This window comes from Aquimarina spongiae (assembly GCF_900141785.1).
GTDB classification, from domain to species: Bacteria; Bacteroidota; Bacteroidia; order Flavobacteriales; family Flavobacteriaceae; genus Aquimarina; species Aquimarina spongiae.
Map to the genome: position 1 here is coordinate 115,343 of NZ_FQYP01000006.1, position 56,322 is coordinate 171,664.

At 35.8% G+C, this 56,322-nt stretch carries 66 protein-coding genes (2 of these 66 only partly in view); 52 read left to right on the forward strand and 14 right to left on the reverse strand.

What is annotated here, in order from left to right; genetic code table 11:
• The 33 genes from rplD to BUE24_RS14340 form a co-directional block, all read left to right on the forward strand.
• Positions 1–584: the 3' portion of a 50S ribosomal protein L4 gene (gene rplD, locus BUE24_RS14180; RefSeq protein ID WP_073316847.1), read on the forward strand. The gene continues 46 nt to the left of window position 1, outside the view; only the last 584 of its 630 coding nucleotides appear in the window; its start codon lies beyond the left edge, outside the window; its stop codon occupies positions 582–584.
• A gap of 5 nt (positions 585–589) precedes the next feature.
• Positions 590–880, forward strand: a complete 291-nt coding sequence (gene rplW, locus BUE24_RS14185; RefSeq protein ID WP_073316849.1) for a 50S ribosomal protein L23 — start codon at positions 590–592, stop codon at positions 878–880.
• A gap of 9 nt (positions 881–889) precedes the next feature.
• Positions 890–1,714, forward strand: a complete 825-nt coding sequence (rplB, locus tag BUE24_RS14190; protein WP_073316851.1) for a 50S ribosomal protein L2 — start codon at positions 890–892, stop codon at positions 1,712–1,714.
• A gap of 6 nt (positions 1,715–1,720) precedes the next feature.
• Entirely contained in the window at positions 1,721–1,999 is a 279-nt protein-coding gene (gene rpsS / locus BUE24_RS14195) for a 30S ribosomal protein S19 (RefSeq protein ID WP_024770876.1), read from the forward strand.
• Between the two features lie 8 nt (positions 2,000–2,007).
• Entirely contained in the window at positions 2,008–2,415 is a 408-nt protein-coding gene (rplV, locus tag BUE24_RS14200) for a 50S ribosomal protein L22 (RefSeq protein ID WP_073316852.1), read from the forward strand.
• An 8-nt stretch (positions 2,416–2,423) separates the two neighbouring features.
• The gene (gene rpsC, locus BUE24_RS14205) at positions 2,424–3,146 is read left to right on the forward strand and encodes a 30S ribosomal protein S3 (RefSeq protein ID WP_073316854.1); all 723 of its coding nucleotides are present in this window, start codon (positions 2,424–2,426) and stop codon (positions 3,144–3,146) included.
• A gap of 20 nt (positions 3,147–3,166) precedes the next feature.
• The gene (rplP, locus tag BUE24_RS14210) at positions 3,167–3,586 is read left to right on the forward strand and encodes a 50S ribosomal protein L16 (protein WP_073316856.1); all 420 of its coding nucleotides are present in this window, start codon (positions 3,167–3,169) and stop codon (positions 3,584–3,586) included.
• 15 nt (positions 3,587–3,601) lie between these two features.
• Positions 3,602–3,796 carry a 50S ribosomal protein L29 gene (rpmC, locus tag BUE24_RS14215; protein ID WP_027411972.1) on the forward strand — a complete coding sequence of 65 codons (195 nt, stop codon included), beginning with the start codon at positions 3,602–3,604 and terminating at the stop codon, positions 3,794–3,796.
• A gap of 12 nt (positions 3,797–3,808) precedes the next feature.
• Entirely contained in the window at positions 3,809–4,066 is a 258-nt protein-coding gene (gene rpsQ / locus BUE24_RS14220) for a 30S ribosomal protein S17 (RefSeq protein ID WP_034243856.1), read from the forward strand.
• A 2-nt stretch (positions 4,067–4,068) separates the two neighbouring features.
• Entirely contained in the window at positions 4,069–4,437 is a 369-nt protein-coding gene (gene rplN / locus BUE24_RS14225; RefSeq protein ID WP_073316857.1) for a 50S ribosomal protein L14, read from the forward strand.
• A 12-nt stretch (positions 4,438–4,449) separates the two neighbouring features.
• Positions 4,450–4,776, forward strand: coding sequence for a 50S ribosomal protein L24 (gene rplX, locus BUE24_RS14230; protein WP_073316859.1), 327 nt, complete (start codon positions 4,450–4,452; stop codon positions 4,774–4,776).
• Between the two features lie 2 nt (positions 4,777–4,778).
• Positions 4,779–5,330 (forward strand): 50S ribosomal protein L5, encoded by a 552-nt coding sequence (gene rplE, locus BUE24_RS14235; RefSeq protein ID WP_073316860.1) that lies wholly within the window; start codon positions 4,779–4,781, stop codon positions 5,328–5,330.
• A 2-nt stretch (positions 5,331–5,332) separates the two neighbouring features.
• Positions 5,333–5,602 carry a 30S ribosomal protein S14 gene (gene rpsN / locus BUE24_RS14240; RefSeq protein WP_073316862.1) on the forward strand — a complete coding sequence of 90 codons (270 nt, stop codon included), beginning with the start codon at positions 5,333–5,335 and terminating at the stop codon, positions 5,600–5,602.
• Positions 5,603–5,668: 66 nt separating this feature from the next.
• The gene (rpsH, locus tag BUE24_RS14245; RefSeq protein ID WP_073316864.1) at positions 5,669–6,067 is read left to right on the forward strand and encodes a 30S ribosomal protein S8; all 399 of its coding nucleotides are present in this window, start codon (positions 5,669–5,671) and stop codon (positions 6,065–6,067) included.
• 20 nt (positions 6,068–6,087) lie between these two features.
• On the forward strand, positions 6,088–6,630 hold the full coding sequence (gene rplF / locus BUE24_RS14250; RefSeq protein WP_073316866.1) for a 50S ribosomal protein L6: 543 nt from the start codon (positions 6,088–6,090) through the stop codon (positions 6,628–6,630).
• Positions 6,631–6,640: 10 nt separating this feature from the next.
• A complete protein-coding gene (rplR, locus tag BUE24_RS14255; RefSeq protein ID WP_073316867.1) occupies positions 6,641–6,997 on the forward strand; it encodes a 50S ribosomal protein L18 in 357 nt (118 codons plus the stop codon).
• A gap of 6 nt (positions 6,998–7,003) precedes the next feature.
• Positions 7,004–7,528 (forward strand): 30S ribosomal protein S5, encoded by a 525-nt coding sequence (rpsE, locus tag BUE24_RS14260; RefSeq protein WP_073316869.1) that lies wholly within the window; start codon positions 7,004–7,006, stop codon positions 7,526–7,528.
• Positions 7,529–7,539: 11 nt separating this feature from the next.
• Positions 7,540–7,719 carry a 50S ribosomal protein L30 gene (rpmD, locus tag BUE24_RS14265; RefSeq protein ID WP_027392536.1) on the forward strand — a complete coding sequence of 60 codons (180 nt, stop codon included), beginning with the start codon at positions 7,540–7,542 and terminating at the stop codon, positions 7,717–7,719.
• A 9-nt stretch (positions 7,720–7,728) separates the two neighbouring features.
• On the forward strand, positions 7,729–8,181 hold the full coding sequence (rplO, locus tag BUE24_RS14270; RefSeq protein ID WP_073316871.1) for a 50S ribosomal protein L15: 453 nt from the start codon (positions 7,729–7,731) through the stop codon (positions 8,179–8,181).
• 10 nt (positions 8,182–8,191) lie between these two features.
• On the forward strand, positions 8,192–9,532 hold the full coding sequence (secY, locus tag BUE24_RS14275) for a preprotein translocase subunit SecY (RefSeq protein WP_073316872.1): 1,341 nt from the start codon (positions 8,192–8,194) through the stop codon (positions 9,530–9,532).
• The gene (infA, locus tag BUE24_RS14280; RefSeq protein WP_008613577.1) at positions 9,532–9,747 is read left to right on the forward strand and encodes a translation initiation factor IF-1; all 216 of its coding nucleotides are present in this window, start codon (positions 9,532–9,534) and stop codon (positions 9,745–9,747) included. The genes secY and infA overlap by 1 nt, the downstream gene beginning before the upstream one ends.
• 210 nt (positions 9,748–9,957) lie before the next feature.
• Positions 9,958–10,074, forward strand: coding sequence for a type B 50S ribosomal protein L36 (ykgO, locus tag BUE24_RS14285; RefSeq protein ID WP_073316873.1), 117 nt, complete (start codon positions 9,958–9,960; stop codon positions 10,072–10,074).
• Between the two features lie 2 nt (positions 10,075–10,076).
• Positions 10,077–10,451, forward strand: a complete 375-nt coding sequence (gene rpsM / locus BUE24_RS14290) for a 30S ribosomal protein S13 (RefSeq protein WP_073316874.1) — start codon at positions 10,077–10,079, stop codon at positions 10,449–10,451.
• Between the two features lie 8 nt (positions 10,452–10,459).
• Entirely contained in the window at positions 10,460–10,843 is a 384-nt protein-coding gene (gene rpsK, locus BUE24_RS14295) for a 30S ribosomal protein S11 (RefSeq protein ID WP_073316875.1), read from the forward strand.
• Positions 10,844–10,973: 130 nt separating this feature from the next.
• Positions 10,974–11,579, forward strand: coding sequence for a 30S ribosomal protein S4 (gene rpsD, locus BUE24_RS14300; RefSeq protein ID WP_073316887.1), 606 nt, complete (start codon positions 10,974–10,976; stop codon positions 11,577–11,579).
• 24 nt (positions 11,580–11,603) lie between these two features.
• On the forward strand, positions 11,604–12,596 hold the full coding sequence (locus BUE24_RS14305; protein WP_073316888.1) for a DNA-directed RNA polymerase subunit alpha: 993 nt from the start codon (positions 11,604–11,606) through the stop codon (positions 12,594–12,596).
• 63 nt (positions 12,597–12,659) lie between these two features.
• A complete protein-coding gene (rplQ, locus tag BUE24_RS14310; RefSeq protein WP_073316890.1) occupies positions 12,660–13,154 on the forward strand; it encodes a 50S ribosomal protein L17 in 495 nt (164 codons plus the stop codon).
• A gap of 108 nt (positions 13,155–13,262) precedes the next feature.
• Complete coding sequence (gene carA, locus BUE24_RS14315; protein ID WP_073316892.1) at positions 13,263–14,378, forward strand: glutamine-hydrolyzing carbamoyl-phosphate synthase small subunit; 1,116 nt, start codon at positions 13,263–13,265, stop codon at positions 14,376–14,378.
• Positions 14,379–14,564: 186 nt separating this feature from the next.
• Entirely contained in the window at positions 14,565–15,857 is a 1,293-nt protein-coding gene (eno, locus tag BUE24_RS14320) for a phosphopyruvate hydratase (RefSeq protein ID WP_073316894.1), read from the forward strand.
• 173 nt (positions 15,858–16,030) lie between these two features.
• Positions 16,031–17,317, forward strand: a complete 1,287-nt coding sequence (locus BUE24_RS14325) for a citrate synthase (protein ID WP_073316896.1) — start codon at positions 16,031–16,033, stop codon at positions 17,315–17,317.
• A 195-nt stretch (positions 17,318–17,512) separates the two neighbouring features.
• Entirely contained in the window at positions 17,513–18,430 is a 918-nt protein-coding gene (locus BUE24_RS14330) for a dimethylarginine dimethylaminohydrolase family protein (RefSeq protein WP_073316898.1), read from the forward strand.
• Positions 18,431–18,484: 54 nt separating this feature from the next.
• Positions 18,485–19,417, forward strand: coding sequence for a citrulline utilization hydrolase CtlX (gene ctlX / locus BUE24_RS14335; protein ID WP_073317617.1), 933 nt, complete (start codon positions 18,485–18,487; stop codon positions 19,415–19,417).
• A 7-nt stretch (positions 19,418–19,424) separates the two neighbouring features.
• Positions 19,425–19,835: an RrF2 family transcriptional regulator gene (locus BUE24_RS14340; RefSeq protein WP_073316900.1), complete on the forward strand. Its 411-nt coding sequence runs from the start codon at positions 19,425–19,427 to the stop codon at positions 19,833–19,835.
• A gap of 4 nt (positions 19,836–19,839) precedes the next feature.
• On the opposite strand, the gene BUE24_RS14345 is transcribed toward BUE24_RS14340, so the two are convergent.
• From BUE24_RS14345 to BUE24_RS24390, 3 genes are all read right to left on the reverse strand, one after another.
• Positions 19,840–20,463, reverse strand: coding sequence for a chromophore lyase CpcT/CpeT (locus tag BUE24_RS14345; protein ID WP_073316909.1), 624 nt, complete (start codon positions 20,461–20,463; stop codon positions 19,840–19,842).
• Positions 20,464–20,541: 78 nt separating this feature from the next.
• Positions 20,542–21,969, reverse strand: coding sequence for an SDR family oxidoreductase (locus tag BUE24_RS14350; protein ID WP_073316910.1), 1,428 nt, complete (start codon positions 21,967–21,969; stop codon positions 20,542–20,544).
• A 138-nt stretch (positions 21,970–22,107) separates the two neighbouring features.
• Positions 22,108–22,242, reverse strand: coding sequence for a hypothetical protein (locus BUE24_RS24390; RefSeq protein WP_280174035.1), 135 nt, complete (start codon positions 22,240–22,242; stop codon positions 22,108–22,110).
• 386 nt (positions 22,243–22,628) lie between these two features.
• Between BUE24_RS24390 and argS the strand changes: the two genes are divergently transcribed.
• Both argS and BUE24_RS14360 read left to right on the forward strand, forming a co-directional pair.
• A complete protein-coding gene (gene argS, locus BUE24_RS14355; RefSeq protein ID WP_073316911.1) occupies positions 22,629–24,407 on the forward strand; it encodes an arginine--tRNA ligase in 1,779 nt (592 codons plus the stop codon).
• A 153-nt stretch (positions 24,408–24,560) separates the two neighbouring features.
• Entirely contained in the window at positions 24,561–25,034 is a 474-nt protein-coding gene (locus tag BUE24_RS14360; protein ID WP_073316912.1) for a GNAT family N-acetyltransferase, read from the forward strand.
• On the opposite strand, the gene BUE24_RS14365 is transcribed toward BUE24_RS14360, so the two are convergent.
• From BUE24_RS14365 to BUE24_RS14375, 3 genes are read right to left on the reverse strand one after another with little or no spacing between them, the layout of a single operon-like run.
• The gene (locus BUE24_RS14365; protein WP_084549559.1) at positions 25,024–27,537 is read right to left on the reverse strand and encodes a TonB-dependent receptor plug domain-containing protein; all 2,514 of its coding nucleotides are present in this window, start codon (positions 27,535–27,537) and stop codon (positions 25,024–25,026) included. The genes BUE24_RS14360 and BUE24_RS14365 overlap by 11 nt on opposite strands.
• Positions 27,534–28,430 carry a FecR family protein gene (locus BUE24_RS14370; RefSeq protein ID WP_073317622.1) on the reverse strand — a complete coding sequence of 299 codons (897 nt, stop codon included), beginning with the start codon at positions 28,428–28,430 and terminating at the stop codon, positions 27,534–27,536. Before BUE24_RS14370 ends, BUE24_RS14365 begins: the two co-directional genes overlap by 4 nt.
• A gap of 56 nt (positions 28,431–28,486) precedes the next feature.
• Positions 28,487–29,002 carry an RNA polymerase sigma factor gene (locus tag BUE24_RS14375; protein ID WP_073316913.1) on the reverse strand — a complete coding sequence of 172 codons (516 nt, stop codon included), beginning with the start codon at positions 29,000–29,002 and terminating at the stop codon, positions 28,487–28,489.
• 102 nt (positions 29,003–29,104) lie between these two features.
• On the opposite strand from BUE24_RS14375, the gene BUE24_RS14380 reads away from it, so the two are divergent.
• The 5 genes from BUE24_RS14380 to BUE24_RS14400 all read left to right on the forward strand — a co-directional run bounded on the left by BUE24_RS14380 (position 29,105) and on the right by BUE24_RS14400 (position 36,520).
• Positions 29,105–29,767 (forward strand): hypothetical protein, encoded by a 663-nt coding sequence (locus tag BUE24_RS14380; RefSeq protein WP_073316914.1) that lies wholly within the window; start codon positions 29,105–29,107, stop codon positions 29,765–29,767.
• A gap of 170 nt (positions 29,768–29,937) precedes the next feature.
• The gene (locus tag BUE24_RS14385) at positions 29,938–31,764 is read left to right on the forward strand and encodes a fasciclin domain-containing protein (protein WP_073317624.1); all 1,827 of its coding nucleotides are present in this window, start codon (positions 29,938–29,940) and stop codon (positions 31,762–31,764) included.
• A 90-nt stretch (positions 31,765–31,854) separates the two neighbouring features.
• Positions 31,855–34,011: a fasciclin domain-containing protein gene (locus BUE24_RS14390; protein WP_139242006.1), complete on the forward strand. Its 2,157-nt coding sequence runs from the start codon at positions 31,855–31,857 to the stop codon at positions 34,009–34,011.
• A 251-nt stretch (positions 34,012–34,262) separates the two neighbouring features.
• Positions 34,263–35,591, forward strand: coding sequence for a signal recognition particle protein (gene ffh / locus BUE24_RS14395; protein ID WP_073316924.1), 1,329 nt, complete (start codon positions 34,263–34,265; stop codon positions 35,589–35,591).
• A 41-nt stretch (positions 35,592–35,632) separates the two neighbouring features.
• A complete protein-coding gene (locus BUE24_RS14400) occupies positions 35,633–36,520 on the forward strand; it encodes a bifunctional 5,10-methylenetetrahydrofolate dehydrogenase/5,10-methenyltetrahydrofolate cyclohydrolase (protein ID WP_073316925.1) in 888 nt (295 codons plus the stop codon).
• Positions 36,521–36,712: 192 nt separating this feature from the next.
• Here BUE24_RS14400 and BUE24_RS14405 read toward each other — a convergent pair whose 3' ends face one another.
• The 3 genes from BUE24_RS14405 to rho form a co-directional block, all read right to left on the reverse strand.
• Positions 36,713–37,873 (reverse strand): SH3 domain-containing protein, encoded by a 1,161-nt coding sequence (locus BUE24_RS14405; RefSeq protein WP_073316926.1) that lies wholly within the window; start codon positions 37,871–37,873, stop codon positions 36,713–36,715.
• Positions 37,874–38,435: 562 nt separating this feature from the next.
• Positions 38,436–39,101 (reverse strand): peptide-methionine (S)-S-oxide reductase MsrA, encoded by a 666-nt coding sequence (gene msrA / locus BUE24_RS14410; RefSeq protein WP_073316927.1) that lies wholly within the window; start codon positions 39,099–39,101, stop codon positions 38,436–38,438.
• A 161-nt stretch (positions 39,102–39,262) separates the two neighbouring features.
• A complete protein-coding gene (gene rho / locus BUE24_RS14415) occupies positions 39,263–40,921 on the reverse strand; it encodes a transcription termination factor Rho (RefSeq protein WP_073316928.1) in 1,659 nt (552 codons plus the stop codon).
• A 212-nt stretch (positions 40,922–41,133) separates the two neighbouring features.
• Between rho and BUE24_RS14420 the strand changes: the two genes are divergently transcribed.
• Positions 41,134–41,544: a DUF4293 domain-containing protein gene (locus BUE24_RS14420; protein ID WP_073316929.1), complete on the forward strand. Its 411-nt coding sequence runs from the start codon at positions 41,134–41,136 to the stop codon at positions 41,542–41,544.
• 57 nt (positions 41,545–41,601) lie between these two features.
• On the opposite strand, the gene BUE24_RS14425 is transcribed toward BUE24_RS14420, so the two are convergent.
• Positions 41,602–42,096, reverse strand: a complete 495-nt coding sequence (locus BUE24_RS14425) for a metallophosphoesterase family protein (protein ID WP_073316930.1) — start codon at positions 42,094–42,096, stop codon at positions 41,602–41,604.
• Positions 42,097–42,188: 92 nt separating this feature from the next.
• Here BUE24_RS14425 and truA point away from each other — a divergent pair, with 92 nt between their 5' ends.
• On the forward strand, positions 42,189–42,953 hold the full coding sequence (gene truA, locus BUE24_RS14430; protein ID WP_073316931.1) for a tRNA pseudouridine(38-40) synthase TruA: 765 nt from the start codon (positions 42,189–42,191) through the stop codon (positions 42,951–42,953).
• A complete protein-coding gene (locus tag BUE24_RS14435) occupies positions 42,934–44,691 on the forward strand; it encodes an ABC transporter ATP-binding protein (protein ID WP_073316932.1) in 1,758 nt (585 codons plus the stop codon). Before truA ends, BUE24_RS14435 begins: the two co-directional genes overlap by 20 nt.
• 10 nt (positions 44,692–44,701) lie before the next feature.
• Here BUE24_RS14435 and BUE24_RS14440 read toward each other — a convergent pair whose 3' ends face one another.
• The 3 genes from BUE24_RS14440 to folP are packed head-to-tail and all read right to left on the reverse strand — an operon-like array spanning position 44,702 to position 47,137.
• Positions 44,702–45,505 (reverse strand): DUF3667 domain-containing protein, encoded by an 804-nt coding sequence (locus BUE24_RS14440; protein WP_073316933.1) that lies wholly within the window; start codon positions 45,503–45,505, stop codon positions 44,702–44,704.
• Positions 45,505–46,281 (reverse strand): diadenylate cyclase, encoded by a 777-nt coding sequence (locus BUE24_RS14445; RefSeq protein WP_073316934.1) that lies wholly within the window; start codon positions 46,279–46,281, stop codon positions 45,505–45,507. Before BUE24_RS14445 ends, BUE24_RS14440 begins: the two co-directional genes overlap by 1 nt.
• Before the next feature lie 31 nt (positions 46,282–46,312).
• On the reverse strand, positions 46,313–47,137 hold the full coding sequence (gene folP / locus BUE24_RS14450; RefSeq protein WP_073316935.1) for a dihydropteroate synthase: 825 nt from the start codon (positions 47,135–47,137) through the stop codon (positions 46,313–46,315).
• Positions 47,138–47,230: 93 nt separating this feature from the next.
• On the opposite strand from folP, the gene BUE24_RS14455 reads away from it, so the two are divergent.
• The 7 genes from BUE24_RS14455 (at position 47,231) to BUE24_RS14485 (ending at position 53,506) form a co-directional block, all read left to right on the forward strand.
• Positions 47,231–47,779: a DUF1599 domain-containing protein gene (locus tag BUE24_RS14455; protein WP_073316937.1), complete on the forward strand. Its 549-nt coding sequence runs from the start codon at positions 47,231–47,233 to the stop codon at positions 47,777–47,779.
• 86 nt (positions 47,780–47,865) lie between these two features.
• Positions 47,866–48,960, forward strand: coding sequence for a BT_3928 family protein (locus BUE24_RS14460; RefSeq protein WP_073316938.1), 1,095 nt, complete (start codon positions 47,866–47,868; stop codon positions 48,958–48,960).
• Positions 48,961–48,975: 15 nt separating this feature from the next.
• Entirely contained in the window at positions 48,976–50,049 is a 1,074-nt protein-coding gene (locus tag BUE24_RS14465) for an ABC transporter permease (protein WP_073316939.1), read from the forward strand.
• A 54-nt stretch (positions 50,050–50,103) separates the two neighbouring features.
• Positions 50,104–50,853, forward strand: a complete 750-nt coding sequence (gene tpiA, locus BUE24_RS14470) for a triose-phosphate isomerase (RefSeq protein WP_073316940.1) — start codon at positions 50,104–50,106, stop codon at positions 50,851–50,853.
• Between the two features lie 94 nt (positions 50,854–50,947).
• A complete protein-coding gene (gene prmA / locus BUE24_RS14475; protein WP_073316941.1) occupies positions 50,948–51,787 on the forward strand; it encodes a 50S ribosomal protein L11 methyltransferase in 840 nt (279 codons plus the stop codon).
• A gap of 58 nt (positions 51,788–51,845) precedes the next feature.
• Positions 51,846–52,121 carry an ATP-dependent Clp protease adaptor ClpS gene (locus BUE24_RS14480; RefSeq protein WP_073316942.1) on the forward strand — a complete coding sequence of 92 codons (276 nt, stop codon included), beginning with the start codon at positions 51,846–51,848 and terminating at the stop codon, positions 52,119–52,121.
• 518 nt (positions 52,122–52,639) lie between these two features.
• A complete protein-coding gene (locus BUE24_RS14485; protein ID WP_073316943.1) occupies positions 52,640–53,506 on the forward strand; it encodes a M57 family metalloprotease in 867 nt (288 codons plus the stop codon).
• Positions 53,507–53,603: 97 nt separating this feature from the next.
• Here the strand turns inward: BUE24_RS14485 and BUE24_RS14490 are convergent, their stop codons facing one another.
• Positions 53,604–53,957, reverse strand: coding sequence for a hypothetical protein (locus BUE24_RS14490; RefSeq protein WP_073316944.1), 354 nt, complete (start codon positions 53,955–53,957; stop codon positions 53,604–53,606).
• Between the two features lie 162 nt (positions 53,958–54,119).
• Here BUE24_RS14490 and BUE24_RS14495 point away from each other — a divergent pair, with 162 nt between their 5' ends.
• Complete coding sequence (locus tag BUE24_RS14495) at positions 54,120–54,791, forward strand: TetR/AcrR family transcriptional regulator (RefSeq protein ID WP_073316945.1); 672 nt, start codon at positions 54,120–54,122, stop codon at positions 54,789–54,791.
• 5 nt (positions 54,792–54,796) lie between these two features.
• Positions 54,797–56,322: the 5' portion of a peptidase domain-containing ABC transporter gene (locus tag BUE24_RS14500; RefSeq protein WP_073316951.1), read on the forward strand. Its footprint extends 142 nt past the window's final position; 1,526 of the gene's 1,668 nt are visible here — the first part of the coding sequence; it begins with the start codon at positions 54,797–54,799; its stop codon lies beyond the right edge, outside the window.

The window sequence follows — 56,322 nt, forward strand, 5'->3', positions numbered from 1 at the left end:
AGGTAGACCTTTCTGATGCTGTTTTCGGTATAGAGCCAAACAATCATGCTGTATACTTAGATGTGAAGCAATTCTTGGCGAATCAACGTCAGGGAACTCATAAAGCTAAGGAAAGAGCTGAGATTGCTGGTAGTACCAGAAAGATAAAGAAACAAAAAGGAACGGGAACTGCCAGAGCTGGTAGTATCAAGTCTCCTGTTTTTAAAGGAGGAGGTAGAATTTTTGGCCCAAGACCACGTAACTACTCTTTTAAATTAAATAAGAACTTAAAAAGATTAGCACGTAAATCTGCCTTAAGTATCAAAGCAAATGACAAAGCGATAACCGTTATCGAAGACTTTAATTTTGATGCTCCAAAGACAAAGAATTTTACAGCAATTTTGAAGTCATTAGGGCTTGAAAACAAAAAGTCTTTGTTTGTGTTGGCAGAGTCAAATAATAATGTATATTTGTCGTCGCGCAATTTGAAAAGTTCAGAAGTTATAACTGCTTCAGAATTAAGTACTTACAAAATACTTAATGCAAACAGCGTTGTGCTTTTGGAAGGTTCTTTGAAAGGAATTGAAACGAATTTAAGTAAATAGAAGCCATGAGTATCTTAATAAAACCTATTATTACGGAAAAGGCTACTAACGATAGTGAAGTGTATAACCGCTATGGTTTTGTAGTAGATAAGAAAGCGAATAAGGTAGAGATCAAAAAGGCAGTTGAGGCTGCTTATGGTGTATCTGTTACTAAAGTTCGAACAATAAATGTCCGTCCGGATCGCAAGGTTCGTTATACCAAAACTGGTATGATCACTGGTAAAACAAGCGCTTACAAAAAAGCAATTGTACAGGTGGCGGAAGGTGATGTAATTGATTTATATAGTAATCTTTAAGACTAGAAAATGTCAGTAAGAAAATTAAAACCAATTACCCCAGGTCAGCGTTTTAGAGTAGTAAATGGATTTGACGCAATTACTACTGATAAGCCGGAGAAAAGTTTATTAGCTCCGAAGAAAAGATCTGGAGGTAGAAACAGTCAAGGAAAAATGACAATCCGCTACAAAGGTGGAGGTCATAAAAGAAGGTATCGTATTATTGATTTTAAACGTGATAAGCATGGAATCCCTGCTACTGTTGCAACAATCGAATACGATCCAAACAGAACTGCTTTTATAGCGTTAGTAAATTACCAAGATGGTGAAAAGCGCTATGTTATCGCTCAAAATGGACTTCAAGTAGGGCAAAACATTGTTTCTGGAAACAATGTAGCACCAGAAATTGGTAACGCAATGCCTTTAAGTGATATCCCATTAGGTACTATTATTTCATGTATAGAGTTAAGACCAGGTCAAGGTGCTGTTATGGCACGTAGTGCTGGTTCTTTTGCTCAATTGATGGCTCGTGATGGTAAGTTTGCAACTGTAAAGTTGCCTTCTGGCGAGGTAAGAATGGTATTGGTAAACTGTATGGCAACTATCGGTGCAGTATCTAACAGTGATCATCAATTGATCGTTGGTGGTAAAGCTGGTAGATCTAGATGGTTAGGTCGCAGACCACGTACAAGACCAGTAGCGATGAACCCGGTAGATCATCCAATGGGTGGTGGTGAAGGACGTTCTTCTGGAGGTCACCCACGTTCTAGAAAAGGTCTTCCTGCAAAAGGATTTAGAACCCGTTCTAAGACGAAAGCGAGTAATAAGTATATTGTAGAACGTAGAAAGAAATAATAAGATATGGCACGTTCATTAAAAAAAGGACCTTACGTTCACTATAAGTTAGAGAAAAAAGTAGCTGCTAATGTAGAGGCTAACAAAAAGTCTGTAATCAAGACTTGGTCTAGAGCATCTATGATTACTCCTGACTTTGTAGGGCAAACAATTGCAGTTCATAATGGTCGACAGTTTGTACCTGTATATATTACAGAGAATATGGTAGGTCATAAATTAGGAGAATTTTCGCCAACTCGTTCTTTTAGAGGACACGCTGGTGCTAAAAATAAAGGTAAAAAATAATTTAAGCTATGGGAGTTCGTAAAAAAGAAATGGCGGATAGAATTAAGGAGGAGAAAAAGCAAATTGCTTTTGCTAAGCTTAATAACTGCCCTACGTCACCACGCAAAATGCGTTTGGTAGCAGACTTGATCCGTGGTGAAAAAGTAGAAAGAGCGCTTCATATTCTTAGATTTAGCCAAAAGGAGGCAGCACGTCGTTTAGAGAAGTTGTTGCTTTCTGCTATAGCAAACTGGCAGGCGAAAAATGAAGACGCTAGTATAGAGGATGCGGATCTATTCATTAAAGAAATTCGTGTAGACGGAGGAAGTATGTTAAAAAGACTTCGTCCAGCTCCACAAGGTCGCGCACACAGAATTAGAAAACGTTCAAATCACGTAACAATCGTGTTAGGAGCAAAAAATAATACACAAAGCTAATATAGACTATGGGACAGAAGACAAATCCAATCGGAAATCGCCTTGGTATCATTAGAGGTTGGGAATCCAACTGGTACGGAGGTAATGACTACGGTGATAAACTTGCCGAAGACGATAAGATTAGAAAGTATGTACATGCGCGTTTATCAAAAGCTAGTGTATCAAGAGTAATCATTGAGCGTACGCTTAAACTTGTAACCGTTACTATCACTACCGCTAGACCTGGTATCATTATCGGAAAAGGTGGTCAAGAGGTAGACAAGTTAAAAGAAGAGCTTAAGAAGATTACAGAGAAGGAAGTTCAGATCAACATCTTTGAAATCAAGAGACCTGAGTTGGATTCATACTTAGTAGCATCAAGTGTTGCAAGACAAATAGAAAGTCGTATTTCTTATCGTCGTGCAATCAAGATGGCTATTGCGGCTGCAATGAGAATGAATGCAGAAGGGATTAAAATTCAGATTTCAGGGCGTTTGAATGGAGCTGAAATGGCACGTTCAGAAGCTTACAAAGAAGGTCGAATTCCTTTATCTACATTTAGAGCTGACATAGATTATGCTTTAGTTGAAGCTCATACTACTTACGGTAGATTGGGTGTGAAAGTATGGATCATGAAAGGCGAAGTATATGGTAAAAGAGAACTTTCTCCTTTAGTTGGTTTATCCAAGAAACAAGGAAAAGGTGACAGAGGTGGACGAAGTGGTGGTAATAAGTCACGTCGTAGAAAGTAATTTTTTAAAGTAAATTAACAATGTTACAGCCTAAAAGAACAAAATTCCGTAAGCAACAAAAAGGTCGTATGAAAGGTCTTTCTCAAAGAGGACACCAGCTTTCAAACGGTACTTTCGGAATCAAATCATTAGATTCAAGTTTTGTTACTGCTAGACAAATTGAAGCAGCTCGTATTTCTGCTACTCGTTATATGAAAAGAGAGGGATCTCTGTGGATTAAAATTTTCCCAGACAAGCCAATTACAAAAAAGCCTCTTGAAGTACGTATGGGTAAAGGAAAAGGTGCGGTTGAATACTGGGCAGCAGTAGTAAAACCAGGAAGAATATTATTTGAAGTTAGTGGTGTGCCATATGACGTAGCTAAAGAAGCATTACGTTTGGCAGCTCAAAAACTTCCCGTGAGAACTAAGTTTATTGTAGCTAGAGATTATCAAGCTTAAAATTGAAGATTTATTATGAAGCAATCAGAAGTTAAAGAATTATCTACAGCTGAATTACAAGAAGAACTTGGTAAGTCACAAAAAGCATATTCAGATTTAAGAATGGCTCACGCGATGTCTCCACTAGAAAATCCTTTACAATTACGTAAAGTAAGAAGATCTATTGCAAGAATTGCTACAGAGCTAACAAAAAGAGAATTAAACGGTTAATTCTGCTGAAAGATGGAAAAAAGAAACTTAAGAAAAGAGCGTATAGGTGTTGTTACAAGTAACAAAATGCAGAAATCAATCGTGGTTTCTGAGGTGAAAAAGGTAAAACACCCGATGTACGGAAAGTTCGTGTTAAAAACGAAAAAATACGTTGCACACGACGAGAAAAACGACTGCAATATTGGTGATACTGTAAAGATCATGGAAACAAGACCTATGAGTAAAACCAAATGCTGGAGATTAGTAGAAGTAATTGAAAGAGCGAAGTAATTATGGTACAACAAGAGTCTAGATTAAAAGTAGCCGATAACACAGGGGCTAAAGAAGTTTTAGCAATTCGTGTTCTAGGTGGTACAGGAAGAAGATACGCCTCTGTAGGAGACAAAATAGTTGTCAGTGTAAAAGAAGCAACTCCGAATGGAAACATTAAGAAAGGAGCGGTTTCTACTGCAGTTGTAGTTCGTACTAAAAAAGAGGTACGCAGACCAGATGGTTCTTATATTCGTTTCGATGATAATGCATGTGTTTTATTGAACCCTGCAGGAGAAATGAGAGGAACTCGTGTATTTGGTCCTGTGGCAAGAGAACTTCGTGATAAGCAATTCATGAAGATTGTTTCACTAGCGCCAGAAGTGCTTTAAAATAATTTAAAGATGACAAAGCTTAAAATTAAAACAGGAGATACGGTAAAAGTTATCGCTGGTGCTCACAAGAGTACTACTGACAATGCTGTTACTGGAAAAGTATTAAAGGTACTACGTGAAGAAAACAAAGCTATTGTAGAGGGAGTAAATATCGTAAAGAAACATGCGAAACCAAGTGCTCAAAATCCTCAAGGTGGTATTGTAGAAAAAGAAGCACCTATTCATATTTCTAACTTGTCGTTGATGACTTCAAATGGAGAAGCGACAAGAGTAGGGTATAGAATGGAAGGAGATAAGAAAGTGAGATTTGCTAAAAAATCTAATGAAGTAATATAGTTATGGCTTATATCCCAAGACTAAAACAAGAGTATAAAGACCGCGTTGTGTCTGCTCTTACAGAAGAATTCAGCTATGATAATGTAATGCAAGTGCCAAAACTTAAAAAAATAGTTTTGAGTAGAGGTATTGGAGCTGCGGTTGCTGATAAAAAATTGATCGACTATGCAGTTGATGAATTGACAACAATCACTGGTCAAAAAGCTGTACCAACGATTTCTAAGAAGGATGTTGCTTCTTTCAAATTACGTAAAGGAATGCCAATTGGAGCAAAGGTTACGTTAAGAGGAGAAAGAATGTACGAATTTTTAGATCGTTTAATTACTTCAGCATTACCACGTGTAAGAGATTTTGGTGGAATCAATGCTAAAGGTTTTGATGGAAGAGGTAACTACTCAATGGGTATTACTGAACAAATCATCTTTCCTGAGATCGATATCGATAAGGTAAACAAAATTTCAGGAATGAATATTACTTTCGAAACTTCAGCTGAGACTGATAAAGAAGCAAAATCATTGTTAACCGAACTAGGATTACCTTTTAAAAAGAATTAATTATGGCTAAAGAATCAATGAAAGCCCGTGAGGTGAAGAGAGCTAAAACTGTAGCTAAGTATGCTGAAAAAAGAAAAGCTTTAAAAGAAGCTGGAGATTATGAGGCGCTACAGAAATTACCAAGAAATGCTTCTCCTATCCGTAAGCACAATCGTTGTAAGCTTACAGGAAGACCAAAAGGGTACATGCGTCAGTTTGGAATTTCTCGTGTAACATTCAGAGAAATGGCAAACAAAGGATTAATTCCAGGAGTAACAAAAGCTAGTTGGTAAACTAATTTGAATTAATTGGTATAAGGTTCGATAAACATCGAAAACCAATACCATAAACTATAAATAATGAATACAGATCCTATTGCAGATTATTTAACTAGAATTAGAAACGCAAATAGAGCTCAGCACAGAGTTGTTGAGATTCCTGCATCTAAGGTTAAAAAAGAAATTACTAAGATATTATTCGATCAAGGATATATCTTAAGTTATAAGTTTGAGGATAACTCAGTACAAGGTACGATCAAGATCGCTCTTAAGTATGATAAAATGACTAAAGAGCCAGTAATTAAAGAATTACAGAGAATAAGTAAGCCAGGTTTACGTAAGTATGCTGGATCAAAAGATATTCCAAGAATTCTTAATGGATTAGGTATAGCAATCGTTTCTACATCTCATGGTGTTATGACTGGTAAGCAGGCAAGACAAGATAATGTAGGAGGAGAAGTACTTTGTTACGTATATTAACAGTATAAAAGGCAAAAGAAATGTCAAGAATAGGAAAAAATCCAGTAACTATTCCGTCTGGTGTCACTGTAGAGGTGACAGGTAATGTTGTTACTGTTAAAGGAAAATTAGGAGAGCTTTCTCAAGAGTTTGATGCTGTTGAAGTGAAAGTAGAAGAAGGTCAGGTTGTTATAGAAAGACCTAGTGATGCTAAGGATCATAAAGCTAAACACGGTTTATACCGCGCTTTGATCCAGAACATGGTGGTAGGTGTTTCTGAAGGTTTTACCAAAGAGTTAGAATTAGTAGGAGTTGGATATAGAGCTTCTAACCAGGGTCAGAAATTAGATTTGGCGCTTGGATTCTCACATAACATAGTTTTAGATTTGGCTCCAGAAGTTAAAGTTGAAACTATTTCAGAAAAAGGTAAAAACCCTATCGTAAAATTGACTTCTCATGATAAGCAGTTGGTAGGACAGGTAGCCGCTAAGATTAGAGGTTTCCGTAAGCCAGAGCCTTACAAAGGAAAAGGAGTTAAATTCGTAGGAGAACAATTAAGAAGAAAAGCAGGTAAATCTGCATAATAACGAAGTTATGGCATTCTCAAAAGAATCAAGAAGATTAAAGATAAGAAAGCGAATCCGCGGAAGAATTAGCGGAACAGAACAACGTCCTAGATTATCTGTTTATAGAAGTAATAAGGAAATCTATGCTCAGGTTATAGATGATGTAACTGGTAAGACAATCAGTTCAGCTTCTTCAAGAGATAAAGACATTGCTAAAGCAAATGGAACTAAAGTTGAAATCGCAAGTTTAGTTGGAAAAGCTTTGGCAGAAAAAGCGATTAAAGCCGGTGTAGAAACAGTATCTTTCGATAGAGGGGGGTATTTATACCACGGTAGAGTTAAATCATTGGCAGAAGGTGCTAGAGAAGCAGGACTTAAATTCTAAGAAATTATGTATCAGAAATATAAAAACGCAGAATTAGTAAAACCAAGCGGACTTGAACTAAAAGATCGTTTAGTTGGTGTACAACGTGTGACTAAAGTAACAAAGGGTGGTAGAGCATTCGGTTTCTCTGCAATCGTTGTTGTTGGTGACGAAAACGGTGTTGTTGGTCATGGTCTTGGTAAGTCTAAGGAGGTAGCAGAAGCTATCGCTAAGGCTGTAGAAGATGCAAAAAAGAATTTGGTTCGTATTCCATTACATAAAGGTACTTTACCTCACGAACAAAAAGGTAAGTATGGTGGAGCAAGAGTATTATTAATGCCTGCTGCAACTGGTACCGGAGTAATTGCTGGTGGTGCTATCCGTGCAGTATTAGAATCTGTAGGAGTGCATGATGTACTTTCTAAGAACCAAGGATCGTCTAACCCACACAATGTAGTGAAAGCGACGTTTGATGCGTTGTTACAATTACGTAGTGCTCAGCAAGTTGCTGCACAACGTGGTATTTCACTAGAAAAGGTGTTTAAAGGATAAATTAAGGAACGATGGCAAAGATTAAAATTACTAAAGTAAAGAGCGCGATTAATCGTACTCAGAGACAGAAAAGAACTCTAGAGGCTCTAGGGCTTAAAAAGATCGGCCAGGTAGTGGAGCATGATGATACTCCTAATATTCTTGGGATGGTAAATAAAGTTAAACATTTAGTTTCAGTAGAAACAAAATAATATAAGCACATGGATTTAAGTAACTTAAAACCTGCTGCAGGTTCGGTAAAAAATAACAGTAAGCGAGTAGGTCGTGGACAAGGTTCTGGAAAAGGAGGAACTGCTACTCGTGGACATAAAGGAGCAAAGTCACGTTCTGGATATTCTAGAAAAATTGGTTTTGAAGGTGGACAAATGCCACTTCAAAGACGTGTGCCTAAGTTCGGTTTCAAGAACATTAACAGAAAAGAGTATCAAGGAATCAATCTTGACACGCTACAAAAATTAGTAGATGAAGGAAAGATTAAAGATACAGTAGATCTTGATGTGATCTTGGCAACTCGTTTAGCTAGAAAGAATGATTTGGTGAAAATACTGGGAAGAGGTGAATTGAAGGCGAAATTGAAAGTCTCAGCTCACAAATTTACAGCCACTGCAAAAGCTGCTATTGAAGCTGCTGGTGGTGAAGCAGTAACCTTATAATAAACAATTCATGAAATTCATCGATACAATAAAAAATATTTGGAAAATAGAGGAGCTAAAGAATAGAATTTTAGTCACTCTAGGCTTACTTTTGGTATATCGTTTTGGAGCTCAGGTAGTATTGCCTGGTGTAGATGCTGCACAACTTGCAAATCTTAGTACTCAAGCTCAAGATGGGCTATTAGGGTTGTTAAATGCCTTTACGGGTGGTGCGTTTGCAAATGCATCAGTATTCGCTTTGGGTATTATGCCTTACATTTCTGCATCCATTGTGGTGCAGTTAATGGGAATCGCGATACCGTATTTACAAAAGCTTCAGAAAGAAGGAGAAAGTGGGCGTAAAAAGATTAATCAAATTACACGTTGGTTAACAATTGCCATTACATTGGTACAGGGACCAGGGTATATTTATAATCTTTTTGCACAACTTCCTGCAGAGGCATTTGTTATTCCAAATCAAACAATTTTTGTTGTGTCATCGGTAATCATTCTTACTACAGGGTGTATTTTCGCTATGTGGTTAGGAGAGAAGATAACGGATAAAGGTATTGGTAATGGTATTTCATTATTAATTATGGTAGGTATCATTGCTACATTACCTCAGTCTTTTGTACAAAACTTCTTCTCAAGAGTTTCTGGAGACGGAGGAGGAATGATTATGGTATTGATCGAATTGGTAATCTGGTTTGTGATCATATTAGCTTCAGTGCTATTGGTGATGGCAGTACGTCAAGTTCCTGTGCAATACGCTAGAAGAACAGCAAGTGGAGGATATGAGAAAAATGTTTTTGGATCTCGTCAGTACATCCCGCTAAAGCTAAATGCATCGGGAGTAATGCCAATCATTTTCGCACAAGCAATTATGTTTGTTCCTGGTTTGATTGCAGGAAGTCTTTCAGAGTCTGAGACTGCTCAGGGTATTACAGCTGCTTTTAGTGATATTTTTGGACTATGGTATAACATTGTGTTTGCATTGTTAATCATTGTATTCACCTATTTCTATACTGCGATTACAGTACCAACGAATAAAATGGCAGATGATCTAAAAAGAAGTGGAGGATTTATTCCTGGGATTCGTCCGGGAAGTGAAACTGCTGAATATTTGGATAAGATCATGTCTCAAATTACATTGCCTGGTTCTATATTCTTGGCGCTTATAGCTGTTTTTCCTGCAATAGCAGTGAAATTGCTTAATGTACAAGCGGGTTGGGCGTTGTTCTTTGGAGGTACTTCTTTACTTATTATGGTAGGTGTAGCGATAGATACAATGCAACAGGTAAATTCGTACTTATTGAATAGACATTACGACGGATTGATGAAATCTGGTAAAAACAGAAAAGCAGTAGCATAATGGCAAAACAACCAGCAATAGAACAAGATGGAAGTATCATAGAAGCATTGTCAAATGCAATGTTTCGTGTAGAGCTAGAAAACGGTCATGTAGTAACTGCTCATATCTCTGGAAAGATGCGAATGCACTATATTAAGTTGTTACCTGGAGATAAGGTAAAGCTAGAGATGAGTCCATACGATTTGACAAAAGCTCGTATAACATACAGATACTAATTTTAGAAGATATTGTTATTTAATTTTTTTTCCGTAGTTTTGCACGCTGAAAAAATAAATAAATATCTCTATAGATGATATCCTGTTTTTCAGGAGTATGAAATAAACAATAGAGAAAACCGACAGGATTGAGATTGTTGGTTTTTATAAACAATTATCTCAGTTGTCGAAGCATATAATCTGACAGTTGAAAAACTTAAGAAATAACAGATGAAAGTAAGAGCATCATTAAAAAAGAGAAGTGCCGAGTGCAAGATTGTGCGTAGAAAAGGCCGACTTTACGTAATTAATAAAAAGAATCCTAGATTTAAACAAAGACAAGGGTAATTATGGCAAGAATTGCAGGGGTAGATATACCTAAACAAAAGCGAGGAGTTATAGCATTAACCTATATCTTCGGAATCGGTAGAAGTAGAGCTAAAGAAATTTTAGCTACTGCCAAAGTAGATGAAAGTATAAAAGTTTCTGATTGGGATGATGATCAAATCGGTCGTATCCGTGAAGCTGTAGGAGCCTATACCATCGAAGGAGAATTACGTTCAGAAGTTCAGTTGAATATCAAACGTCTTATGGATATAGGATGTTACAGAGGTATTCGTCATAGAGCTGGTTTGCCACTTAGAGGACAACGCACTAAGAACAATTCAAGAACACGTAAAGGAAGAAGAAAAACAGTTGCAAACAAGAAAAAGGCAACTAAATAATAAGTAGTATGGCAAAGTCAACTTCAAAAAAACGTAAAGTAATAGTAGAATCTGTAGGTGAAGCTCACGTTACAGCTTCTTTCAACAATATTATTATTTCGTTGACCAATAAAAAAGGAGATGTAATCTCTTGGTCTTCTGCCGGTAAAATGGGATTCAGAGGATCTAAGAAAAATACGCCTTACGCAGCGCAATTGGCAGCAGAAGATGCAGCAAAAGTAGCTATCGAGGCTGGACTTAAAAAAGTAAAAGTTTACGTAAAAGGTCCAGGTAATGGAAGAGAGTCTGCAATACGTTCTATCCATAATTCAGGTATCGAGGTATCAGAAATTATCGATGTAACGCCAATGCCGCATAATGGTTGTCGTCCTCCTAAAAGACGTAGAGTATAATTTTTTCCCGAGCATATGCTTGGGTTCTCTTTTTAATTATAACTAAGTAAGTAATCTAATTTGAGGAGAATTGATTATCGAAGGAAAGTGACCTTAATTCATAATCACCTCAATAACTAATTTATTAATAATGGCAAGATATACTGGTCCAAAAACTAAAATCGCTCGTAAATTTGGTGAAGCGATCTTCGGAGACGATAAGTCATTCGAAAAAAGAAATTACCCTCCTGGGCAACACGGAAACAACAGACGTAGAGGAAAGAAAAGTGAATACGCTATCCAGTTAATGGAAAAGCAAAAAGCAAAATACACCTATGGTATTTTAGAGCGTCAATTCCGAAACATGTTCGAAAAAGCAACTCGTGCTCAAGGTATTACGGGTGAGGTATTACTTCAACTTTGTGAATCTCGTTTAGACAATGTAGTGTTTAGAATGGGACTTGCTAACTCTAGAAGAGGTGCAAGACAATTAGTTTCTCACAGACATATCACTGTAAATGGAGAGTTAGTAAACATTCCTTCGTATCAGTTAAAAGCTGGAGATGTTGTTGGAGTAAGAGAAAAATCAAAATCATTAGAAGTAATCCAGAATTCATTGGCCAACAATAGCAAGGTATATGAGTGGATTACTTTTAATAACGATACAAAAGAAGGATCTTTCGTATCAGTTCCGGCAAGAGTTCAGATTCCGGAAAATATCAATGAGCAATTCATCGTCGAATTATACTCTAAGTAATAACGCTAAAGAAGAAACAATAACATGGCAATATTAAATTTTCAGAAGCCCGATAAAGTTATCATGATCGACTCTACAGAGTTCGATGGTAAATTTGAATTTAGACCATTAGAACCTGGGTACGGATTGACAGTTGGTAACGCTTTACGAAGAGTTTTGCTATCTTCTTTAGAGGGATTCGCTATAACTTCTCTTAGAATAGAAGGAGTAGATCACGAGTTCTCAACTATTTCTGGGGTGGTAGAAGATGTTACCGAAATCATCCTAAATCTTAAACAAGTACGTTTCAAGCGTCAGATTGAAGATATAGATAATGAGTCTGTGACTATTTCTATCTCTGGTCAAGAGCAGCTTACTGCTGGAGATTTCCAAAAATTCATTTCAGGATTCCAGGTATTAAACCCAGAATTGGTGATCTGTAATATGGATAAGAAGGTAGCGTTAAACCTTGAAATTACTATAGAAAAAGGTAGAGGTTACGTACCTGCTGAAGAAAATAAAAAAGCTAATGCTCCTATTGGAACGATTTTTACAGATTCTATTTACACTCCAATCAAGAATGTAAAGTATAGTATCGAAAACTATCGTGTAGAGCAAAAGACCGATTACGAAAAATTAGTTTTCGAAATCGTTACTGATGGTTCTATTCATCCAAAGGATGCCTTAACAGAAGCAGCAAAAATATTAATCCATCACTTCATGTTATTCTCTGATGAGCGTATTACATTAGAAGCTGATGAGATAGCACAAACTGAAACATATGATGAAGAATCGCTTCATATGAGACAGTTATTAAAAACAAAACTTATCGACATGGACCTTTCAGTTCGTGCGTTAAACTGTTTGAAAGCTGCAGAAGTAGATACACTAGGAGACTTGGTATCTTACAATAAGAACGATTTAATGAAGTTCCGTAACTTTGGTAAGAAATCTTTAACTGAGCTTGAAGAGCTTGTGAATGTTAAAGGGCTTAACTTTGGAATGGATCTTTCAAAATACAAATTAGATAAAGATTAAGTAATCCATCATATTTTGCTCCTCATAGTGGGTAGAGCAAGATGATGATTAAACAAAAATGTCATGAGACACGGAAAAAAAGTAAATCACCTAGGAAGAAAGACTGCACATCGCAAAGCGATGCTTGCAAACATGGCTTGCTCTTTAATAGAGCACAAAAGAATCAATACGACTGTAGCAAAAGCAAAAGCGCTTAAGCAGTTTATTGAGCCTTTAGTGACCAAGTCTAAAGCAGAAAACAACACTACTACTGTAGAGTCTACTCACAATAGAAGAATTGTTTTTAGCAGACTTAGAAGTAAAGAAGCGGTAGCTGAGTTGTTTGGAGATGTAGCAAGCAAGATAGGTGACAGACCAGGAGGATATACCAGAATTATCAAGTTGGGAAATCGTCTTGGAGATAACGCCGATATGGCAATGATCGAATTAGTAGACTATAACGAGCTATACAATGCTGGTAAACCTGCTAAGAAGAAATCAACAAGAAGAAGTAGAAGAGGAAAAGCAAGTGCACCTGCTGCACCAGCGCCAGAAGTTACTAATTCTGAAGAAGAATAAATGAAGAGTGTGAATAACACATAATAACAAAAGGATAAACGTTTGGCGTTTATCCTTTTTTTTTAAATAATTTTGAAAAAGTTTTCTCAATAGAAATAATTATAAATAATGAAATATCAATCTCGAAAAAAAGCAATTCTTTTATTAGCAGATGGTACCATTTTTTACGGCAAAGCTGTAGGGAGAGAAGGGACTGCATTTGGTGAAGTATGTTTTAACACCGGTACGACTGGGTATCAGGAAATCTTTACAGATCCTTCGTACTATGGTCAGCTTATGGTAACTACCAATGCACATATTGGTAATTATGGGACTAATGATCAGGAAATAGAATCTGATTCTATTAAAATTGCTGGACTGATTGTAAAGAATTTTAGTTATGAATATTCCAGAGTTAAAGCAGACAGATCTTTACAGGAATTTTTGGAGCAACATAATTTATTGGCGATTTCTGATGTAGATACTAGAGCATTGGTGAGCTATATCAGAGATAATGGTGCAATGAACGCTGTTATTTCTACAGAGACAGAGGATATAGATAAATTAAAGAAAGAACTGGCAGCAGTTCCTGATATGAACGGATTGGAATTAGCATCTCAAGTATCTACCAAAGAACCATATTTCTACGGAGACCCTAATGCTACTTACAAAATTTCGGCGCTGGATATCGGGATTAAGAAAAATATACTACGTAACCTAGCACAAAGAGATGCGTATATCAAAGTGTTTCCATATAATGCATCTTTTGAAGAGATGAATGAATGGGGGCCAGATGGATTCTTTTTATCCAATGGGCCTGGAGATCCTCAACCTTTAAAGGAAGCGATTGCCACAGCAAAAGAGATTATTGAAAGAGATTTACCATTATTTGGGATATGTTTAGGACATCAGGTGATTGCTTTGGCAAATGGTATTGGTACGTACAAAATGCATCATGGACACAGAGGGATTAATCACCCGGTTAAAAATTTGGTAACAGGTAAAGGAGAAATTACTTCTCAAAATCATGGGTTTGTAGTAAGTAAAGAAGATACCGAAAAACATCCAGATATCGAGATGACTCATATCCATCTTAATGATGATACGGTAATGGGAATTAAGCTGAAGAATAAAAATTGTTTTTCGGTTCAATATCACCCAGAAGCCAGTCCTGGACCAAATGACTCTGTATACTTATTCGATGAGTTTATAGAAAATATCAAAAAGGCAAAATTGGCCGTATAAATCAATATAAATATTGAATCGTATACTACCGGTTTTGATAATGTCTTAACCTACAACGTTATAGTTGATAACTTCGTTAATGCATTGCGTTTTTGGTAGGAAATTAGCACTTTTTTAAAGGGGTCAGAACATACCGGTTTCGTATATTGCGAAGAATTAAAATTATCCAACAAAATAAATAAAACAATGAGTGTAATTATTAATATTCACGCTAGACAAATTCTTGATTCTCGTGGTAATCCAACAGTTGAAGTTGATGTGATTACCGAAAATGGTGTGTTAGGAAGAGCAGCTGTTCCTTCGGGAGCATCTACAGGAGAACATGAAGCAGTAGAGTTGAGAGATGGAGGTGATAATTATATGGGGAAAGGAGTACTTAAAGCTGTAGAAAATGTAAATACAGTAATCGCTGAAGAGTTATTAGGGTACTCGGTGTTTGATCAAAACTTGTTAGACCAGAGAATGATCGAACTTGATGGAACTCCAAATAAATCAAAACTAGGTGCAAATGCTATTTTAGGAGTTTCTTTGGCTGCTGCAAAGGCTGCTGCCAACGAGTTAAATATTCCGTTATATCGATATGTAGGAGGAGTTAGTGCCAATACACTACCTGTTCCAATGATGAATATTATCAATGGAGGTTCTCATAGTGATGCTCCAATAGCCTTTCAAGAATTTATGGTAATGCCAGTAAAAGCTAAAAATTTTACTGAAGCGATGCAGATGGGAACAGAGATTTTCCACAATCTGAAAAAAGTACTGCATGATAGAGGTTTGAGTACAGCTGTTGGAGATGAAGGAGGATTTGCTCCTACATTAGACGGAACAGAAGATGCTCTAGATTCTATCAAACTAGCCGTAGAAAAAGCAGGATACAAGTTTGGAGATGAAATCATGATCGCTTTGGATTGTGCTTCTGCAGAATTCTATGTGGATGGAAAGTATGATTACACCAAATTTGAAGGAGATACAGGAGTAGTTCGTTCTAGTGAAGAACAAGCAGATTATCTTGCTGAATTAGCTTCGAAATATCCAATTATTTCTATCGAAGATGGTATGGATGAAAATGACTGGGAAGGATGGAAATATCTTACTGACAAAGTAGGGGATAAAGTACAATTAGTTGGTGATGATTTGTTTGTAACCAATGTGGAGCGATTATCCCGAGGAATTGAAAACAATACAGCAAATTCAATTTTGATCAAGGTAAATCAAATAGGAACACTTACAGAGACTATTGCAGCCGTAAATATGGCGCATAATGCAGGGTATACATCAGTAATGTCTCACCGTTCTGGGGAAACAGAAGATAATACTATTGCAGATTTGGCCGTAGCCTTAAATACAGGGCAAATCAAAACAGGATCTGCTTCTAGAAGTGATAGAATGGCAAAATACAATCAACTACTTCGTATAGAAGAAGAGTTAGGAAGTATAGCCTATTATCCAATGGAAAAAGCTTTTAAAGTTAAACGCTAGATTAATCTTTATGCTAAAAAAAAGGACTATTTTTTGAATAGTCCTTTTTTTATTGCGAATAATTTTGAAAATACTTTGTAAGGGTAAAAATGATGTAACGATTAATAACATATTAACACTATATTTCGTAATTTAGCAGCCCTTAATGTAATAGCAAAATTCTAAATAATCATATGTCAAAAATAGCTACGTTAGAAATCGACGGTAATAAATATGAGTTCCCAATTATTAAAGGAACGGAGAATGAATTAGGAATAGATATCAAGGCACTCAGAGGAGCAACAGGAGGAGTAACAACGATTGATCCTGGATATAAAAATACAGGTAGTTGCGAGAGTGCGATCACCTTTCTGGATGGAGAAAAAGGAATCTTACGCTACCGAGGATATTCTATAGAAGAACTTGCCGAAAAAGCAGATTTTCTTGAAGTAGCTTATTTGTTGATTTTTGGAGAACTTCCAACAGCAGCTCAATTAGAAAAATTTGATAAGGACATCAAAGAAGAATCTCATGTAGATGAAGACATGAAGAAAATTCTAGATGGATTTCCTAAAAGCGCTCATCCAATGGGAGTATTGTCTTCTTTGACAAGTGCTTTAATTGCATTTAATCCTGGATCTGTTGATGTAGATTCTGAAGAAGAGATGTATGGAGCGATTGTTAAGATCTTAGCAAAATTCCCAGTGCTGGCAGCTTGGACAATGAGAAAAAGAAAAAGCCTTCCTCTAGATTATGGAGATAATTCTTTGGGGTATGTAGAAAATTTACATAAAATGATGTTTGCAAGACCTAATCAGGCGTATGAAGCAAATAAAATTGTAAATGATGCTTTGGATAAGTTATTGATCTTGCACGCTGATCATGAGCAAAACTGTTCTACTTCTACAGTAAGAATCGTAGGGTCCTCTCATGCTGGACTGTTTGCTTCTTTATCTGCAGGTATTTCTGCATTGTGGGGGCCACTTCACGGTGGAGCTAATCAGGCAGTTATCGAAATGTTAGAAGCGATCAAAGCAGATGGTGGAGATACTGCAAAATATATTGCAAAAGCTAAAGATAAAAATGACCCATTCCGTTTGATGGGATTTGGTCACAGAGTATATAAAAACTTCGATCCTCGTGCAAAGATCATTAAAAAGTCTGCAGAAGAAGTATTAGGAGATCTAGGAATCGAAGATCCTGTTTTAGATATAGCAAAAGGATTAGCAGATGTAGCATTGAAAGATGAATATTTTGTACAAAGAAAGTTATATCCTAATGTTGATTTTTATTCAGGAATCATTTATAGAGCATTGGGTATACCTACCGAAATGTTTACAGTAATGTTTGCTTTAGGAAGATTACCAGGTTGGATTGCTCAATGGAGAGAAATGAGACTTCGTAAAGAACCAATCGGAAGACCTAGACAAATATATATCGGAGAGAACTACAGAGCTTTTAAAGCGGTTTCTGAAAGATAATTAAGAAATCATACGATATTTTAAAAAAGGCGCTGAATAGTTCAGCGCCTTTTTTGTTTATTGTAAAGCTTAGAAAAGCCTCCATGAAAAATCATAGCAATTTGAAGGTTACTTTTTCAGACAAAACCGGCTTCATAAAATTGTCTATTTATATATTTGCGTAACTACTCAAACATTTACACTTAAAAACTAACATTGTTGAAATTAAATATACAAAACGAGACATCACGACTTCGTGCAGTGGTATTAGGAACTGCGACAAGCAATGGTCCAGTACCTAAAATTGAAGACGCTTACGATCCGAAGTCTATAGAACACATCAAAGCAGGAACCTATCCTAAGGAATCGGATATGGTCTTGGAGATGGAAGCAGTGGCCAAAGTGCTGAAGAAATATGAAGTGAAAGTATACCGACCAGAAATTATCGAGGATTACAACCAAATTTTTGCAAGGGATATCGCTTTGGTTATCGAAGATAAGTTCATTAAGTCTAATATTTTACCGGATAGAGAAAAGGAAATAAAAGCTATCGAACATGTGATAGCAGAAATTGATCCCAATAAAGTGTTCAAAGCACCGTCAGAAGATATTCACTTTGAAGGGGGAGATATTATGGCGCATAATGACTATATTTTTATAGGGACTTACTTGGGAGAAGATTATCCCGATTGTATTGTTGCTCGCACAAACATGAAAGGAGTAGAGTACATTACCTCTCTTTTTCCAGATAAGAAGGTAAAAGCTTTTGATTTGAATAAATCTATGCAAGATCCCAAAGATAATGCGCTACATTTGGATTGTTGTTTTCAGCCTGTAGGTCATAATAAAGCGATCATACACAAAGAAGGGTTTCGAGATCCCTTGGATTATGAGTTTTTATTAGATTTTTACGGTAAAGACAATCTCTTTCATATAGATAAAACAGAGATGTACTACATGAATTCTAACATCTTTTCTATTGCAGAAGATGTAGTGATTTCTGAAAAGAACTTTACGAGATTGAATGCCTGGTTAAGAAAACAAAATATTACTGTAGAAGAAGTGCCTTATGCAGAAATAGCAAAGCAGGAAGGACTTTTACGTTGTTCTACAATGCCATTGATTAGAGATTAAGCAAATTATAATTAAAAATTTTTGAAGGTGTAGGAATGCACTATGATTTTTGATATGAAACAAGTAACAAATACAATTGTAATGATTCGTCCTGTACAGTTTAGGATGAATGAGCAAACTGCGGTAAATAATTATTATCAAGAAGATGCAGGAGTAGCCAAAGAAGATGCAAACTCGAGAGCTCAACAAGAATTTGATGGGTTTGTAGGTAGATTGAAAGAAGTAGGAGTTCGTGTAATTGTAATTGATGATGATCCTAAGAATGATACTCCGGATTCTATTTTTCCTAATAACTGGGTGTCCTTTCATGAAAATGGAGACATCGGTTTATATCCAATGTTTGCGGTAAACAGAAGAAGAGAACGAAGACCAGAGATCCTTGACGAAATTGAAGCTTCAGGATTCGAAATAAAAAATGTAGTAGACTACACCAGTGCCGAAGAAGAAGAGGTTTTTCTTGAAGGTACAGGAAGCTTGGTTTTGGATCGCGTAAACAGAAAAGCGTATTGCGCACTCTCTCCCAGAGCCGATGAAAGCTTGTTTATCGAGTTTTGTGAAGATTTTGAGTACACACCAGTAGTTTTTACAGCTTATCAAACTGTAGATGGAAAGAGACTGCCTATCTATCACACCAATGTAATGATGGGAGTAGGAGAGACCTTTGCAGTGGTATGTCTGGATTGTATTGATGATAAAAAGGAACGAAAAAACCTGATTGATCATCTAAAAGAAACAGGTAAAGAAATTATAGCAATCACAGAAGAGCAGGTTAATAATTTTGCGGGCAATATGCTTCAAGTTGTAGGTTCCAACGAGAAACGTTATCTTGTAATGTCATCTGCGGCGTATAATAGTCTAACCGAATCTCAAATCGAGAGTATCAAAAAACATTGCGAAATTCTTCATAGTGATTTGAATATGATCGAAACTCTAGGAGGAGGAAGTGCAAGATGCATGATGGCAGAGGTGTTTCTACCTGCCAAATGATAAAAATATGCTTTCAAAGAAAACAAAATACGGATTAAAAGCGCTTACCTATATCGCTAGGAAGAAATGTGATCATCCTGTGCAAATTTCAGAGATCGCTCAAAGTGAAAATATTTCTCAAAAGTTTTTAGAAAGTATATTGTTAACTCTTAGGAAGAATGGATTTTTGGGGTCCAAAAAAGGAAAAGGTGGAGGCTATTATTTGATCAAAGAACCAAAAGAAATCATAATGGCCTCTATTATTAGAGTTTTGGAAGGGCCTATCGCAATGTTACCTTGTGTAAGTCTTAACTTTTATGAAAAGTGTGATGATTGCCCAGATGAAGATGCTTGTGCGGTACACAGTCTTATGATAGAAGTGAGAGATAATACCCTAAAAGTTTTAGAAAACAAAACCTTAGAAGATTATACCAAATAGGAGGTTATTTGTCGGTTATTCTTTTGTATTTGAAAGGACCTTTTATTTTTCCCCATACTTGTTTTCCTTCTGTATTATACCCTCTGTTCCAAATAGATATCTTATCCCGACTTACTACAAAATCAGAAGTAATATAATCTACATGTTTGATACTACTAGAACAGGTTTTTTTATTGGTTTTTCCAGAATATATGGTAGAAGTGTTTTTAACAAAATAAACTTGACATCCTTCTCTAACTTCCAGACTGTCCAAGGTTAATTTATTCAGAAGCTTAGCATGTTTCCAGCTTGAGTTGTAATCTTTGGCATTTAAGATTTTATAACTCGTGCTTTGAAATCGCAAGGAGTCTACTCGCTCGTAGTGTAAGATCCGTTGGCCGTAAACTCTATTTTCGTCTTTAGCATCGAAAAGTTCACTGTATACCCAGTGTCCAGGACGTTCTTTCCATATTTTAATATTCACCAATCTAAGAAACGGATAACTAGAATCATCTTGAGTTTGTTCTTCGTTAGAAAACTCTCCTACCATCAATGATACCAGATCATTTAATTCTGGGTCACTAACCGCTTTGGAGCTACATCCAAAGGTCAAAATTAGTGAACAAAGAAGAAGGAGAATTTGCTTCATGCAGTTTTTGATAAATATATGAAAAAAACTAAGAAAAATGCAATTAATCGATAAAATCATGCATTTTATCCTAATAATTTAAGGGTTAGATGCTATTTTACGAATCATTCCACCAAAAATAAAGTAGTGAAAAGGAATCATAAGATACCAGTACAAACGCCCCCATATTCCTTTGGGTCTAAATGTGGCTGTTTGATGCAAAACATTGTTTTGGTCGATATCAAATTCTAACCAAGCTTCACCCGGGACTCTCATTTCGGCAAATAATAATAATCGCTTGTTTTTTTTGTCGGCAACCAGAACACGCCAAAAATCCAATGCATCTCCAGAAAATATATCATCAGGATGTGTTCTTCCTCTGCGTAAACCAACTCCACCAAAGAATTTATCGATATGTCCTCGTATTTTCCACATCCAATTTCCGTAATACCAACCAGTTTCGCCACCAATAGCCCAAATACGTTCTAAGGTATTTTCAATATTGGTCAACTCTATTTTTTTGATGTCTTTAAAACATCCTCTTTTAGGAACCCTAACATATTTCTGAATACTACGATTAAAACGACCACTGATCATAGAATCTTTCCAGCTAGAAACCACCTGGTTCTGTTCGATTTTAATAAATGCAAGTTCTAAAGCTTTTTCATAAGTCATGGGATGAATATCCAAGAGCTCATTCAAACGCTTATCGTTGGCAATAACTGGGATTTTCATGCTATCCACCAGATTCAATGCAAGCTTAAATGAGGTCGAAGTCACAAAATATAGCCAGTATGAAGATAGCCTTGGGGTCATCACGGGGAGGGTGAATATAAAGAGTTTAATTCCTCTTACTCTAGCATACCGATATAACATTTCTTTATAAGTGAGAATATCAGGACCACTGATGTCGAATGATTGATTGTAACACTTTTCATTAAGTAACACTCCAGTCATAAATTTCAGGACATCTCTAATCGCAATAGGTTGGGTTTTGGTGTTTACCCATTTAGGAGTCACCATAATCGGCAGCTTTTCGCATAAGTCTCTAATAATTTCAAATGAGGAGCTTCCTGACCCTACGATGATTCCTGATCGTAATACGGTTAAGTTATAATTCCCCTTATATAAGGTCTCTTCAACATTTTTACGAGACCATAAATGTCTTGATAAGTTTTTTTCATTAACAATCCCACTAAGATAGATGACCTGTTTAATATCGGTATCAGCAAGATAGGTGTTGAAATTTTTTGCAGAGATTTCCTCTTTGGTATCAAAATCCTTGGTCGAGGAGCTCATAGAATGTATTAGATAATACGCTACATCTATGTTTTTTGGTAATTTAGAAGGTTCTGGAGTCTTTAAAAAGTCAATTTCAACAATTTCGATTTTCTTTTTGGTTTCTTGATCAATGGCCAACCTGTTTTTATCCCTCACGCAACATATCACATCATGTCCAGCATCTAATAAAAGAGGCAACAATCGCATACCAATGTATCCATTAGTACCTGTAAGAAGAATTCGCATTTTTTTCTGATTAAGTTACAAAGAATTTGAATGAGATAAAATTTATATCATGAAGTTGTCTCAACTTTTTTGGAAAAGTAAAACGCCCAAACCTATGCTTGGGCGTTTTAGATGACCACATAAAGAGTTTCTTAAGTATTAATGAAAATAACAACCTTTTAGTAAAAGTGAATCGGTATATCCTCCTCCTTTTATTGTATTTAATTTCTTTTTGTCTAAAGAGGTAATCACTTTTTTGTCAAATTTTAGTTTTTTAGGTTTTAATTGTTTCATTTTGTGTGTGTATATTTTTGCCTACTCTATTAATGGATTTTCGGTTTACTCCAAACAAGACGTATTACGTCCGACCTCTACTAAGTTAGATCTAGCATTTATACACCACAAATAGTTGTCCCTCATATTTATAAATTTGGGGAAGGGTAATTGTTTGATTTTGTGTGCTTCATGATCGTCATATGGTCTTAGGTTTTGTGAAAAAGACGGTTATTCTAATTTCAAAAAGAATATGGAGAAAGTGGGATGTGCTCGTTAAGTTTTCAGAATAAAATATGTATGGTTACACGATGTTTCTTTTTATTGCGTAACGGATGAAATACAGTGTGAAATCGAATAGTGTACCTTTATAATTTCTCTTATCTTTGCAGCCTAATTTTTAGACGATGAGCTTACAACATGTCATTTCCGAAAGGGTAAAAGGAGGTATACAAACACTATTTGATGCACAACTTGAAACAGTAGAGTTACAAGCTACCAGAAAAGAGTTTGAAGGCGATATTACTGTAGTGGTGTTTCCTATGCTTAGAGTAGTAAAAGGAAATCCTGTGCAAATCGGTGAAGCTTTGGGTAAGTTTTTGAAAGAAAATGTAGATGAAGTAGATGATTTTAACGTGGTAAAGGGATTTCTGAATCTTGTAATTTCCGATCAGTACTATCTTTCATTTTTTAATACGATTAAAGATGAAAATCAGTATGGCTTTCAAACACCTTCGAATGAGGAAAGATCGGTTATGGTAGAGTATTCGTCTCCTAATACCAATAAGCCACTCCATTTGGGGCATATTCGAAATATACTTCTAGGATATTCGGTATCGCAAATTATTAAAGCTAGCGGTAAAAAAGTGTACAAGACCCAAATCATTAATGATAGGGGGATTCATATTTGTAAATCGATGTTGGCCTGGAAGAAATTTGGGAATGATGAAACACCGAAATCTTCGGGACTTAAAGGGGATAAATTGGTAGGGAATTATTATGTAAAGTTTGATCAAGAGTATAAAAAACAAATCGCAGCTTTAATTGAACAGGGGACACCTGAAGAAGAAGCGAAAAAAGAAGCACCATTTTTAAAAGAAGCACAAGAAATGCTTCGCAAATGGGAAGCCGGAGATCCAGAAGTGGTGGAGCTATGGAAAACGATGAATGGATGGGTGTATGATGGATTTGATCAAACCTATAAAGCATTAGGAGTAGATTTCGATAGTTATTACTATGAAAGTAATACCTATTTACTGGGAAAGGATAATATCGAAGAAGGTTTGGCTAATGGAGTATTCTTTAAAAAGGAAGATGGATCTGTATGGTGTGATCTTACTGAAGAAGGACTGGACGAAAAATTGGTTTTACGAAGCGACGGTACGGCAGTGTATATGACTCAGGATATTGGTACTGCGATTCAAAGAGCTAAGGATAAACCGGATGTTGGAGGTATGATATATACCGTAGGGAATGAGCAGGATTACCATTTTAAAGTGTTGTTCCTGATTCTTAAAAAGCTGGGCTATGATTGGGCAGAAAATTTGCACCATCTTAGTTATGGAATGGTGGATCTACCTAGCGGAAAAATGAAAAGTAGAGAAGGAACAGTAGTAGATGCAGACGACCTGATCTATGAGATGGCACAAACAGCCGAAGAAATTTCTGAAGATCTGGGTAAACTTGACGGTTACACAGAAGAAGAAAAGAAACAAGTCTATAACACTATCGGATTAGGGGCATTAAAATATTATATTCTGAAAGTGGATCCTAAAAAACGAATTCTTTTTAATCCAGAAGAATCTGTAGATTTCCAAGGAAATACTGGGCCATTTATTCAATATACATACGCTAGAATACAAGCAATTTTACGTAAGGCCGATTTTGAGTTTGATCCGAAAATTACTGGAGTAATTATTCATGAAAAAGAGAAGGAGGTCCTGAAACAGCTTGAGCTATTTCCAGGGGTGATTCAAACCGCAGCCAACGAGCTAAGTCCGGCATTAATTGCTAACTACACCTATGATCTGGTGAAAAGTTATAACTCATTCTTTCAGAATGTATCCATCTTTGGAGCGGATCTAGAACAAGAGAAAAGATTTAGAGTACAACTCTCCAGTGTGGTAGGTAACGTGATTAAATTGTCTTTTGGGCTTTTGGGGATCAATGTGCCGGAAAGAATGTAATTGTTGTTAATAACTTCTTAAATATTGTATTATTTTGATTTTCAGTAGAGTTATTGTGCAATATATCGACTTTTTTACCGTTTTATCAGTTTTATCCAATTAAAAAAGCGTGCAAATCCTTGCAAAAACGCCTTGTTTTTTTATTTTAGAGTTATGAAATTCCAAATATCCAGGGCTACAGACACGGATTTATCGCTGATGCAACGCTTGTTCTATCAGACGGTCACTTCTTATGGGTCCTTGATATTTACCAAGGACGAAATAAAAATTTATTCTCGATTAGCAACCAATAAGGAATATTGGCATAAAAAATTTAGAGAAGATTTTATCTACAATGCCAAGTTAAATGGTGAAATTATTGGTTCTTTTTGTATGGACAAAAAAGGAAATATAGAATATATTTTTGTACATATGAATTACCATGGTCAAGGAATAGCTAAAGCTATGTTTAGAACAATAGAAGAAGTTGCTCGACAGCAAAATATTGATACGCTTACTACGCAAATCAGTATACTTACCAAAGGTTTTTTTCAAAAACATGGTTTTGAGATGATCAAAAATTCCGTAAAAGTTGTGGGAGGCGAAGAAGTGGTTACCTACACCGCGGTTAGACATCTCAAAAATTAATTCGTAATACTGCATTGGGGGTGAATCCCAACCCTAATTGTTGAACTTCCTCTACATTTCCACTATCATTTACTCTGTAGTAATTATTGACCACATTTTCCCGACTGGTAAGATTCCATAAAGAGAGACCAGCAGTTCCTTTGATACTCTTGGTTAAATTAAAGATGTAAGTTGCAGAAGCGTCCCATCTAAAATAATCTTGTAGGGTATCGCTATTTGGAGCTTGATAGTTGATGTTTCCGTTTGCCAAAATTTGATTTTCTAATACAGGTCTTGTGGTAGGTCTTCCGCTGTGCCAGTTGATACCTGTTGAAAGTTTTAAACTGTTTATCGAGTAAGCTACAGCAAAGTTGATGTTATGCCTAATATCAATGTTGTTTGGGAAGTCACGAGGAAAGAGTTGATTAAATGTATAATCATTTTTGGCATAAGAGTAGCTCAACCATGTGCTCAGGTTTTTAAAACGCTTATTGATCAAAAAATCTACACCTCGGGTAGTATAACTCCCATGATCCGGAACAAATTCAAATTGGTTTTGAAACCCTTGACTTTTTGATAAGATTCCTAATACATTTTTGTAAAAGGTATCAATATTGATTAGCCAATTGTTATGCGTATAGGTTATTCCCAAAGAAACCTGTTCACTTTCAATAATAGGAATATCTTCTTCATTTGATAGCACCCAATTTCGGTTTTCTACGCCCAAAAAATTATTTTGTGATTCGATAACTTGAGAAGTGACCTGACTTTTTAGTTCCCCAAGTACTTCTACTGTAAAATGATCGAGAAATTTATGAGTGACACTCAACCGGGGTTCCAATAAGGTCCGGTCTAATTTTCCATAATGATTAAGCCGTGCCCCAGCTGTGATATGGGTATTGTTGTTCGGGGAATCGTAATTAATTTCAGAATACAAACTATTCGTTCTGATCACTTCTTTTGTAAAATCTCTGAAGGTAGGGTTGTTTACATCTCTTAAATTTGAAATACCAGTTTCATTAAATTGATACCCGTTAAACCAATGTAAATTGGGATGTATTTTGAACGATCCATTTATTTTAACACCACTCTCTAATACCTCATTCTCCTGTAAAAGCCTCTGGTTATTGATAATGTCAGAATTAATAGCTTCAAGGTTGTAATTAGTGCCATACAATATCAGTTCGGTGTTGAAGGCATCACTCCAGTTTCTTTGGTAAGACAAGCCTCCAGCAGTGTTATTTTGTTTAAGACTACTTGCTCTTGCTTCATTCGTACTATTTACAATGGCATTTTCCTGAAACATAAGATCATTACGGATAAGCAATGCATTTATTTTGATCAGATCCTTTGGGCTGAACTGGTACAACCAACGTAAGCTAGTGTCATAAAAAGAGAACTCATCATTGGTATTAGAAATTTCATTGGTATTTTCAACGACTTCCGAATCTTGAAATGACTTGTCAAAAAATTGACGATAAGTAGGCGTTTCCAGGACTTCACTAATAGACTTCCGAACAGAGAGCTGAATAGAGGATTTTTTACCCAATCTAAGATCAGTATATCCATCGATACTGGTCATATTTACACCAAAACTTGTAGTATTTTGTTGAGCTACCTCATTATCAGTACTCATGGCAATAACACTTGACACCCCATCTCCGTAACGTGCACTGGTGCCATTTTTGAGTAATTCTACGTTTTTGGTTAAATAAGGATTAAAAGCGGATATTAGCCCAAAGAAGTGTCCAGACTGATACATCTTTATACCATCCCAGAGTATTAGATTTTGATCATTGGTTCCACCTCTTACATTAATGTCAGAAACGGTTTCTTCTGTACTTAAGATACCAGGTAACGCTTGGATGGTTTGTAAAAGATCTGGTTCGATTAATCCGGGGAGGATTCCAAAATCATCATAATCAATGCGTATAGATCCATCGTTTTTTTTACCAATTCCCTTAATTAGATAATCATTTAAAATAATTTCATTCAGGTATTGCACTTCCCGTGTCATCATAATTTCTTTACAGGGCTGTTCAACAAGATCCTTGGCAGGCAATTGAAGCGGAGTATATCCCAAAAACTGAATGTTGATGAGCTGATTGAGATCAGATAGCTCAATAGAAAAAGACCCGTTTTGATCCGTGACACTAGTTTTGTTTTGGCTTTGGATGGTTGCGTTTGTAATGACCGTATTTTCAGAAGCTGAAATGAGTACCCCACAAATAGTAAACAAACGTGCACTTATAGTAATCGTAGTAGGATCGAGATACTTAAAATTAAGCAAGGTTTGTTTTTGTATGTAGGTAACAGCTGCTTTTAGGTCAAGATCTTTGTTGGGAGCTTTAACCGTAATGCTTTCCAGGTCATTGTCAACATAAGAGAAACTACAACCAAATTGTTTTTGTAATTCGTTTAACACGGAAATTAAAGGCAATGCATCCTCTTCAGACTGCGCAAAGGACTGAAAACAATTTAAGAAAAGAATAAAAAGTACAACTGTGATTTTGGTTCTGATCACTGTTTATACAGGGTTACTAGGTTTTCGTTAATTTCATATTTCAAACCCATTGGTATCGTAATAGACTCCAATGCCATTTGAATATCTGAATGTACAAAATTACCAGTAAAAAGTAAGTGTTGATCAATGTTTTTTGAAGAGATGACTACATCATATTGCCTTTCAAGTTCTCCTAGTACTAGATAATAAGGTTTACTCTTAAAAATGCTTTTATTTTCTATCCACGAGGGGGTGGTATCTTGGGTATTGATTTCATTGATTTTTTTAGAAAGTAACTCAATACCTTTTCCCGGAGGTAATCGGTAAGTATTTTGTTGGTAAGATACACTTACCAGACCTTCATAGCAAATTACTTCAAAATACCCCTCACGTTGATTTACATTGAATTCTGTACCTAATACAGTAACGACACCAAGAGGTGTGTGAACATCGAACTTTTTTCCTTTAGCAACTTTAAAATAAGCTTCACCCTCAAGATGTACCTCTCGATTGTTTTCCCAACCCTTTTTATTATACACGATTTCAGATAAAGCATTGAGTTGTACCTTGGTTTGGTCAGGAAGTTCAAAATTTACCTTTTGTCCAGCTAAGGTATTGACCTGGGTATCTTGATTGGCAAAAAAGAAATACACTCCTAGACCCAATACGAATACAGCGGCGATCCTAAGTAGAATGCCCAAATAGGATTTGTTTTTGGAAACTGTGCGTTGCGAAATGTGTTGTTGTATTTCGTTTAATTCTTCGGTTACGTCATAAGACGGAGGAAGAATTTTTTTACTAGTATCAGAAATTTTGATGTAAGAATCATAGGCGTCTAATTTCTTAAACGCCTTTAATTCTTCATCGGTCAGCGCATTATCTAACCATTTTCTAATAAGATCTTTCTCTTTCATAACAAAGTTCCTATATATATATAACACCTTAAAGTCGAAAATTCCTACCTTATTTTTCAAATTCCTTCAATTTCTTTTCTTAATTTTTCTAATGCCCCATAAATTCTCTTTTCTACGGCTTTTCTTGAAATGCCTAAAAGCGCTGCAATTTCTTTGTGCTTTTTCCCTTCAACCCTATTTAAAAGAAATGCAACACGCTGAGGTTCTGTAAGGTTCGCAAGGGCTTTTTGATACTTTTGTAAATACTCTTTTTCCTCCAAAATGAATTCTGGAGATTGATTAGTATAATTTTTATGGTCTTCTTGTTGAAACTTTAGTTTTACCTTATCGTGTTTAAGCTGATTTAAGGATAAATTGTTAGCAATTGTGAACAGAAAACTTTTTGTTTTTTGCAGGGGAACTTTTTTACAATTATCCCAAAGTTTAATAAATGCCTCTTGAACCTTGTCTCGGGGGCTGATATGCTCTCCATACTTGTAATAAATGAAATTATGTAATTCTTGAGCATGTTTCTTGAAAAGTTCAGCAAACAACTTTTCTTCGCAAACATTGTCATAGAGGTTCTTAGACATTACTATATTTTTTGTTAAAATTATAAAAAATACTATTTACCAGTAGGAATTTTCGCGGTTTAATTGTTATTATACAAATAGTTGTTGGAAAAAGTAAAAAGAATGAAGACTAGGATATTAATTTTCTGTTTGGCTGCGATAATGAGCTTAGTAGGGTGTCAAAATGAAGAAAGAGAAATTATCGATCCTACAATTGACGACGTGATTCCCAGAAATTCGCAATTAGCAAGTTTAATTAAAAATGTAGTGACTCATGATGGTTCTTTTGATAATATAGTAGACAAAGGACATTGTTTTAGTATTAAATTACCTTATACAATCTTAAGAAATCAGGAGGAATTTTTAATTGATGAGGTAAACGATTATCAATTGTTTCAAGATACGGATAACATACAGATTCAATTCCCTGTAGTAATTACACTATTTAATTATCAAGAAACCGAAGTTGAAAATCAAGCCCAGCTTGACGCGCTAGGAAATGCTTGTTTGTCGAACGATCCTGATATCGAGTGTATAGATTTTACTTACCCTATTCGAATATCTACTTTTGACAGCCGAACAAACCAATTAGAGACGCTAGAATTATTTCATGATTCAGAAATGTTTGAATTCATGGATCAGACAGACGAAACGGTTTCGATGAGTATTAACTACCCCATAGATTTGTTGTTACACGATGGGCAAAATTCGCAAGCCCAACATAATACGGCTCTATTGAATGCTATTCTCGAAGTAGCAACTGCCTGCGATGAGAACGATTTATAAGTAAAGAAGATAAGTAGAAAAGCCGCTATTGTAGCGGCTTTTTTTGTTTAACATTTTAGTTTAAAACGTTAAACAAAAAGTTAAATAAATGCTAAAACCCCAATACCAGGGTTAGAGTTTTCAGGATTGAGTTGTTTAATCATCAAACAATAAATTTAAACACCATGAAAATGAAAAATTTCCTCAAAACAGTTTTGATAGCATTTTTAACCATTACTGTTTTTTCGTGTTCGGATGATGATGATACTACCTTTCCCCCTTCATCAACAACGATTGCGGATTTTGTAGCGGCAAACGCAGATTATAGTTCTTTGCTTGCAGCATTAGAAAAAGCTGAACTAGTACAAACTTTATCCGAAGAAGGAAGTTTTACTGTTTTCGCTCCAAACAACGCAGCATTCGATGCACTGCTTACGAGTCTGGGAGTAACACTAGATGATCTCTCAAAAGATGATTTAACACCAATCTTATTAAATCACGTTTTAGGATCAAGACTCACTTCTACACAATTGACTACTGGATATTCTGATAACCTGGCAGGTTTTAGTACCTATGTAAATACGTCAAGTGGGGTACAAATCAATGGAATCTCCACAGTAACACAGGCTGATATCGAGCAATCTAACGGAGTGATCCATGCTGTAGATGCTGTAATTACACTACCCACGGTGACTACTTTTGCAGTTGCAGACCCTAACTTTGATACATTACAAGCAGCACTTACAGATCTTACTCCAGATACGGATTATGCAACTGTGTTAAGTACAGCAAACGGAACTGACCCGGCTCCATTCACAGTATTTGCACCCACAAACGATGCATTTACGGATCTTTTGGATAGATTCAATATCGAGATAGCAGACCTTACAGCTGCTCAATTAGAGATAGTATTAAATTATCACGTAATTGCAGGAGCTAATGTTTTGGCAGCAGATCTACCTGGTATTCCTGATGGAGTAACTCCAGCTACTTTACAAGGGGAAACACTAACATTAAATCTAGAAGGCGGAGCATTTTTACGTGATAAAACAGGAGTGGATTCTGAAATTATTGCTACAGATGTAAAGGCCACCAATGGTGTGATTCATGCTATTGATAAAGTGCTTTTACCTAACGCCGCATTAGATGCTTTAGGAAGAAGTTTTACAGCTGTAGCCTTTAATGGAGGAGAAGCAAGTGATTTTTCTTCTTTGTATGCTGCTCTTCGTATTACAGGTCTGAATGACGCTTTGGATAGCGCAACAATGCGTACTGTATTCGCACCCACTAATACGGCATTCGATGCTTTGTTGGATGGTGCTAGTCTGGAAGACTTACCGGTAGCAACAGTAACACAAATATTATTGAACCATGTGATAGATGGAAAGTTATTATCCACTGATTTGTCTACAAGCTATGCAAATACATTAGCGACATTTGGGGATACTATGAACAATTTGAGCATCTATATCAATACTAGTAGTGGAGTAGTGCTTAATGGCGGGATGGCTAATGGAGGAGCAACAGTAGCAACACCTAATGTAGAAACCCGTAACGGAGTAATTCATGTGGTGGATGCAGTAATAGGGTTGCCAACTGTGGTAACATTTGCGGTTGCAGATTCTAATTTCTCTACTTTGGTTTCTGCACTTACCGACCTTACACCGGCGACTGATTTTGTAAGTGTGTTAAGCACAGCAAACGGAACAGACCCAGCACCATTTACAGTATTCGCGCCTACTAATGATGCATTTTCTGCAATAACAATCCCAGGAGAATCAGAACTTACTCCAATACTTCAATATCATGTAGTTGCAGGAGCAAATGTTAGAGCAGCAGATTTATCAGATGGTCAAGTAGTTACTACTTTAGAAACAGGAACTTTTACCGTAAATGTTGGTAGTAGTGTAACTATAACTGATGAAAATAGTAGAGTTACCAATGTTGTTGTAACCGATGTTCAGGCAGTAAATGGAGTTATCCATGTTGTAGACCAAGTATTATTACCAATGATGTAATTCAATATATATCCAGGCTCGAGAGAGCCTGGATATTTCTTTCACATATTTCACACTTCTTAATTTCTAACTCTTAAAATTAAAATTGCTATGAAAAAACTAACCAGTAGGTTATGCATGTCGATCTTTTGCATAATTGTATCGAGTATGTTTGTGGCTTGTCAAAATGATGACGAAGTCCAAAACGAACCAGAACTTATTGAATTCGAAGAGTCAAAAATTATCAGTTTTGATGCAATCGAAGAAATGACAAAAACGCTTCTTGATGGTGAATTAACAGTCAAGGACGAAGGCAAAACGTTTGGAATCAGTAGAGAAAAAAGAGTATATGATTTTTCTGCTGAAGTATTACAGGGAGCAGGATCTGGAACACAGCTTTCAGGAGAACTTTCGTTAAACTTTACTTTTTATCATGCCAGTTTTACCATTGTAAGAGGTAATCTCGAATTGCCAGATGGTACCAAAGCAAGGGCAAGGGGAGCCATTATAAGTGATGGGATTTTCTATATTATAATTGATCCGCCAGGAAGAGATTTAATTTTTGGTATCGGTAGAGTACAAGATAACGGAAATGTTGATGGAAGTTTTAAATTCTTTACCCGAGGAGGTTTAGGAAGAGGATTGTGGACTGCAGAGTTACTAGAAACTACTAGACCAAATAAAACTATAGTCGAACTTATCGTTGAAGATGGAAGATTTACCTCTTTGGTCGGAGCATTACAAGCAGCAGATTTGGTGGAACCATTGTCAGGAGAAGGACCTTTTACAGTTTTTGCTCCTACCGATGAAGCTTTTGAAGCTTTGGAAGAAATTCCACCATTAGAAACGTTAACACAAATATTATTATATCATGTTGCAAGCGGGAGGTTAAATACCGCAGAATTGTTAGCCCAAGAGTTGACGGAAACACTACAAGGAGAAGATGTAAAAGTAAGCTTAAATGAGAATAATGAGATTGTTATCAATGATACGGTAAAATTACTCTCAGCAAATATTGGCGGTTCAAATGGTATCATACAAGTTATTGATGCTGTGTTGATCCCACCTTCTTTTGAAACGCAACAAAGTATTGTAGAAATTGCAGTTGCCACTCCAGAGTTATCTACTTTGGTAGGTGCTTTACAGGCTGCAGATTTGGTAGATACATTGAATGGAGATGGTCCTTTTACCGTGTTTGCACCAACCAATAATGCTTTTGCTGCGTTGTCTGAAATACCATCTGGAGATGCATTGACCGAAGTGTTACTATACCATGTAGCTTCTGGAAAACTAACCGCAGAAGAATTGATTGAAGGTCAAACAGTAACTACCATACAGGGAGAAGAAGTAACCATTGCTATGAATGATGATGGTAAAGTAATTTTGAATGATACCATCGAAGTGTTGATGGCAGATATCGAGGCTTCCAATGGTATTGTGCATGTAATTAATGGAGTCTTGTTACCTCCAGCAGAATTACAAAGTATTGTAGAGATTGCTGTAGCTACACCAGAATTATCTACACTGGTGGGTGCGCTACAAGCGGCAGATTTGGTGGATACGCTTAATGGAGATGGTCCCTTTACCGTGTTCGCGCCAACAAATGATGCGTTTGCAGCTTTATCCGAGGTCCCATCTGGAGATGCATTGACCGAGGTATTATTGTATCACGTTGCTTCCGGAAAATTAACTGCAGAGGATTTATTGACCGGTCAAACAGTAACTACCATTCAAGGAGAAGAAGTAACCATTGCTATGAATGATGATGGTAAAGTAATTTTGAATGATACTATCGAAGTATTGATGGCGGATGTCGAAGCATCTAATGGAATAGTTCATGTAATTACTGGAGTTCTGTTACCCCCCGCAGAACTACAAAGTATCGTAGAGATTGCAATCAGTACCCCTGAGCTTTCTACCCTGGTAGGAGCATTACAGGCAGCAGATTTGGTTGATGCACTTAGCGCAGAAGGACCTTTCACAGTGTTTGCACCAACCAATGCTGCCTTCGATGCATTGAGCGCAATTCCTTCTGGAGACGCACTAAGAGAGGTGTTGATATATCATGTAGCATCAGGGAAATTAACTGCAGATGAACTACTTGCCGGCCAAACAGTAACTACATTACAAGGAGATGAAGTTACTATCGAGATGGTAAATGACGAAGTAGTATTAAATGGAAACATAAGAGTAGCCATGGCCAATATTGAGGCATCCAATGGTATTATTCATGTTATTGAGGGAGTTTTGATTCCTTCAGCTCACTAATAAGTGTTAATTTAGGTTTAGCCACCTTATAATTAATTTTCCAAAAAAAAGCCATCGAAAGAAATCAATTTATCGATTTCTTTTGGTGGCTTTTTGTATTATTTCTGAAATAGAAAACATTTTGATATAGAATTCTCAAATTATCCAAAATGATTATAATTCTGCATTTCCTTTCTTTTATTAATACACTACAAATGTGTAAATTTGCAGCTATCTATCGATAAAGGTAGTATTGCAAAACAGAGAATTTTATGTTTGATAATTTAAGTGATAAGTTAGATAAGGCCTTACATATTCTTAAAGGTCATGGTCAGATTACAGAAATAAATGTAGCCGAAACCCTAAAAGAAGTACGAAGAGCCTTAGTTGATGCGGATGTAAACTATAAGATAGCCAAGGATTTTACTGCAAGAGTAAAAGAAAAAGCAATAGGAGAGAACGTATTAAAAAGTCTTAAGCCAGGTCAGTTAATGGTGAAACTGGTAAAAGACGAACTTACCGAGTTAATGGGAGGTGACGCTGCAGGGATTAATTTGTCTGACTCGCCATCGATCATTTTAATGTCTGGATTACAAGGGTCGGGTAAGACAACATTCTCTGGAAAACTTGCGAATTATTTAAAAAATAAAAAAACCAAGAAACCTCTTTTGGTCGCCTGTGATGTATACAGACCTGCAGCGATTGATCAGCTGCATGTAGTAGGGGAGCAGATCAATGTTGAGGTATTTAGTGATAGAGGAAATAACGATCCTGTAGCAATTGCTAAAGCCGGTGTGGCTCATGCAAAAGCAAATGGAAACAATGTTGTAATTATAGATACGGCGGGTCGTTTGGCGGTTGATGAAGCCATGATGACCGAGATCGAGAATATACATAAAGCTATTTCTCCTAGTGAAACACTGTTTGTGGTAGATTCGATGACTGGTCAGGATGCGGTAAATACTGCGAAAGCATTTAACGATGTTTTGAATTTTGATGGTGTAATTCTTACCAAGTTAGATGGTGATACTCGAGGTGGAGCCGCAATTTCTATTAAATCTGTGGTTAATAAACCAATCAAGTTTATAGGTACCGGAGAGAAAATGGAAGCTATTGATGTTTTCTACCCTTCGCGTATGGCAGATCGAATCCTTGGGATGGGAGATGTAGTATCGCTGGTAGAACGTGCGCAAGAGCAGTTTGATGAAGAAGAAGCTAGAAAATTACAGAAGAAAATAGCAAAAAATCAATTCGGTTTTGATGATTTCTTGAAGCAAATCCAGCAAATCAAGAAAATGGGTAATATGAAAGATTTAGTGGGGATGATACCCGGAGCCGGGAAAATGATGAAAAATATGGATATCGATGATGATGCTTTCAAACATATTGAAGCGATTATTCATTCTATGACTCCTGCAGAGCGTGCAAAGCCACAAATTATTAATGCCAGCAGAAAAAAACGTATTGGTAAAGGATCAGGAACCTCGATTCAACAGGTAAATCAGTTACTGAAGCAGTTTGATCAAATGAGCAAAATGATGAAGATGATGCAAGGTGGAGGTGGCAAACGTATGATGCAGATGATGGGTAAAATGAGATAAATTAAAACACAACATAAACTATTTAAGCACATTATAGGGGGATGGAATTATTAGACGGAAAAAAAGTTAGCAACGATATTAAAGACGAAATTGCTGTCGAGGTTCAAAAAATGAAGGACAGAGGAGAGAAAGTTCCTCATTTGGCGGCAGTATTAGTAGGTAACGACGGCGCCAGTTTAACGTATGTAGGTAGTAAAGTAAAAGCCTGCGAGCGTGTAGGTTTTGAATCTACTTTGGTAAAAATGCCTAGTACAACTAGTGAGATTGAGTTGTTGACTAAAATCAAAGAGTTGAATGAGGACGATAATATTGATGGATTTATCGTGCAATTACCGCTTCCTCCACAAATTGATACGCAAAAAGTCTTATTAGCAGTAGATCCTGACAAGGATGTTGATGGTTTTCACCCAATGAACTTTGGTAAGATGGCATTGGATATGTCTACTTTTATACCAGCAACGCCTTTTGGGATTTTAGAATTGCTAGAGCGTTATGATGTAGATACCAAAGGAAAGCACACTGTGGTTATCGGTAGAAGTCATATTGTTGGGCGGCCTATGAGTATCTTGATGGGTAGAAAAGGATGGCCAGGGAATTCTACCGTTACTCTAACACATAGTCATACCAAAAATATTACACAGATTATATCTCAAGCTGATATTGTGATCTCTGCTTTAGGAGTTCCTAATTTTTTAAAAGCTGAAATGGTGAAGGATGATGCAGTAATTATTGATGTGGGTATTACTCGTGTTACTGACGAAACTAGACCAAAAGGATATAAGATCGTAGGAGATGTTGACTTTGAAAACGTAAGTAAAAAAGCATCCCATATTACTCCTGTTCCTGGTGGAGTAGGGCCGATGACTATAGCAATGTTATTGAAAAATACTCTGTTAGCAAGAGAAAGGCATCATAACAACAAGAAATAAACTTATTTCTTTTAAACGATAAAAAAAATGCTCGTTATCTGAACAGATAACGAGCATTTTTTTATTCTATAATTTCTGTTATTCTATAAGGTTATTAGGTTTAACAGAAACAACCAAAAAGTTAGATCTGTATTAGATCTAACTTTTTGTTACATTTATATTTTGGTGATATTCTGTTTAAATAATGTTTTCTTATTGATTAAATTTATCAGCACTAATGCTCTCGTCTCCAGAACCACCGGTACTATATCCTCCGCTTCCACTTGGTAGAAGATCTAGAGATAAGTTATATGATGGAACATTGATTCCTTTGGTCGTTTTTACCGTTTGGAAATCTAAGATTTGCTTACTTTCTTCGTAAAGAGCATTCTTAGTAAATGTTCCGTATTTCTTACCATCAATCACTTTCTCTTTCCATTCTCTACCGTAAGCTATTTTCAACTTATACTCACCTTCTGGAATATTTCTGATAAATTGAGTAGTGTTGGTGTTAATGTAAGTTACACGTACCAATTGATCATCACTAGGTGTTTTACCTAATTTGTAAAGCTTGATAACAACTTCTGTGTTCTTACCTACTTTAATTTTTAGGTAGTTATCTAATTTGTAGTCAAACTTTCCTTTAAAGTTGAAAGACTTCGGAGTGGCTCCTGATTTATATGTCTTTTTCTCCCAGCTAGAATATTTATCCTCTCTGGTTACTTCTATGTTAGCTGCTTTAGGAGAAGAGCTATTGCTGCTTGCTCCATAAGATGGTGTTGCTGATTCTATTGGGTTAGAAGCAACGTCATCGATTCCTTTTGCTGCTCTTGCTCTAGCTGCTTTCAAGGCTGCTTCTGTTTCCGAAGCGTCTTGACGAGCTTTTCTGGCGGCTTCGTCTTTTGCGGTTTGTGCTGCTTCAGCCTGGGCGATTGCTGCTGCTGCTTCAGCTTCTGCTAACTCTCTAGCTCTTTTAGCTTCCAAAGCTGCTTTTCTTGCTGCTTCTTCTGCCGCTCTTCTTGCTGCTTCTGCTTGAGCAATTGCTGCTGCTGCTGCTGCCTTAGCAGCTTCTCTTTGTGCTGCTGCTTTTGCTGCTGCTGCTTCCGCGTCTGCAATACGACTGTCTTCTGTTAAATATTTGGTAACAACGAATCCGTTGATCTTCTTATACTGAATCGCACTCCATTCACCATAATTTGAACTCATTACGTAAACTTGAGTTCCTTGGGCAATTTCACCGATAGTATTAAAATTTAGACCTGGACCACTATGTACTGTCAACTTAGTACTAGTCATCATGTACTGCTCTGCTTGCGAATACGCAGAAGAGAAAGTCATCACCAAAAGTAGAATAAATGTAAAAATAGATTTCATATCTCTTGTTTTAAGTAGATTGGGTTATAATATTTAACTATAAATTAATTTTTTCATCATAATTTCTAAACAAAATGTTAGAATTTACCATCAAAATTTGCTTTTCAAAAAGGGTGCCAAAAATAATTTTGATCTTATTTCTTCCAGAAACTAACTTGACATAAGTACTGAAATTTCCCGCTTTTTAAAGAACTAATTTTATCATTAAGTATTTGTTTTCTAGTGTTTTATAAAAGATTTACTTTAGTAAAACTTCAATATTTATGATTAAAATACTGATAAGAAAACCCTTAAATCAGAATCAAAAGTAAGGTTTTAATATGAAAAACACAACATCTTTTGATTTTATTTCTACAAAAATATCAATTTTTTTTCATTGAATTGTGTTATTCAACGAATATTTTATGTATTACACCGGATTTATTTGATAGTTTAAATCGGGTTTGTCGGTTTTGGTTTTATGGCGATGTAAGACAACTTTTACTAATGTTTAAAAGGTTTTCGGAGTGAAATACGAAGATGTTTTATTTTAACATATTTTAACATCAGGAATTCAGATTGTTTAATGCTTGTCTTTAATAAGATGAGGGAATTTTGATTGAAATTTTAACAATCTTGGTATCGAAACATTTCTGATGTATGGATTGTTGGGGTTTCTCTTTTCATAATCTTGGTGATAATCTTCTCCTATCCAGAACTTTTGGAAAGGAAGAATTTCGGCAGCAATGCTTCTATTTAATTTTTTAGCTAATGCGGATTTCTTTTCTTCAACGATTTTTTTCTGTTCCTCATTTTGATAAAAGATGATAGATCTGTATTGTGATCCATGATCTGGTCCTTGTCCATTTATCTGAGTAGGGTTTTGAGATCCGAAATAAATGTCCACAAGTGTTTCAAATGAAATGACTTCAGGATTGTAGTAAATCTCTACAGCTTCAGCGTGTCCTGTACGTCCAGTGTTGCTGGCTGCATAGGTTGGATTGTCTGTGTGTCCGCCAGAATATCCCGAAATGGATTCCTTAACTCCTTTTACACTTTCATACACTGCTTCAACACACCAAAAGCATCCGCTTGCAAAATATGCCCTTTCGTATCCGTCAACAGCTTCAGTTTGCACCGGGGGTAAGTTTTTGAGTGACTCTTGTTTAGGGTTTGCTGTTTGGCTATTGCTTTGACAACTTGTGAATAAAAAAAGAATGCCAATAATAAGGTAGTGTGTGTTTTTCATAATTCATACATATTTATTACTTGGTCCTCAATAGATATGAAAACTTTCAAGAGCTTTGAGCAAAAGTACATTTTTGCGTAGTGGATAATTCTTAAAATAGGTTTAAAATAAAAATGACTACCCAGATGGATAGTCATTTTGTCAATGATATATAAAATGAATTAGCCGTTCATTGATATTAAAAATTCGTCGTTGTTTCGAGTTTGTTTGAAACGTTCGTTAATGAATTCCATCGCCTCTACAGGATTCATATCTGCAAGGTACTTTCTCATGATCCACATACGCTGGATAGTGGCATCATCTAGCAATAAATCATCTCTTCTTGTGCTACTAGAGATCAAATCAATTGCCGGGAATATACGCTTGTTGGCAATGCGTCTGTCTAATTGCAGTTCCATATTACCAGTTCCTTTGAATTCCTCAAAGATTACTTCGTCCATTTTTGAGCCTGTTTCAGTAAGGGCAGTAGCGATGATAGAAAGAGATCCTCCTCCTTCAATATTACGTGCCGCTCCAAAGAAACGTTTTGGTTTGTGTAGTGCATTTGCATCAACACCACCACTCAATATTTTTCCACTGGCTGGTTGTACGGTGTTATATGCTCTTGCCAGACGTGTTATAGAATCCAAAAGTATAACTACATCATGACCGCATTCTACAAGGCGCTTAGCTTTTTCCAGAACAATATTAGCTACTTTTACATGCTCATTAGCTTCTTTGTCAAAAGTAGAAGCAATCACTTCACCTTTTACATTACGCTGCATATCTGTAACTTCTTCCGGTCTTTCGTCTATAAGCAGAATCATTTGGTATACCTCAGGATGATTTGCGGCAATAGCGTTAGCAACATCCTTAAGTAGCATTGTTTTACCCGTTTTAGGTTGTGATACAATCATACCACGTTGTCCTTTTCCGATAGGAGCGAATAGATCCATAATTCTTGTAGAAATAGTACTTTGTTTTTCTGCAAGTTTGAATTTTTCCTGTGGAAATAATGGAGTAAGGTGTTCAAAAGAAACGCGATCTCTTACTACTTGAGGGTCTAGGCCATTAATTTTGTTAACCTTAATAAGGGGGAAGTACTTTTCTCCTTCTTTAGGAGGTCTTACTTGCCCTAATACGGTATCTCCAGTTTTAAGACCAAAAAGTCGTATTTGTGATTGAGATACATAAATATCGTCCGGAGAAGATAGGTAATTGTAGTCGCTGGATCTTAAGAATCCATAACCATCTTGCATAATGTCTAAAACACCTTCACTTTCGATAATAGCATCAAATTCGTAATCAGGTTCCTTATAACGATTTCTGTTATCACGGTTCCCGTTATTGTCTCTATTATTGTTGTTATTATTGTCTTTTTTATTTCCTCTGCCTTTTTGATTAGACTTTTCTGTATTTTTATTTCTGTTGTCTTTTTTGTCGTCCTTTTTTGGTTGAGGAGTATTTTCTTCTTTTGTTTCTTTTTTTGGATTGTTGTTTTCCTCAGAAACTTTAGGAGATGAGGTGGTGGTGTTAGTATTGTTGTTTGCCTGTTCATTCTTGCCGTCATTGGCAGTAGTGTTTGTTCCCTCCGGTTTTCTCGTTCGTGGTCTTCTTTGTCTTTGGGGAGCAGGCTTTTTTTGTGCTTTCTCACCAGTAGTAGCTTTTGGCTCCTTTGCTGTTGTTTCTTTTAAGGCGTCAGGATTTGCAGCCTGATGATCCAAAATTTGATATACCAGATCTAATTTCTTCAAAGAACGGTATTTGGGTACATTAAGGCTTTTTGCAATTTCCTGCAATTCAGGAAGCTTCTTCGCTTTTAATTCTGAAATTTCTAACATTTAAATGTGTTATATAATTTACGTTTGATATAAATTTTCTTAGGTATAAATTTCTAAAGAAGAATTCTATGAAAATTTTATTTTGAAGGTAAGTAACCTTGATTGAACGGGTTACAGATTTTGTGCTGCAAGTATACGACTTTATTTTTAATTTTTAAGCTTATTTATAAAAAGAAACTCTTATTTTTGCTTTCCCGTAAGAAAAAGTTGTAATGCTACAAAGAATTCAAACAATATACCTGTTATTAGCTGCCATAGTATGTGGTGGTTTAAGTATGATGTTTCCTTATGGATTCGATCAACAAGGAGTAGAATTATTTGTAAAACAACAGCCTCTATTAATAGGTTTGTGTTTTGGATCTGCAGCCTTGTCTTTGGGTAGTATTTTTTTGTTTAAAAATAGAAAGCTTCAATTTGTGTTGGGGCGTATCAATATCTTATTAAACTTTATTTTACTAGGAGTATTTGTTTATTGGTCTCTAACTATATCTGGAGAAACTGTAGTTTCTGAGAAAGGTATTGGGATGCTGATTCCTATTATTTCTATCGTTTTATTAGTGTTGGCGAACAAAGCCATTAAAAAGGATGAAGATCTTGTAAAATCTGTTGATCGATTACGATAAACCTAACATCTTAGTAGTATTAGTGCGTTAAAACCCGGAGTATGCCAACTTCGGGTTTTATTTTTTTCCGAGTTCTACAACTTCAAGGTTTTCTATTGCTCCATTATGAACTGTGAAACGAAGCATGGTTCTAACTTTGTGAAAACCATGTTTCCCAGCTGCGCCTGGATTCATATGTAATAATCCATTTTTAGGATCAGGGATTACTTTAAGAATATGAGAGTGACCACAGATAAAAAGCTTGGGCGGGTTGTTTTGGATTTCATCTCTGGTTTGCGGATTGTATTTTGGAGGGTACCCACCGATATGTGTGATCCAAACTGAGACTCCTTCACAAACAAAACGCTGATGTAGCGGGAAGGTTGCTCTTGCTTTACTGTCGTCTATGTTACCATATACCCCTCTTAGTGTAGTAAGTGCTTCAATAGCGTCGGTAACTTTTAGGTCTCCAATGTCGCCTGCATGCCAAACTTCATCAGCTTCTTTTGCATAATGTAGGATTCGCTCATCGATATAGCTGTGGGTGTCGCTTAATAAAAGAATTTTTTTCAAAATAGTAGAATTAAATAGGGAATCAAGAAGTGCGATAAATCTCTATTTTTAGAGTTATATTTGCTTCCGATTTTATGCAAAAATAAAATACTTTGAGATACTTTTTAGAACTTTCTTATAATGGTGTTCCTTATCATGGATGGCAGCGGCAACCGAATGCTATTTCTGTTCAGGAGGTAATTGAAAAAGGTTTGTCTACTGTTCTTAGAACTACGATTGATATTGTTGGTGCAGGAAGAACGGATACAGGGGTTCATGCCAAACAAATTATGGCTCATTTCGATATTGAAAAAGATATAGATTCTGAAGATTTAAAATATAAATTGAACTCTATTTTGCCTCCAGAGATAGCGGTAAGAAACGTACAAGAAGTAGCGGTAAATGCACATGCGAGATTTGATGCAGTAAGTAGATCTTATGAGTATCATCTTACACTGGCAAAGAATCCTTTTGTGTTGGATAAATCCTATTATTTCAAGAAGAAACTGGATATAGATAGCATGAATGAAGCTGCTAAATTACTGTTAAACTATACCAATTTTAAATGCTTTAGTAAGTCCAAAACCGATGTAAAAACGTATAATTGTACCATTACTGAAGCATATTGGAAAAAATATGGTGATGATTTGGTCTTCTCGATTTCAGCAAATCGTTTTCTGCGTAATATGGTAAGAGCGATTGTTGGTACACTTATAGAAATTGGTGAAGGTAAATTAGCAGTTGGTGATTTGATTACCATAATTAAAAGTGAGGATCGTAGTAGAGCAGGGTATTCAGTCCCGGCTCATGGATTATACCTTACTAATGTTCAATATCCTGATAATATTTATCAACTAAATGGCAGAAAAGAGCGGTAAAGCATTTGATTTCAGACTTTTTAAACGGTTGATTTCATATACCCAACCCTATCGGTTTACATTTTATTTTGTTGCTTTCGCAGCAATTATGCTATCGATCTTTGGTGTATTACGTCCTTATTTATTACAGCAGGTAATCGATAAGACCATTATACCCAAAGACGGAGGGTTATTGGTGTACTTTATTTCTTTGATGGTTGGAGTGCTGTTTCTAGAAGTGATTTCTCAGTTTCTGTTCATTTATTTTGCTAACTGGTTAGGACAACAGGTAATTCTGGATCTTAGAATCAAGCTGTTTCGACATATGTTGGGCTTCAAGAAACAGTATTATGATAAATCTGCTGTTGGACGTTTGGTAACGAGGGCAGTAAGTGATATTGAAACCATAGCAAGTATATTTAGCCAAGGGTTATTTATGATCATCAGTGATCTTCTTAAAATGCTGGTTATATTGGGATATATGTTCTATCAGAGTTGGCAACTTACGCTTTTAGTATTGGTGATATTACCTCTGATTGTATACGCAACCCGAGTTTTTCAGAAGAAGATGAAAGCTGCTTTTGAAGAAGTAAGAACACAAGTTTCTAATCTTAATTCTTTTGTGCAGGAACGTATCACAGGAATGAAGATTGTACAACTGTTTACTCGAGAAGAGACTGAATACACTAATTTTAAAGAAATTAATGAAAAGCATAAAAAAGGTTGGATAAAAACGGTTTGGTATAATTCTATCTTTTTTCCTATTGCAGAAATGTCAAGTTCTGTAACGATTGGACTTATTGTTTGGTTTGGAGGACTAAAAGCAGCGCAAGGTGATGTGATTACCTTGGGGGTAGTAGTAGCATTTATAGAATTGTCTCAAATGTTGTTCAGACCATTACGTCAGATAGCTGATAAGTTCAATACCTTGCAAATGGGAATGGTAGCAGCCAACAGGGTTTTTGCTGTATTGGATACAGAGGCAATTATCGAAAATAAAGGAGCAATTAATTTAGAGAAAGTTCGAGGAGATATAGATTTTGATGATGTACGATTTAGTTATCTTGAGGGAGAAGAAGTACTTAAGGGGATTTCTCTAAGTGTAAAAGCTGGAGAAACGGTAGCGATTGTAGGGGCTACAGGAGCTGGAAAATCTACCATCATTAATTTGTTAAGTAGGTTTTATGAAATCGATAGTGGTACGATTTCTATCGATAAAACAGATATTAAAACGGTCTCATTACCATCACTTCGTAGTCATATTGCGGTAGTGCTTCAGGATGTGTTTTTGTTTGCGGATACCATATTAAATAATATTACGCTCAATAATCCAGAAATTACAGAAGAACAGGTGCAGGCTGCAGCCAAAGAGATTGGGATTCATGACTTTATTATGAGTCTTCCCGAGGGGTATCACTATAATGTAAAAGAAAGAGGAGTGATGCTGTCCTCTGGTCAAAGGCAATTAATCTCATTTTTGAGAGCTTATGTCACTAATCCAGGTATTTTGGTATTGGATGAAGCCACCTCTTCAATCGATTCTCATAGTGAACAACTAATCCAAGATGCTACCGATAAAATAACAAAAGGAAGAACTTCTATAGTTATCGCACATCGATTAGCAACAATCAAAAATGCTGACAAAATTATAGTTATGGATCAAGGAACCATAGTAGAACAAGGTAATCACAATGAACTCTTGAAAATTAGTGATGGATACTACCGTAACTTGTATGAGGTGCAGTTTGCCGAAGTGTAATTTGTGATAATTAGAATAGCATTGCGGTTTCGTTGTTAAACTTTCCTTCCATTGCAGCCATAGCGATACCGATGATGATTGCTACAAAAAATAATATCAGAGAAAGTACAAAAAGTATTAAAAGGAATTTTAGAGTTTTCAGTGTGGTTTGTTTCCAATTTAAATGATATAAGGATTTAAATGTGAAAATGCTATATATAAAAATGAAGAGTATTGAATAAAAAGAGATATCCTTGTACTGAAATCCAAACGCCAAAAGTATCATTATAGGAACAAACATTACAATAGCTACATGGGCATTGATGTACATATTGATTACAATATGCTCGGTAAAGTTATATTTCTTATAATTTGAAAATACTTTTTTAGAGATCAAGGCATAGAGAGGTATCAGGGCAAAACTTGAAATCCCCTGGTAATCATATAACATGTCATAGAAAGTGGTTATCCATTCTTGATCCTCTTTGATGGTACTCAAATCAACAATAGGCTGATTAAAATACTTTTTTAAAGAAAAAAGGGTGAGACCATTTAATGTGATCGAAATCAAAAAATAAGAAATTACATTTATGTATTTTTTACGCACCCCGTTAATAAATCCATCAATAACATCATGAGGGTTAATCATTAGGTCTTTAATGGTTCTAACTAAAGAATTGTCTATGTTGAAATATTTTTCAGTAAGTTCTTCGGTGAGGTTTCTGAATGTAATACGTTTAGTAATCTTTTTTGCGCCACAATCGGGGCAAAAATTATGATGTTCAACTTGGGTTCCACAGTTTTTACAATTGGAAATAGGAATCAATTTACTCATTAACTCAAGTCTCTTTTTATTTTTTCAATTAGTTCTTCTTCGGTTTTAAAAATGACAAATTCACCATTTTTGATGTAGGAAAGTTTGCCGGTTTCTTCACTTACTACCAGAGCAAGGGCATCTGTCTTTTCGGTAATCCCAACTGCAGCTCTATGTCGAAGTCCAAAACGCAAAGGCATTGTGCTTTCCTGGGTAACGGGTAAAATTACTCGAGTCGCCAAAATGTGATTGTCTTCTATTACCATAGCCCCATCATGCAACGGACTGTTTTTGTAAAAAATACTTTCTATGATTGGTGTATTGACCAATATGTTCATGGCATCACCAGAAGTTTTTACAAAATCCAAAGATGTATTTCTTTTAATAACAATAAGGGCACCCGTATAAGTAACGGCCATGCTCTTGCAGGCCTCTACTACAGCTTTTACATTAGTTACACTATCTTCGGGCGTATCTCTTATAAATTTGAGTTGCCTTAGAAACTTTCTTCTCCTACCAAAATTGGTAGATCCAATCATCAACAGAAATTTTCTGATTTCTTGCTGGAAAACAACAATCAAGGCAAACATTCCAACACCAATAAATTCGCCCAAAACACTACTCAGCATCTCCATAGCCAGAAACTGAGTGAGTTTCCAAACCAGGTAAATAATAACGATCCCAATAAAGATGTTGATTGCCGCAGTACCTTTAACCAACTTATAGATATAGTACAATAGAAAAGCAACAAGTACAATATCTAATATATCAAGTATTCTTAGGTTGATTAAATCCAAAAGCTCGGTGTTTTTGTAAAAATAGAAAAAATTAACTTTTTAGTGCATTGATTAAAGAAACACATTCTACAGCTTCTTTTACATCATGGACTCTTAAAATGGAAGCTCCATGGATTAAGGCTATTGTATTTAAGCTAGTAGTCCCATTTAGCGCTGCAGTAGAATCGATATCCAATGTTTTGTAAATCATAGATTTCCTGGATAAGCCTGCTAAGATGGGTAACTTATGAAATTGTAGAATTTCTAGATGTTTTAATAACTCAAAATTTTGGGCTACGTTTTTTGCAAACCCAAAACCTGGATCAATAATGATGTCATCAATTCCATGTTTTCTTGCTGTAGCTATACGTTCAGAAAAATATAAGTTAATATCTTTAAGGAGGTTGTCATATAGGTTTAAGGTTTTCATGGTTTGTGGTGTACCTTTCATATGCATCATGATGTAAGGGACTTTGAGATCTCCAACCACAGGGACCATCTCTGTATCCAAATTACCAGCAGAAATATCGTTAACTAGAGCTGCACCGGCTAGTATGCATTGTTTTGCAATAGCACTTCTAAATGTGTCAATGGAGAGCAGGATTTCTGGAAACTTTACAACCAACAACTCAATAATAGGTAGGATTCTTGCTTTTTCTTCTTCCTCAGAAATGTGATCTGCTCCAGGTCGAGAAGAATATGCGCCTACGTCTATGAATGTAGCTCCTTCTTTCAACATTTTTTCGGTTTGTAGCAAAATTTGATCTTCGTTTTTGTATTTGCCTCCGTCATAAAATGAGTCTGGAGTGATATTGAGTATTCCCATTACTTTTGGGCTGGATAAATCAATTAAAGAACCTTTACAGTTTATTGTCATTATGAAGTTTTGAGGTTTTTTATTTCTAAACTTGAGCTATGATTTTTTTAATTCCCATATTAAAGCGAAATTTACGCAAAATTCAACAGTTATATGCAAGATACTTCGATACAATATGATGAAGTAATTAGCACATGTCGAGATCTATTCATCAAGAAAATGAAGGATTACGGCAGTGCTTGGAGAATCCTTAGACTTCCCTCGTTAACAGATCAAATTTTTATAAAAGCGCAACGTATACGAAGTCTTCAGGAAAATGCGGTGCGAAAGGTTGATGAAGGAGAAGTGCCAGAATTTATAGGGATTATCAATTATAGTATTATGGCTCTTGTGCAAATAGAAAAAGGGATTGTTGATCAACCAGATTTAGATGTAGAGGAAGCTACTGCTTTGTATGATAAACATATCTTGATAACCAAGGAGTTGATGATGAATAAGAATCATGATTATGGCGAAGCTTGGCGAGATATGAGAGTAAGTTCGCTAACAGATTTAATCATTCAGAAATTATTGCGGGTAAAGCAAATAGAAGACAATAAAGGGAAAACTCTGGTTAGTGAAGGTATCGATGCCAATTATCAGGATATGATCAATTATGCAGTGTTTGCGATGATTCATCTTGGAGAAGAAGATAAAAAATAGGTATAAAATAGTGTTAAACTAAAAATAACAATCTACAATCCACACTATATTGTGCAGGATTTCCCTAAAAATAATCACATCATCACATGAAAATACTAGTCACTTTCTCCAGAATTTTTGTTGCAGCACTTTTTTTGTTTTCAGGATTTATTAAACTTAATGATCCATTAGGTTTTTCCTATAAGCTTCAGGAATATTTTGGTGAAGGTGTGCTTAATCTTGAATTTTTAATTCCATATGCTCTATTAATAGCTGTGTTTCTGGTAATTTTTGAGGTTGTTTTGGGAATTACATTAATTCTGGGTTATTTACCAAAGTTTACGGTGTGGTCGTTGTTATTGATGATTGTGTTTTTTACATTCCTCACTTTTTATTCGGCATATTTTAATAAGGTAACCGATTGCGGATGTTTTGGAGATGCGCTACCGTTAACACCCTGGGAATCCTTTACCAAAGATGTAATCTTATTAATCCTAATATTAATCTTGTTTTTTGGACGACGTTATATTACTCCAGTCGGTCCGATTCCTACTCACAAATGGATTGTTTTTGCAAGTTTTACCGCTTGTTTAGGGTTTGCCTACTACGTACTTATGCATTTGCCGGTATTTGATTTTAGAGCTTATAAAGTAGGAGTGAATATCGAGCAGGGTATGCAAGTACCAGAAAACGCTCCAAAACCCGAATTTGCTTACCATTGGAAATTTGAGGTGAATGGTGAAGAGCAAATAGTAACTACTAGCGGAGATTACCCTAAGGTTGAAGGTAAATTTATTAGTGTCGATACTGAAACGCTAAAAGAAGGGTATGAACCTCCTATTCATGATTTTTCTATAGAAAAGGATGGGGGAGACTATACATCAGAGTTTTTATCTCAGGATAATTTAATAGTGATAGTTGCCTATAACTTGTCAAAAAGTGAAGCAGAAGGTTTGAATGCGATGAAAGGAATAACTGATAAAGCTATTGCTCAGGGGTATGAAGTTATTGGGCTTACGGCGTCTACTACAAAAGATATTTCTGAAGTAAAAGTGAAGTATGATCTTAACTTCGAATTTTATATTACAGATGAAACAGCGCTGAAGACTATTTTACGTTCAAATCCAGGAATTGTTAAACTTAAAAAAGGCACCATTGTACAGAAGTTACATTGGAATGATGCAGAGAAACTTTCTTTATAAAAAATAGAAACGATAATGGTGAGTTATTTCCTTAATAAAATTGGGTATGCATTGCTTACTTTGCTAGGGGTAATAACCGTTATTTTCTTGCTCTTCACTTTGCTCCCTGGGGACCCTGCTCAAATGATGCTTGGTCAAAATGAAACCGAAGAACAGTTGCAAGCCGTTCGAAAAAAATATGGTTTTGATCAACCGGTTTCGAAACAATATTTATATTATCTCAATGACTTATCACCAATATCTTTTCATAGTCAAAATGCTGATGATTTTACATTTTTGGATGACAACAAGTATAGTTATAACCATATGTTTACAACAGGGAATACTAACGTAGTTATTAAGCTTCCCTATTTAAGAGCATCTTTTCAGAAAAATGGAAAAAAGGTAAGCAAGGTAATAGGAGAAACGCTACCCAATACAGCTATTTTAGCGGTTAGCGCCATTTGTATAGCTATATTTTTGGGAATATTTCTAGGAGTTGTTAGTGCATTGACCAAAGATACCTGGGTCGATAGAACGATTCAATTATTAAGCACTTTGGGGATGAGTGTTCCTTCGTTTTTTAGTGCGATCATTTTTGCCTGGTTATTTGGGTATGTATTGCACGAATTTACTAACCTTAATATGACAGGTAGTTTGTATGAAGTTGATGATTTTGGAGAAGGCAGTTATATACAATGGAAAAACTTAATTTTACCAGCAATTGTGCTGGGGATACGACCCTTGGCGGTGGTTACTCAGCTGATGCGTAATTCTTTACTTGAGGTGATGAATCAAGACTATATCAGAACAGCAAAAGCAAAAGGCCTATCCTTGGTACAGATTATACAGAAACATGCAATCAAAAATGCGTTAAATCCGGTGGTAACTGCAATATCGGGCTGGTTTGCGTCTATGCTTGCTGGGGCTGTATTCGTGGAGTATATTTTTGGATGGAATGGATTAGGAAAAGAGATTGTAGATGCATTAAATACACTGGACTTGCCGATAATAATGGGATCTGTATTGGTCGTAGCTTCAATGTTCATTCTAATCAATATATTTGTTGATATTATCTATGGCTGGTTAGATCCTAGAATTAGAACCTAAATGGCCCTCATAACACTTGTAACCACACGTTAACCAAATTATAAATCAAAATTTATGAGAAAAAAAATTGTAGCCGGAAACTGGAAAATGAATAAGAATCTGGCCGAAACTGAAACTTTGCTTTCAGAGTTAAAAAGTAAATTAGGAGAAACATCTGCAGATATCATTGTTGCACCAACGTTTGTAAACCTTTATAATGCCAGCCAGGCATTAAAAGATACTACTATAGATGTAGCTGCCCAAAATATGCATCAAGCTGAGAATGGAGCATTTACTGGGGAAATAGCTGCGGGTATGCTTAAAAATATAGGGATAAATACCGTTATTCTTGGGCATAGTGAAAGACGTGCGTATTTTGGGGAGACGGATGAATTGTTAGCAGGAAAAGTGGACACTGCGATCAAACATAGCATGAGAATTATTTTCTGTTTTGGAGAAGAACTAGAAGATCGAAAAAGCGGAAACCACTTTGCTGTCGTAGAAAGTCAGCTTAAAAACGGATTATTTCATATTACTGCCGAAAATTGGAAAAATGTAGTATTAGCGTATGAACCTGTTTGGGCAATAGGAACAGGGGAAACTGCATCACCAGAACAGGCCCAAGAAATGCATGCGTTTATTCGAACAACAATTGCAAAGGCATTTAATAATGACATTGCAGATCAGGTTTCCATCTTATATGGAGGAAGCGTAAAACCGAACAACGCTGAAGAGATCTTTGCCAAGGAAGATGTAGATGGAGGATTGATTGGTGGAGCTTCTTTGGATGCCGAAAGTTTTTCTGCAATTGCCAACGCGATTTAAAGAAATAATAATATAACATAGTCGAAGCACTTCATATGGTAATGAGGTGCTTTTTTTGTTGGTAAAAGATTACCTTTGCGCACAAAATAAAACCATGTCTAATCCAATATACTTGGGTTATTATTTTACGATAACCCCATTGCAACCAGCTTCAGAAATTCTTATTGCAGAATTAGGGTATGCCGGTTTTGAAAGCTTTGTAGAAACCGAAGAAGGGATACAAGCATTTATCCAAAAAGAAGAATGGAATGAGCAGATTCTTGACGGAATACATGTACTGCAATCAGCAGAATTTAAAATCACCCATACCTTTGAAGAGATAGAGCAGGTAAATTGGAATAGTGAATGGGAAAAGAATTTTAATCCTATTGTTGTAGATGGAGTATGTTCTGTACGAGCACCATTTCATGATCAACCGGATACAGATTATGATATAATTATCGAACCCAAAATGTCATTCGGTACAGGACATCATGAGACTACGCATATGATGATACAGCATCTGTTACGTATCGATTTGAATGATAAAAAAGTGTTGGATATGGGATGTGGCACAGGAGTGCTAGCGATTCTTGCAGAGATGAGAGGGGCCTCACCAATTGACGCGATTGATATTGATAATTGGTGTTATTTGAATACTATTGAAAACGTCGAAAGGAACCATTGTGTTGCTATAACTGCTTATGAAGGGGATGTAACCCTAATTAAGGACAAGAAATATGACTTGATTATTGCAAATATCAATCGCAATATCTTATTAAATGATATACCCAGGTATGCTCAATCTCTTTCCGATAAAGGTACGCTGCTTCTTAGTGGTTTTTATAAAGAGGATTTACCAGTAATTACAGAAGCTTGTGATCAACAAGGTTTTCAATTTGTAAATAATTTTGACAGAAATAATTGGATTGCAGCCTCTTATGAGTTAAAATAATCCTACAATCGGTTAATTTGAAAGCTTAAGTTAGTATATTTGTATAAAATTATTATCCATGAGTACTCAGGAAAAAGTATTAGAAGAAGTGTTGGAAAAATCGGTTGATCAAAGCAATAATGAAATTGTTTTGTACAACGATGATGTAAATACCTTTGATCATGTGATTGAGACGTTGATCTATTCTTGTGAGCATACACCAGTTCAGGCAGAACAGTGTGCCTTGTTAGTGCATTATACTGGAAAATGTACTGTAAAAACAGGAGCTTATAAAGAATTGGTTCCCCGTTGTTCCAAACTTCTGGAAGCAGGTCTTAGTGCCGAAATAGTGTAAATAACAATATATATACATAAAAAAAGCAGCCTTTTTGGCTGTTTTTTTGTGTTTTAAGGCAGTCTTGAAATCATTTTTTTAAGATAAATCTTCTTAAAAATTTGATTTTTAGTTTTTTTAAAGAAGATTAAATTGTTTTTTATAATTTGTAGGAAAATACTTTCTGTCAGGTTTTGTTTTGTCATGAATTTATTCTCTTTTAGGAAAGTATTAACAACTCGTGAAATACGGTAGGTTTTAATAGTTTGTTAACAAAAAATACTCTGAAATAGACTGTGTATTTGGTCGATTTTTGCCTTGATTAAATCGAAGTGATTTTCGTTTTTCTTTGAAAAAATCGTACGGTTTTCCCGTATTTTCAATAAATAGTTCAAAATATTAACTCATATTTCAAAAAAAATGTCATATATTCATCCCGCAATTTCGTAAAAGTTCAAAGCTTTATCAAAATTTGCGAACAATATAAAAGGTAACTGGTTTATATTGTATTAGTAACTACACAAACTCAACTTATTAAAATGAAAAAAATCAAATTATTAGCACTATGTGCTATTGTAGCTGGTTTTGCTACATCTTGCCAAAAAGACGAAATCGCTAACGAAACTGCTCCGGAAGTATCTATTGAATTATCTGATGATCACAAGGCTGGATTATTAGCAGCTGGTATTACAGCTGAAGCTTCTTATAAGACTATAGAATTACTTGACGGTTCTGTAGGTAAATATATCGTTGCAGACGATGTAAGACTTCCAATTGACTTGTTTGAGTCAGGAGAATTTAGATTAGGAACTACTGAAGATGGAAATAAGCAGTACAGAACTAATAACCTAATTAGCAGCGGTAACAGAACTATCGATATCTTAGGATTTACTGGTTCTTGTTGTGCGCTTACGTCTAACATGCGTACTGGATTACAGTGGGCAGTTAACAATTACAACAGAATTAATTCTACATTAAACTTTAGATTAACTTTTGGTACAAACTTCCAGGCAGCTGATATGGTAGTTTATAACAATGGAGCATCTGGAGCTGGAGGACAAGCTGAATTCCCAAGTGGAGGAAGACCAGGTAAGTTTATCCAAATCAACGCTGGAACAGGAACTTTCGGTGGAAGTAATGTAAACAACGTAAATGAGCACGTAATCGGACACGAGATCGGTCACGCTGTTGGTTTCAGACACACAGACTACGCAAGAAGAAGATGTGGTGGAGCTAACGAAGGTGGCGGAGGAGTTGGAGCGATTCATATCCCTGGAACACCAACTGTTAACCAGTGGGGAGCTAGTGGACTTGACTCTGATTCTTTAATGATTTCTTGTTTCGATGGAAGCGAAGACGGAGAGTTTAGTAACTTCGATGTTGTAGCTTTAGAATTCTTATACTAATAAGAAACAAATTAATATCTGAGAATAAAAACTAAGCTTTGAACTTTTACAATAACCATCCCGATATCGGGATGGTTTTTTTATGTCTATACTCTTTTTAGGATTTAATTTCTCCAGCAAAAATTGCTTTATCCAAGTTAATTTTTACTGTAGCGATACGATTAAAGAATTTAAGACCGTCTTTTCTTTTTACAGTTACCACGTTTTTTCCATTGCTGGTATCTACATTGGTGATAATAACCGTCTTTCCGGTAAGGGCTTTATAATTTGCTATTCCTCCTTTTTTAATGATAAAATTTGTTTTCGGAAAATGGATATGCTCAAATCCTTGAGAAGAAGGAGCACCTATTACTAATTCATCGCCAACTGTAGCGTTGGTTTGTTTAACGTAACTTTCTTGGGCGCCAGTGGTTAAAAATGCCAAAAACGCAATAATTAAGATTTTTTTCATTGTCAAATTAGTTTATTGTTAATTAAGGGTTACTTTTTTTACAAATTTAACAATATCATTGATTTCTTAAAAGCTGTACATGGGTTAAATAAAAGTTAATCTGTTATGATGTAATAGTATTACTTTTATTTTTGCACATAATAATTTTAAAATTGCGTGCAAATGAAATACTTGTTGCAAGATTTAAAGGTGAATATCAACGATAAGATCTATATCAAGGATCCAGAATCTTCGGATTTAGGGAAACGCATTATAGAACATAGTATTCTTATGATTCATGAAATTGGTTTTGAGGGCTTTACCTTCAAAAAACTAGGAGATAAAATTGGATCTAATGAGAGTTCTATTTATCGGTATTTCGAAAATAAACATAAACTACTGCTGTATCTTACTTCTTGGTATTGGGGTTGGTTAGAGTATCAATTGGTTTTTGCTACCAATAGCATTCCTAATTCAGAAGAGAAATTAAGAAGAGCGATAGAGATTATAACTCAAACGGTACAGCAGGATTCCTCTTTTTCTCATATTAATGAGGTGCTTCTCAACAAAATTGTAATCAATGAATACTCAAAATCCTATTTGACCAAAGAGGTTGATCGCGAGAATAAAGAAGGGTATTTTTTGATCTATAAGCGTTTGGTTAATCGATTGAAAGATATGATTCATGAATTCAATAAAAAATACAAATATCCTTCAAGCTTGGCAAGTACAGTAATTGAAGGAGCATTACATCAACATTTTTTACAGGAACATTTTGCTACACTCACCGATTGTAGCGAAAAAGTTACTCCCTCAAATTATTTTGTAGACCTAGTGTTTAAATCTTTAAAATAACCCCAATGGCCAAAACTGTTTTAACCGCATGGCAAAGGCTGATAGGCCTGTTGCAGTTGGATAAAAAAGATATCTTACAAACTTTTTACTATGCTATTTTTGCCGGATTAGTGAATCTATCACTTCCTCTGGGTATACAAGCAATTATTAACTTGGTACAAGGTGCTCAAATTAGTACTTCGTGGATTATCCTCGTGATACTGGTTACTCTTGGAGTGGTTTTTGCTGGGATGCTTCAGCTGATGCAGATCAGAATTATAGAAAATGTACAGCAGAAAATCTTTACTCGTGCCTCTTTTGAGTTTACCTATCGTTTTCCGAAAATTAAGATGAGTGAGCTGCGTAACTTTTACCCTCCAGAATTAGCGAATCGATTTTTTGATACGCTTACAACGCAAAAAGGTTTGGCAAAAATTCTGGTGGATTTTCCGGCGGCATTGTTACAAATTATATTTGGGTTAATGTTGTTATCGTTCTACCACCCATTTTTTATTATCTATGGAATTTTACTACTGTTACTGGTCTATGTAGTGTTTAAATACACTGCAAAAAGAGGGTTAGAAACCAGTTTGAAAGAGTCAAAGAGCAAATACAAGGTAGCGCACTGGATCCAGGAAATTGCAAGATCTATTGTGAGTTTTAAATTATCTGGTAAAACGAACCTGGCCTTGCAAAAAAATGATGCTTTGGTGACCGAGTATCTTTCTGCAAGAGAAAGTCATTTCAAGGTATTGGTGATTCAGTTTATTCAAATGATCGGTTTCAAGGTACTGGTAACTGCTGGTTTGTTACTTATTGGAGGTATTCTAGTTCTCAATCAGGAAATGAATATCGGGCAATTCGTAGCGGCAGAAATTATCATTGTATTGGTTATTGGATCTGTAGAGAAATTAATTACAGGCTTAGAGTCTTTCTACGATGTGTTGACCTCGCTCGAAAAACTTGGACAAGTGGTTGACAAAGATTTGGAACCTCAAGAAGGCGAAAAACCATTCAGAGAAAATGAAGGGTTTACTGTAGAGTTAGACCATGTAACCTATACTACCCGGGAAGCTGGGAAGAAAATTTTGGAAGATATCTCCTTATCCATAACAAAGGATTGTACCATTTTGGTACAAGGATCTAATGGTTCAGGTAAATCCACATTACTGCGTTTAATTGCCGGTCTGATACAACCAGATACAGGTAAGGTATATGTCAATAATGTGGACTTGTCAGGGATTAACCTGAACTATTATAGAGCACACTTAGGACAATCACTTACAGAAGAATCACCATTTGAAGGAACTATCTTAGAAAATATCACTTTTGGAGATGATTCTATATCTCATGAAGATGTGTATTGGGCATTAGAACAGGTAGGGTTAACACAATTTGTAAAAGAACAAGCTCAAGGGTTAAATACTATTATTTATCCCGAAGGAAAACAGATCTCCTATACTGTGGCCAAAAAAATAGTGTTGGCTAGAGGTATAGTGCGAAGACCAAAATTATTGATTCTCAAGGATCCTTTGGATCAATTTGATGAGAA

Excerpts from the sequence above, each read along its gene's own strand:
- rpsS (WP_024770876.1), top strand. The coding sequence starts at position 1,721 with ATGGCACGTTCATTAAAAAAAGGACCTTACGTTCACTATAAGTTAGAG.
- rpsD (WP_073316887.1), top strand. The coding sequence starts at position 10,974 with ATGGCAAGATATACTGGTCCAAAAACTAAAATCGCTCGTAAATTTGGT.
- BUE24_RS14305 (WP_073316888.1), top strand. The coding sequence starts at position 11,604 with ATGGCAATATTAAATTTTCAGAAGCCCGATAAAGTTATCATGATCGAC.
- BUE24_RS14460 (WP_073316938.1), top strand. The coding sequence starts at position 47,866 with ATGAAAATACTAGTCACTTTCTCCAGAATTTTTGTTGCAGCACTTTTT.
- eno (WP_073316894.1), top strand. The coding sequence starts at position 14,565 with ATGAGTGTAATTATTAATATTCACGCTAGACAAATTCTTGATTCTCGT.
- rplQ (WP_073316890.1), top strand. The coding sequence starts at position 12,660 with ATGAGACACGGAAAAAAAGTAAATCACCTAGGAAGAAAGACTGCACAT.
- ctlX (WP_073317617.1), top strand. The coding sequence starts at position 18,485 with ATGAAACAAGTAACAAATACAATTGTAATGATTCGTCCTGTACAGTTT.
- rpsK (WP_073316875.1), top strand. The coding sequence starts at position 10,460 with ATGGCAAAGTCAACTTCAAAAAAACGTAAAGTAATAGTAGAATCTGTA.
- BUE24_RS14420 (WP_073316929.1), top strand. The coding sequence starts at position 41,134 with ATGCTACAAAGAATTCAAACAATATACCTGTTATTAGCTGCCATAGTA.
- rplR (WP_073316867.1), top strand. The coding sequence starts at position 6,641 with ATGGCATTCTCAAAAGAATCAAGAAGATTAAAGATAAGAAAGCGAATC.
- rpsQ (WP_034243856.1), top strand. The coding sequence starts at position 3,809 with ATGGAAAAAAGAAACTTAAGAAAAGAGCGTATAGGTGTTGTTACAAGT.
- BUE24_RS14465 (WP_073316939.1), top strand. The coding sequence starts at position 48,976 with ATGGTGAGTTATTTCCTTAATAAAATTGGGTATGCATTGCTTACTTTG.
- rpsC (WP_073316854.1), top strand. The coding sequence starts at position 2,424 with ATGGGACAGAAGACAAATCCAATCGGAAATCGCCTTGGTATCATTAGA.
- rplB (WP_073316851.1), top strand. The coding sequence starts at position 890 with ATGTCAGTAAGAAAATTAAAACCAATTACCCCAGGTCAGCGTTTTAGA.
- BUE24_RS14360 (WP_073316912.1), top strand. The coding sequence starts at position 24,561 with ATGAAATTCCAAATATCCAGGGCTACAGACACGGATTTATCGCTGATG.
- BUE24_RS24390 (WP_280174035.1), bottom strand. The coding sequence starts at position 22,242 with ATGAAACAATTAAAACCTAAAAAACTAAAATTTGACAAAAAAGTGATT.
- BUE24_RS14405 (WP_073316926.1), bottom strand. The coding sequence starts at position 37,873 with ATGAAATCTATTTTTACATTTATTCTACTTTTGGTGATGACTTTCTCT.
- ffh (WP_073316924.1), top strand. The coding sequence starts at position 34,263 with ATGTTTGATAATTTAAGTGATAAGTTAGATAAGGCCTTACATATTCTT.
- rpsM (WP_073316874.1), top strand. The coding sequence starts at position 10,077 with ATGGCAAGAATTGCAGGGGTAGATATACCTAAACAAAAGCGAGGAGTT.
- BUE24_RS14385 (WP_073317624.1), top strand. The coding sequence starts at position 29,938 with ATGAAAAATTTCCTCAAAACAGTTTTGATAGCATTTTTAACCATTACT.
- prmA (WP_073316941.1), top strand. The coding sequence starts at position 50,948 with ATGTCTAATCCAATATACTTGGGTTATTATTTTACGATAACCCCATTG.
- rplE (WP_073316860.1), top strand. The coding sequence starts at position 4,779 with ATGGCTTATATCCCAAGACTAAAACAAGAGTATAAAGACCGCGTTGTG.
- BUE24_RS14400 (WP_073316925.1), top strand. The coding sequence starts at position 35,633 with ATGGAATTATTAGACGGAAAAAAAGTTAGCAACGATATTAAAGACGAA.
- rplP (WP_073316856.1), top strand. The coding sequence starts at position 3,167 with ATGTTACAGCCTAAAAGAACAAAATTCCGTAAGCAACAAAAAGGTCGT.
- BUE24_RS14440 (WP_073316933.1), bottom strand. The coding sequence starts at position 45,505 with ATGAGTAAATTGATTCCTATTTCCAATTGTAAAAACTGTGGAACCCAA.
- carA (WP_073316892.1), top strand. The coding sequence starts at position 13,263 with ATGAAATATCAATCTCGAAAAAAAGCAATTCTTTTATTAGCAGATGGT.
- rplO (WP_073316871.1), top strand. The coding sequence starts at position 7,729 with ATGGATTTAAGTAACTTAAAACCTGCTGCAGGTTCGGTAAAAAATAAC.
- BUE24_RS14375 (WP_073316913.1), bottom strand. The coding sequence starts at position 29,002 with ATGTCTAAGAACCTCTATGACAATGTTTGCGAAGAAAAGTTGTTTGCT.
- rpmC (WP_027411972.1), top strand. The coding sequence starts at position 3,602 with ATGAAGCAATCAGAAGTTAAAGAATTATCTACAGCTGAATTACAAGAA.
- BUE24_RS14350 (WP_073316910.1), bottom strand. The coding sequence starts at position 21,969 with ATGCGAATTCTTCTTACAGGTACTAATGGATACATTGGTATGCGATTG.
- rplF (WP_073316866.1), top strand. The coding sequence starts at position 6,088 with ATGTCAAGAATAGGAAAAAATCCAGTAACTATTCCGTCTGGTGTCACT.
- secY (WP_073316872.1), top strand. The coding sequence starts at position 8,192 with ATGAAATTCATCGATACAATAAAAAATATTTGGAAAATAGAGGAGCTA.
- BUE24_RS14370 (WP_073317622.1), bottom strand. The coding sequence starts at position 28,430 with ATGAAAGAGAAAGATCTTATTAGAAAATGGTTAGATAATGCGCTGACC.
- rpsN (WP_073316862.1), top strand. The coding sequence starts at position 5,333 with ATGGCTAAAGAATCAATGAAAGCCCGTGAGGTGAAGAGAGCTAAAACT.
- rplW (WP_073316849.1), top strand. The coding sequence starts at position 590 with ATGAGTATCTTAATAAAACCTATTATTACGGAAAAGGCTACTAACGAT.
- BUE24_RS14480 (WP_073316942.1), top strand. The coding sequence starts at position 51,846 with ATGAGTACTCAGGAAAAAGTATTAGAAGAAGTGTTGGAAAAATCGGTT.
- rplV (WP_073316852.1), top strand. The coding sequence starts at position 2,008 with ATGGGAGTTCGTAAAAAAGAAATGGCGGATAGAATTAAGGAGGAGAAA.
- BUE24_RS14380 (WP_073316914.1), top strand. The coding sequence starts at position 29,105 with ATGAAGACTAGGATATTAATTTTCTGTTTGGCTGCGATAATGAGCTTA.
- BUE24_RS14490 (WP_073316944.1), bottom strand. The coding sequence starts at position 53,957 with ATGAAAAAAATCTTAATTATTGCGTTTTTGGCATTTTTAACCACTGGC.
- BUE24_RS14390 (WP_139242006.1), top strand. The coding sequence starts at position 31,855 with ATGAAAAAACTAACCAGTAGGTTATGCATGTCGATCTTTTGCATAATT.
- BUE24_RS14435 (WP_073316932.1), top strand. The coding sequence starts at position 42,934 with ATGGCAGAAAAGAGCGGTAAAGCATTTGATTTCAGACTTTTTAAACGG.
- ykgO (WP_073316873.1), top strand. The coding sequence starts at position 9,958 with ATGAAAGTAAGAGCATCATTAAAAAAGAGAAGTGCCGAGTGCAAGATT.
- BUE24_RS14455 (WP_073316937.1), top strand. The coding sequence starts at position 47,231 with ATGCAAGATACTTCGATACAATATGATGAAGTAATTAGCACATGTCGA.
- rpsE (WP_073316869.1), top strand. The coding sequence starts at position 7,004 with ATGTATCAGAAATATAAAAACGCAGAATTAGTAAAACCAAGCGGACTT.
- rpsH (WP_073316864.1), top strand. The coding sequence starts at position 5,669 with ATGAATACAGATCCTATTGCAGATTATTTAACTAGAATTAGAAACGCA.
- BUE24_RS14325 (WP_073316896.1), top strand. The coding sequence starts at position 16,031 with ATGTCAAAAATAGCTACGTTAGAAATCGACGGTAATAAATATGAGTTC.
- BUE24_RS14485 (WP_073316943.1), top strand. The coding sequence starts at position 52,640 with ATGAAAAAAATCAAATTATTAGCACTATGTGCTATTGTAGCTGGTTTT.
- folP (WP_073316935.1), bottom strand. The coding sequence starts at position 47,137 with ATGACAATAAACTGTAAAGGTTCTTTAATTGATTTATCCAGCCCAAAA.
- rpmD (WP_027392536.1), top strand. The coding sequence starts at position 7,540 with ATGGCAAAGATTAAAATTACTAAAGTAAAGAGCGCGATTAATCGTACT.
- BUE24_RS14345 (WP_073316909.1), bottom strand. The coding sequence starts at position 20,463 with ATGAAGCAAATTCTCCTTCTTCTTTGTTCACTAATTTTGACCTTTGGA.
- rplX (WP_073316859.1), top strand. The coding sequence starts at position 4,450 with ATGACAAAGCTTAAAATTAAAACAGGAGATACGGTAAAAGTTATCGCT.
- msrA (WP_073316927.1), bottom strand. The coding sequence starts at position 39,101 with ATGAAAAACACACACTACCTTATTATTGGCATTCTTTTTTTATTCACA.
- argS (WP_073316911.1), top strand. The coding sequence starts at position 22,629 with ATGAGCTTACAACATGTCATTTCCGAAAGGGTAAAAGGAGGTATACAA.
- rplN (WP_073316857.1), top strand. The coding sequence starts at position 4,069 with ATGGTACAACAAGAGTCTAGATTAAAAGTAGCCGATAACACAGGGGCT.
- rho (WP_073316928.1), bottom strand. The coding sequence starts at position 40,921 with ATGTTAGAAATTTCAGAATTAAAAGCGAAGAAGCTTCCTGAATTGCAG.
- BUE24_RS14340 (WP_073316900.1), top strand. The coding sequence starts at position 19,425 with ATGCTTTCAAAGAAAACAAAATACGGATTAAAAGCGCTTACCTATATC.
- infA (WP_008613577.1), top strand. The coding sequence starts at position 9,532 with ATGGCAAAACAACCAGCAATAGAACAAGATGGAAGTATCATAGAAGCA.
- BUE24_RS14495 (WP_073316945.1), top strand. The coding sequence starts at position 54,120 with ATGAAATACTTGTTGCAAGATTTAAAGGTGAATATCAACGATAAGATC.
- tpiA (WP_073316940.1), top strand. The coding sequence starts at position 50,104 with ATGAGAAAAAAAATTGTAGCCGGAAACTGGAAAATGAATAAGAATCTG.